Raw genomic sequence first — 55,170 nt, 5'->3', positions numbered from 1 at the left:
GCCCTCAGGGTGCGGCTGGAGCCCGAACCGTTCGATCAGCACGTCACGCATCAGCCACGCTCCCTATGATTTCAGCCTGTAACCCGTCTTGAAGATCCATGCGACCACGCCGATAAACACCGCGAGGAACACCAGCGTCATGATAAGGCTGATCTCGACGCCGACATCGGCGGTGCCGTAGAAACTCCAGCGAAACCCGCTGATCAGGTACACCACCGGATTGAACAACGCGACGGCTTTCCAGAACGGCGGCAGGATATCGATGGAATAAAAACTCCCGCCCAGGAAAGTCAGCGGCGTGATGATCAGCAGCGGAATCACCTGCAGCTTCTCGAACCCGTCCGCCCAGATGCCAATGATGAATCCCAGCAAGCTGAACGTCACCGCCGTCAGCAGCAGGAATACGATCATCCAGAACGGGTGATCGACGTGCAACGGCACGAACAGCCGCGCGGTCGCAAGAATGATGAGGCCAAGGATGATCGACTTGGTGGCGGCCGCGCCAACGTAGCTCAGCACGATCTCCATATACGAAACCGGCGCCGACAGCAGTTCGTAGATAGTCCCCGTAAACCTGGGGAAATAGATGCCGAACGACGCGTTGGACACGCTCTGCGTGAGCAACGACAACATGACGAGCCCCGGCACGATGAACGCGCCGTAACTCACGCCGTTCACTTCGGGAATGCGTGAACCGATCGCGGCGCCGAACACGACGAAATAGAGCGAGGTGGAAATCACCGGCGAGATGATACTGCCCATGATGGTGCGCCAGGTGCGCGCCATTTCGAATAGATAGATTGCGCGGACTGCATGAATATTCATTTTTTCTCTCCGACCAGGCTCACGAAAATATCTTCCAGCGAGCTTTGCGTCGTTTGCAGGTCCTTGAACTTGACGCCGTTATCGGCGAGGTCTTTCAGCAGCGCAATGATGCGGCCCGGTTCATCCTGCGCGTCGTAGGTGTAGGTCAGCTCACTCCCGTCGGCCGACAGGTGGAGCCGGTAATCACTCAGGCCGGCGGGAATGTGCTCGATCTCGTCTTCCAGCTGCAGCGCGAGTTTCTTCTGGCCGAGCTTGCGCATCAGTTCGGCTTTTTCCTCGACCAGGATGATCTCACCGCCGTTGATCACACCAATCCGGTCAGCCATTTCCTCGGCTTCGTCAATGTAGTGCGTCGTCAGGATGATCGTCACGCCGCTCGCCTTCAGGCCGCGCACGAGATTCCACATATCGCGGCGCAGTTCGACGTCAACGCCTGCGGTCGGCTCGTCCAGGAACAGGATTTCCGGTTCGTGCGAGAGCGCCTTGGCAATCAGCACCCGGCGTTTCATGCCGCCGGACAGCGTGACCAGCTTGTTGTCCTTCTTGTCCCAGAGCGACAGCGACTTCAGCACCTTTTCTATGTGCGCCGGATTCGGCGGCTTGCCGAACAGACCGCGGCTGAATGAAACGGTCGCCCAGACGGACTCGAAGGCGTCGGTGGTCAACTCCTGCGGCACGAGGCCGATCATCGCGCGGGAGGCGCGGTAGTCGGAGATAATGCCGTGACCGTTGACCCGGATCGTGCCTTCCGTGGCGTTCACGATGCCGCACACAATGCTGATCAGGGTAGTTTTACCGGCGCCGTTCGGCCCCAGCAATGCGAAGATTTCGCCGCGGCGGATATTCAGCGTGACGTTTTTCAGCGCCTTGAAGCCAGACGCATAGCTCTTCGACAGATTCGAAATTTCGATGATGTTTTGCATGGCCGTGAAGATATCAGAAAGCGGAATATCGTTCGCAGATGACCGGGATTAGATCTGAGGCCGCGTGGTCGTCTAGCCACGAAAAACGCCGGGAACGTGGTTTGCGGCAATATCCCAGGAAGACCCCGGAGGCTCGCATGACCGATCCAGATCCTTTTGACTTGCAGCGTTTTATCGACGCGCAGGATCCGCTGTTCCAGACGGTGACGGCCGAGCTCGAGGCCGGCAAGAAACGCACGCACTGGATGTGGTTCGTGTTTCCGCAGATCCAGGGACTGGGTCATAGCGAAATGGCGCGCCGCTACGCGATTTCATCGGTGGACGAGGCGCGGGCCTACCTCGCTCATCCCGTGCTCGGCGAGCGGCTGCTGATTCTCACGCAAATCGTGAATGCGCTCGACGGGCGCTCGGTGGAGCAAATTTTCGGTTACCCCGACGACCTGAAATTCCATTCGTCGATGACCCTCTTCGCCCACGCCGCCACCGACAAGATGCCGTTCGAACTGGCGCTGAATACCTATTTCGGCGGAGAGCCGGACGCGGGTACGGTCGCGCGCCTGAGGTAAGCGGGAAATCCGCTCCAGCGGGTTTCTTCCGACGAAACGTTACAATTCACGTCGACGCATATTCGCCGCCCGCCGGTCCCACAAGGACCCGTGACGGCTTGCGTCACCGGCCGCATTTATCGACAGCACCGTCGGTCAAGCCTGGAACACCCTTCTTTTCGTTTCGTTGCTTCGTGACTGATCGCCCGCGCCTGATGCCCCAGCGCTCCGGGCGACGCCCCTATCAATCAGCCAGGATCGTCTCTCCATGCTTTCGCGCGTCACCCGCTTGTTCCCTCTTTGGGCCGTTCTCATTTCGGTCGTCGCGTACTTTTCGCCGGCAACGTTCACAGGCATTGCGCCGCACGTCACCACGCTACTCACCATCATCATGTTCGCGATGGGCGTAACGCTTTCGTTCGCCGACTTCCGGCGCGTTTTCACCCGGCCGGCGCCGGTTATAGCGGGGATCGGTTTGCATTACCTGGTGATGCCGCTCGCGGCCTGGGGCATCGCCAAATTGCTGCGCATGCCGCCCGACCTGACCGCAGGCATGGTGCTGGTGGGCAGCGTTGCCAGTGGCACGGCGTCGAATGTGATGATCTATCTCGCGCGCGGCGACGTGGCGCTGTCCGTTACCATCAGTGCCCTGTCCACGCTGGTCGGCGTGTTCGCCACACCGCTGCTGACGCGCCTTTACGTGGATGCGTCGATTGCCGTCGATGTCCACGGCATGCTCATGAGCATTCTCCAGATCGTCGCATTGCCTATCGTCGCCGGGCTGATCATCAATCAGTTGTTCAACAAGACCGTGCGAGCAATCGAGCCCGCGTTGCCGATCATTTCGATGATCGCAATCCTGCTGATTATCTCGGCCGTGGTGGCGGGGACGCAGAAAAGTATTGCGTCGGTCGGCTTGCTGGTGATGTTGGGCGTGATCCTGCATAACGGTATCGGCTTGCTTGGCGGATATTGGGGCGGCCGTCTGCTGGGTTTCGATGAAGCCGTGTGCCGCACGCTGGCAATCGAAGTCGGCATGCAAAACTCGGGACTCGCTGCCACGCTGGGCAAGCTGTATTTCACGCCGATCGCAGCGCTCCCGGGTGCGCTGTTTTCGGTTTGGCACAACTTGTCGGGATCCTTGCTGGCAGGGTACTGGGCCGGGCGGCCGGCGAAAGGATCGACGCGTGATCTTGAAGCGATGGCGTTGGCGAAAGGTTCGCGGCTGGAGAGCTGAGTTTGCTTAGGGGCGATGCGTCGCCTCCTTCGCTGTATTTCAATTACCCCTCCTGCAGCCCCGTCACCACCTCATCCGTGGACCGCACGCGCCCCATGCGCGTGAAAATTTCCCGCGTCGCAAACGTGTGTGCATCGGCTGTCAGCGACGTCATGGCGTCCTCCGCGAACACCAGTTCATAACCGCGATCAAACGCGGCACGCGCCGTCGACTCCACGCCGAAATTCGTCGCGATGCCGCTCATGACGATCGTTCGAATACCCTTGCGGCGCAGTTGCTGTTCGAGATCCGTGCCATAAAACGCGCCCCATTGACGCTTGGTCACGACGACGTCACCGCTCTGCACGCCCAGATCCGGCGACAACTCCGATGCATTCGCGGGCGGCGGCGGCGAACCCGGCGGACGCGTCAGCGGCGCGTCGGCGGGAAGGCTCAGCAATGCCGTTACATCCACGCGCACCCAGACGATCGTGCCGCCCTTCGCACGCAATGCATTGGCAAGTTGCACGGTCTTGCTGAGCACGTCGGCGGCGGAATGCGGCGCGAGCTGACGCGCGAGATTGCTGGTTTGCAGATCGATCGAGATAAGCGCGGTGAGTTCAGGATTCAAATCGAGACTTGGCATAGTGGCTTCCATTGTAGACACGCGTGACAGAAGGTAACGCGTAAAATATGAGTGCATCCTCATATTTTACGCGAATTTCAAATTCGCTCACATGCCAGGGGCTCGGAGGACCACGTTCGCCGCACAACGCGGCGCTAAGCATCCTCGCCTGCACCGCGTCGTTTCAACTTATATTAGTAGGTGACCCAAGACCCGCTAGAAGGGGAACGATCATGGAACGCGACGATTTCATCGAAATGCTCGCGCGCGGGGGTTTTCAGACCACCGTGCTGGTGGAGCGCGAAGCCGGCGCGTCTCTTGACGACCACGCGCATGCGTTCGAAGCCAAGGCGCTGATTCTCGAAGGTGAATTGACGCTGAGCATCGACAATAAAGACACGCGTTATCGACCAGGCGACGTGTTCCATTTGAGGGCAAACGAAACGCATAGTGAGCGTTACGGTCCCGAAGGCGTCTGCTATCTGGTGGGCAGGAAATAGTAGGACGGCCGGATGAACACCGGCCATTCTTTCATTACAAACGAGCGAAGCTGGAGAACACATGAGCTTCGCCGCATAGCATGATCACTCCTTCAAGGCCGAACCAAACGGCATGCCGGCTATGGTGGATGCATGCTTCTCCTTGTGAGCCTGCCGCATTGGCTTGAGCACAAAGAGCGCCAGCAGCGCCGACGCCGCAGCCATTCCCGAAGCCAGCATGAAGACCGCGTGCCAACTGCCGGTCGCGGCCGTAATCACGCTGCTGAACGGCACGAGCAAGGCCGCCGTCCCCTTCGCCGTGTAGAGCAGGCCGGCATTGGTGGCTGCAAATTTTGGCCCGAACGTATCGCCGCAAGTCGCGGGAAAGAGGCTGTAGATTTCACCCCAGGCGAAGAAGACAATACCCGTCAGTACGACGAACGCCACCGGACTCTGTCCATATTTCGACAGCAGCAAAATACCGACCGCCTCAATCGCAAACGCCATGAACATCGTGTTCTCGCGGCCGGTGCGATCCGAGATCCAGCCGAAGAAAGGCCGCGTCAAGCCGTTGAGAACGCGGTCGATCGTCAGCGCAAATGTAAGCGCGGGCAACGTCAGGCCAAGCAGCGAGACAGGCGAGTCATGCAGGCCGAAGTCCTTCGCAATCGGACCAAGCTGTGCGGTCGCCATCAAGCCGCCGGCCGCCATCATCACGAACATCAGGTACATCACCCAAAAGATCGGAGAGCTTACGACCTGCCTCGGCGTCGCGTTATAAACATCGCTCTTCAAGGCACTCTTGACCGATGCAAGCAGGCTTGCGGGCGGCGCATACAGCGCCATCCCGAGCAGGAACACCACCAGTCCCTGACCGAGGCCGAACCACAGGAAGGTGGCTTCGTAGCCGCTGCTCTTGATCATGTGCGCGATCGGCACGACAGTTGCGGCCGATCCCGCACCGAAGCCGGCGGCGGTGATACCGGCTGCCAGACCACGGCGAGTAGGGAACCATTTCAGCGCATTGCCAACGCACGTGCCATACACGGCCCCCGCGCCAACGCCACCCACGGCCGCCGCGAAATACAGCAACGGCAACGACGAAGCCACCGAGTTGAGCGCCCAGGCGATCGCACAAAGCAACCCACCGGCGACGACAACCGGACGCGGACCGTACTTGTCGACGAGATAACCTTCGATAGGAACCAGCCAGGTTTCCGTCACCACGAAGATCGTGAACGCTACTTGAATCGCCGCTCGACCCCAGTGATGCTTTTCATCGATTGGATTCACAAACAAGGTCCAGCCGTACTGCATATTCGCGATCATGGCCATGCAGATCACGCCAAACACGAGCTGCATCCACGGCGACGCTAGCCGCGACGTACCTTCCTGGCGGTTCGTTTCCATCACTGTCTCCTTGGCATTCGCTGCCTTGTATTCGGGACGCCGAATGGACGTCTCCGTCATCGCCTGTCCTTCGTTTCGATGGCGATGGAATACACAATATGTAATATATCAAGTAAGTACAATGAAAGAATTGACAGGGTTTTTACCAGATCGGGTTAATACTGAAAGAAATATGAAAGTATTTTTCCGATTGTTCCGTGCGATAAAAAAAGGCCCGCAGGCAAACCTGGCGGGCCGAGACGTGGTACGCGACATGGCAGTCCGCAACACGTACGACAGTTATAGTGGAAAGTTAAATGTAATGTAAGAGATTTATTCACAGAGTGCCCGTCGGCGGAGGACGCGCTCATGCGACTCGGCACTATCTACGCATTGAACAGCTTGCTGCGCGCCGCGCTCATGATCGACGATATGGCGGGATGGCTGATCCGCCGTTCAATGGAGATGGCGAAGAACTCTTCAACAATTGTTTCGATGTGTCCAACCGCAATCAAGCCGTGCTCTCGTTTAAGTTGTGCCGCCAGCACCGTCGGTGCAAACAGCACACCCCTTCCCTCGCGGCCAAAAGCGAGCGTCAGCGCGCTGTCGTCGAACTCTCCTACAATGCGCGGCGAGATCGTGCGCGACGTCAGCCAGTGATCGAGTTTCCTTCGGACTGCTGACTCAGTGCCGGGCAACAGCACCGGCATGTCGCTCAACGATGTGGGAAAAGCCTTTGCTGCGCGTGCCGCCAAGGATTTGGATGCGAAGCAACTCAGCGTCGAACGGCCGAGCGAATGGTTGAACGCCTTGACGTTCACATCGGGCGGGATAGGGGCGTCGGCAATGATCAGGTCCAGCTTATGCACGGCTAATTGCGAAAGCAGCGCATGCAGCTTGCCTTCGTGACAGATCAACCGCAGTGAGTCCGACAGGTTCAATGCCGGCTCGAGTAGACGATAAGCCACCGTCTTCGGAACTGAATCCGCCACGCCCACGCGCAGTTGCGCCCGCGCGGCTTCCTTCTCCTGCCTGACCGCGCTTTCCAGCTCGGCGCCGAGCGAGAAGATCTCATCGGCGTAATCGAGTGCAAGCCGGCCCGCATCGGTCAGTTCAAGGTTGCGGCCGCTCTTTTTAAAGAGCTTTTTATTGAGCGCGTCCTCAAGCAGTTTGATCTGGCCACTCAGCGTCTGAGGCGTGATGTGCAACTGCGTGCCGGCACGCGCAATGCCGCCCGCATGCGCCGCGGCCCAGAAATAATACAAATGCTTGAAGTTCATTCATGCCTCCATGGCGATGCTGGAATACATCGGTTTTCTCGAAGTATTAACGCCAAAAATACGAATTTTACATTACGCTTTCATCCGCTACATTGAGGCTTCGTTAGGGTTTTGATGAAGGAGCCAAGGTAATGAAATGTCCAGTGTGCAAGACGCCGGATCTGCTGATGGCGGACCGCCAGGGAATCGAAGTCGATTATTGCCCGACGTGTCGTGGTGTGTGGCTGGATCGCGGTGAGCTCGACAAACTGATCGGGCGCGCCGCTGACGAATCTGTCCCGCAAGCGCAAGCGGCAGCGGCAAGTACCCCGGTCGCGCGCCGGCATGACGAAGGTCGTCATTACAACGACCACGATCGCCGCCACGGTTACGGCGACGATGAGTATCGCGACCGGCGTTATCCGTACAAAAAGAAGAAGTCGCTTCTCGGCGACCTGTTCGACTTCGGCTGACAACGTCGGCTAAAAAGCGCGGATATGCGCCCAACACGAGTAACAGCTCAAACCTATTTCTTAATCGAGGCACATGATGGCAACAGTCGCACAATTGCTGAGTTCAAAAACAGATCAGTCCTTTCACACGATCGAGGCGTCGGCGAGTGTCTTCGACGCCATCAAGCTGATGGCGCATAAACAAATTGGGGCCCTGGTGGTCACGTCCGGAGACCACATCACCGGCATCGTGACAGAGCGCGACTATGCCCGGAAAATCGTGCTGCACGACCGGTTGTCAAAAGAGACGCCCGTGGGCGATGTCATGTCGAAAGCCATCCGATACGTTCGCCTTAATCAAACGACAGACGAATGCATGACGATCATGACTGAAAACCGCATACGTCATCTTCCGGTGATCGACGGCGGCCTGCTGATCGGCATGGTATCAATCGGCGATCTCGTCAGGAACCTGATCGTCGAGCAACAATTCACGATCCACCAATTGGAACACTACATTCGCGGCAACAGCCATGCAGCAGGGTTAGAGGTCGAAACGCGCTAGACATGGGCTGCGGTTTATGAGGAAAATCCTGTCGGACTGAAGCGAAATCGAATCAATCTCCTGGCGAGGAGCCGTTGCGTGAGACGCGAAAGCGCCCCTACGGCCCTCGTCTGAATTTTCATTGAAAAACTGAGGCAACGATTGAAACAAACGGCTTCTGGTAAATCACGCACTGACCGGCTGTGATGTAATCAGTTTGCTGCAAGACGTATGCGCATGGGTTGTGCATCGCTACGGGCAGGTGAGAAAAGCGCCGCGCGGTCGAACGCAATGCGCGCAGGCGGTGGTCAAGCGATACTGTCATGACAGGGCGGCTCGTCCGGCCAGCGGCAGCTCGCGTTCTCTGACATAATGGCGTTTCGCCGTTTGCCACTTTTCGCCACCAAACGCCTTGCATTGCCACGTACGCCGACACCATGCCGGCACCCTTCCCGCGGTCCTGATGCAGCCTTTCATCGTCTTGCTCGTCCTGTTCTCCGCGCTGCTGCACGCCACCTGGAACGCCTTCCTGCACACCAGCGGCGACCGTGTATGGCAGTTCGGCATGATGTCTTTCCCCTACCTCGTGTGTTCGGCGATCGTGTTGCTGTTCGTGCCCGCGCCGGCGCGCGCAAGCTGGCCGTACATCGCGGCATCGGCGGCTTTGCAACTCGGTTATTGCGTGGCGTTGGCGAAGGCCTACAAGGCGGGTGACTTCGGGCAAATTTATCCCATTGCGCGCGGCCTCTCGCCGCTGCTGGTGTTCGCTGGCGCGTTCGTCTTCGCGGGCGAACATCTTCGGCCGCTCGCGCTGGCGGGCGTCGCGCTCGTATCGATCGGTATCATTTCTCTGGCATTCCGCAAGCGCCGTTTCGCCACTGCAAGTGTGCCGGCCGCGCTCGTGACGGGCGCGTTCATCTCCGCTTACACAATCGTGGACGGCATCGGCGTGCGCGTAGCCGGTAGCGGCTTCGGATATATCGCGTGGGCGTACATCCTCTTCAACCTGCCCCTCGCCGCGATGGCTTTTTATCGATACGGCGGCCCGCGCCGCCTGTTCCTCGACGACCCGCGACGCTCGCTGCAAGCCTTAAGCGGCGGAGCGATCGCAATGGTCGCGTACACCATTGTGATCATTGCCTTTCGCTATCTGCCCATTGCGATGGTCTCAGCGTTGCGCGAGCTTAGTTCGATCTTCGCCGTTCTGATCGGCTGGCTGTTCATGCGAGAAAAGCTGACCGCGCGGCGCGTGCTGGCGTGCGCACTCGTCACGGCAGGCGCGGTTTTGATCCGCATTTAAATGGTGAAGTGCGGATTTTCAACCACGTCCACACATTATTTTGCCGTGGGCGTGACCTCCACTGCCGTGGCTGAAATTAATACGGCGTGAACGGTGTCGCCCGGCTTCAATTTATATGCGGCTATTTCAGAACTTAAATCGAACGTCTCTGTATGCCATGGGCCACGCAGGGTGATTGTTTTATTCTTGCTATTGACACTCTGCACTGTTGCGACAATCTCGGTTTCGTGGACTGCGCCGAAACCCTGAGAACCGGATGCGGGCGCATAAACCTCGGTATCGACACGTTTTCGCAATTCATCGCCCTTCGCTGAGGCTTTCGTTGCCCTGATCAGCATCGCATCCCTGACCTGCACATCCACACGATCGCCAATCTTCAAGGCATCGAAGTTCGTCACCTCCTTGCCGACCGCCACCGGCAGCACCCGGCCCTTCGCGCCTTTTAGCGTCAAGGTCCTGGCACCCGCGTCGATACCGACAATCTGCGCGTGAAGCTGCTTTGGCGGGGCATTCAGCGCGGATTGAATTGCGGCACTGGAAAGTTGCTGATCGGTTTGCGCGCCAACCTGCGCTGTCACCGTTAATAAGGCAAACGATAAAGCCACAGTCCATTTTGCGGTCATGCAGTTTCTCCGGGCGAAGGAAAATTAAATCGCGCACCGAATCGAATGATTAATTCTATTTAGGAGCGCCAGCGCATTAATTTGCGAGCGCTATTTATACCGCGCACACCGGAGTTCTGTCCACGAAACCGCATTAATTACTGATTATCAAGTAATCGGGTGAGGCATTTAATAGATCGGATTAATTTTAATTTTTATCACAATCACTTCAATTCAACAGGAATTCCATGCAAAACCGGCGTCCTTTTCAGGACACCGGGCAAAACCTGAATCTTTGAAGCTGACTGGTAATCAGGACTTAGCAGACTGCGGAAATACCTCACTCCGAAGTCACCCAAAAGGTCAGTTCAAACGTTGTTAGTAAAGCCCCCAACTGAGAGAAGACGATGCGCGGCGCCGATACCTTCACCGAGAACCTATTCACCTTGCGTAAGCTGGAGGACTTTGTTCCAGCAGATCATCCGCTGCGCTCGATTCGCAAGATGGCCAACGCAGCGTTGGCCAAGATGGATCGCTTGTTTGCCGGCATGTACGAGGCTGATATCAAAGGTGGGCGGCCCAGCATTGCGCCGGAGAAGTTGCTGCGCGCGATGCTGTTGCAAGTGCTCTATAGCGTTCGCTCGGAGCGCCAGTTGATGGAGCAGGTTCAATATAACCTGCTGTTTCGTTGGTTCATCGGGCTGTCGATGGACGATGCCGTGTGGGTGCCCACGGTATTCACCAAGAACCGCGAGCGGCTGATCAAACATGACGCAATCATCGAGTTCTTCAACGAGGTCGTGGGCATTGCCGAGAAGAAGTGCTGGCTTTCCGGTGAGCACTTCAGCGTCGATGGCACGTTAATTCAAGCATGGGCCGGCCATAAAAGCTTTGTACGTAAAGACGATGATCAGGACAGCGAAGACGGTGGGAACTTCAAGGGCGAGACGCGTAGCAACGAGACGCATGAATCGAAGAGCGACCCGGATTCGCGGCTGTATCGTAAGGGCAAAACGGCAAGCGAGCTACGCTACATGGGCCACACGTTGAGCGACAACCGCCATGGGCTGATCGCCAGCGCCTTGGTGACGCTCGCTGATGGCTATGCCGAGCGCGAAGCGGCCAAAGTAATGATCAACGATGCCCGCCAGGCGCTGGGCGATCCAACGCGCGAGATCACGCTGGGGGCAGACAAAGGCTATGACGCCGCAGAGTTCATCAAGGCTTGCCAGGAAATGAACATCACGCCTCACGTGGCGCAAAACAAGTCAGGCCGCCAGTCGGCAGTGCCCGAGTCAATCGCCGGGAGTGCGGGCTATGCGGTGTCACAGCAAAAGCGCAAGCTCATCGAACAGGGTTTCGGCTGGGCCAAGAGCATCGGCGGTATGCGCCACGTGATGGTGCGCGGCTTGAAGAAGGTCGATCAGATGTTCGTGCTGACGATGGCCGCGTACAACCTCGTGCGCATGCGCACCTTGGGACAACTCCGTCCGTTGCAGGCGCAGTGAACCAAAAATGCGCAAGAGAACGTCATAAACAGGTCCGAAAACCGAAATTAACCGGTCCATATTCCAAACTATGAGCATCCCCCGCTGAAAATTCTGATCACGCTCATGGCTCAGTAAAGTCGGCCTGTATTTCCGCAGCCTGTTAGGCAGGACGCGCGCCACTCACGTTCACCAAACGCAAACGGGTAATTTCAGACGGGGCGCCAATGCGTATTGGCGGTCCCCAATACCCCGTGCCGCGGCTGGTATACACCCACAAGTCGTTGAGCTTTTCGAGTCCGGCAACGAAAGGCTGCTGTAACCGGACGAAGAAATTCCAGGGCAGAAACTGACCGCCATGCGTGTGGCCGGACAATTGCAGCGTAAACCCTGCCTTCGATGCCGCCGGTGCGCTACGAGGCTGATGGGCCAGCAGCAGACGAAACGCGATGTCGGCTGGTGCGCCGAACATGGCTTTAGCCGGATCGCTTTTGTGGGCCGGGTCGAAACTGCCCGCGCCGTAGTCGGTCACGCCGGCCACGACTGCACGCGCACCGTCGTGATCAACAATCACGTGTTCGTTAAGCAGCACTTTCAGCCCAAGGCGGCGGAATTCAGCAATCCACTTGTCCGCGCCGGCGTAATACTCGTGATTGCCGGTGACCAGGAACGCGCCATGCCGCGCCTTCAGGTCGGAAAGTGGCCGCGTATGCGCGGCAAGATGCGGCACCGAACCATCGACCACGTCGCCTGTTACCGCGATTAGGTCTGGCGACAACGCATTGACCGCAGCCACGATCTTTTCGACGTAATGACGCTTGATGGTCGGGCCCACGTGGATATCGCTGATCTGCACGATGGTGAAGCCATTCAACGCGGGAGCCAGGTTCTCAATAGGCACATCGACGTTCTTCACCCCGGCACGCCGCCGCGCGCTGTAGATGCCGAACAGGGTCACCAGCACGGCGAGCAGCGGCACGCCAAGCGCGCTCCAGGCGATGAAACCAGGCCAGCCGCTCGTATCCTTTTGCACGCTGCTGATCAGGTGCAGGACCAGCAATACGATATCGCGGAGAAAAGTCAGCCCCAACAGTGAGGAGAAGAACCCCATGGTGAGCAGGCCGATCCACGCCAGACGATCGGACAGCGGTTGCTGACTGATATTACGCGCAGCCATGCCGAGCGGAATCAGCAAGCAGGAAGCTACGAGTGCGAGCACTGCGAGCCATCGCAGCGGCGCGCCAACGGGTGCAACCGGAATCAGGCGCACGCCGATATATACGTGAAACAGAATCCCGATACCGATGACGCGGATAAAAAACGCGGAACGTCGCATAGACCGCCTGGTGGAAGATAAAGCCGGTAGGTTGAACCGAGATTGAGACCGGCGACCCGCTACGTCGATACGTTTGACCGTCTGAGCGTCCGTCAACAAGCCCGGCCCGAAGCGGCATCCGATTCTACCGGTTCAGCAAAAAATCTGCCGGTGCGTAGCCGCTGCCAAAAGGCTCGCAACGTGCATGCCATAAAGGATTCGCAAGGCTCGCACTTCGTGAACACAGCGGCAAGCATGACAAGCCACTGCATGGAACCGCAAAAGAATCTGCGCTTTGCCAGGAACCCCACGCGGACGAATTGAAGTGCCGCGAATTCGACGCATTGGAAAAAAATAACCCGCTTTCAGCGGGTTATTTTCATGCGATCACAGTACGTCCAAAGCTTGGCGTTCAGGGCGCAGAAGCTGCCTTGGCTTTCTCAGCCGCCGACTTTTTCTCCGCATTCTGGATATTTTGCGGATAGTTGGTCTGGTCACCGCCTGGCTGGTAGCCGTTCTTTTCCAGATCCTTCAGTTCGGCGTTCTTCTTGGCGCGGGCGGCCTTGCGGGCAGCCTTGCGTTGCGCCTTCTGCACCTGCTTAGGTGTGGAAGCACCCGTGTCGGTAGTGGCGGTTTGCGCCATCGCGACGGGGGCGGTCAACCCGGCAATTGATACTGATACGACGAGAGCCATTGCAGCCATGCGGATTCGGTACATAACGAGATTCTCCACGAAAAGCGGTTTTTTTGGTGCGGCAGCGCCATGGGCGTCCACCGCGTTTGTCGTGCTGGACCTGCATGCTTCGCTACGTGCCAGATATTCCCACACTTACGACCTTGTTCGCGAGCCATCGGACACGCGTGGATATCTTAACCAACTCTTTGTAAAAACGTGTAGCACATCCGTAAGAACTAAATCACAAAACCCCTGTTTTTTTCGATACCGGTCATGCCGTTACGTCAAAAACCGAACGAAGTCGTCGACCTCTTCGCGTCTGCTGACGAGCGCATTCTCAGGTTGCGACAGATCTGCGTAACCGATGCTCATGCCGCACACCACGATCTCGTTGTCAGGCAGTGCCAGATGTTCCGCGATGATCCGGTGATAGCGGTTGAACGCGGCCTGCGGACAAGTATCCAGCCCGAACGCGCGCGCCATCAGCATGACGCTCTGCAGGAACATGCCGTAGTCGAGCCATGAACCCTGCTCCATGCTGCGATCCGTGACGAAAATCACGCCGACCGGCGCGCCGAAGAATTCGAAATTGCGGCCAAGCTGGGCCTTCATGCGGGTTTTATCCTCGCGCGTTATTCCGAGCAGCGAGTACAACGACCAGCCGAGTTCGCGCCTTCTGTCGATAAACGGCGAGGTCCACTTGCGCGGGTAGTAAGCGAATTCTTCCTCGTGCAGCTTGTCCGCCTCGGGATCGTTGTACACGGCAAGGATCTTTCGCGAGAGCGCATCGCGCGCATCGCCGGTCAGCACATAAGCCTTCCACGGCTGTGTATTGCTGCCCGACGGCGCACGCCGGGCATGATCAAAGATCTGGCGCAGGGTGGTTTCGTCGACCACGTCAGGCAGGAACGCGCGAATGGAGCGGCGCGACATCAGCGCCTGCATCACGGTCACAGTGCCGGTTGCATCGTCGTTATTCATTAAAGCCCTCGTCTCGGGATTACATGCCTTAAGCGCACTGTGCCTGCGCCCAAGCGTTCGCCGGTTACTTTATCGCGAGCACGCCGAACGCGCCCGGCGTGCTTGCCTGAAGCACGTGTTCGCCAGTTCGACGACTTCATCGGCGCTGCCGTTCAGCACCGCGCGCAGCATGTAGAGGTCCTTTTCGATGGTCGAGTTGACCGAGACAAAGTTGTCGTTGCGGGAGATCTTGTGGGGATCGTCCACATAGCTGACAGGATAACTTTCGATGGAAGGGTTATCGTTGGGCAACGCCCTTTAAACAAGAGGCAGGCTACGCGCAATGCTTAAAAAAAATCCATCCGGCTTGCGCCGAATGGATTTTTTAGCGATAACGCATGGTCGCGGAGGTACCTTGATTGCCGCGTTACCGCGCTTCCGTAGAAGCTCGAAATCAACCGGTTTTACCCGGGCGATTCGCCGTTCGTCATCCAGCGGGGATCTGAATCACCAACGAAGTACAGATGATGAAGTTTCGACGAATTGCCGGCTATCGGAGGAATCCGACTGCTTCAGTTAAGCGCTTTTCCTGAACCCAGCGAATTCGGGTTCGAGAGATCGACCAGCACACGCGTACCCGGAACAACCGTGGCGGCAGCCGCTGGCGAATTTGCCTGCACCGTCAGTACGTCGCCTTGCGTGTCCTTGAGCGTCATCAACCCGCCGTCGACGCGCGCCACGCTGGCCACGACCCGGCTACCGTCCGGCGAAGGCACGGCCGCCAACGATGATGCATCAAGCACTGTCAGCCTGACCGCGCGCTGTGCCGAACCTACCACGTTCGTGCCGGCTTTCAGTTTGTCGAGGTTCGGCACGTTGTTGCCGACCTGGAACGCTTCCGTGCCGCCCTGCGCGTTAATGACCGTGACTTGGTGCGTAACCATGTCCACCGACTGTACCCGCCCGCCAACACGCACTGACGTGGTGCCGTCGATAGTCGTGGCAAACGCGCCCGCCGTTACCATTACCATTGACGATGCGGCCGCGATCAATGCTGACTTGATTGACCAAAGGGACTTAGTTGACTTCGATTTCATGTTGTTACTCCTGCCGGACAAATAAGGTTCCGCTCGTGCGCTGCCCGATCTAATCGCACAAACTATTTAAATAAAGTGAACCCAGTTTGTTTTTCGAGATGGGACCTGTCAATCAATCCCACTTCTTTTTAGGTATCCTCCTATTTCAAGATCGGAGTTTGATCTGCGTACCAAAACACTCAATTTCGGAGCTTGTTGGAAGTCGTCAGGCCTGAAGGTCGTACACTGTTGCAATCATGCTCCGCGTACTTATTTAGGATGACGCAGTCCATTACAATAGGCACCTGCAATCTTTGCCCGGCATCGGGCGCTGGGGAAATACCATGTCTCTTCTCGACGTGGACACTATCGATTACGTCGGCGTGAACATTTTGTTCAAGCGCGTGTACGTCGGCATTTTCGACGACCTCGACTGGGACGACGAAGCAACGCATTTTGCGCTGCTGACCAAAAAAATCGATCGTTACACGCAGTACATCCGTTCTGGCCAGTTACTCGCGGCTTACCCTCGGGTGCGGGGTTATCCCGTGATTATTGAATACGTCGCCATGCGACCGATGACCCGCTCCGCCGAGGTTTTTTGGAAGACGCGCGAGACGCTTATCCGCGCGAGCGGTTTTGACGTCCGGTGCCGTACCGTTGACGTGCGGCATGCGCTGGCCGCAGATGCCGGGGCGAAGGTGAGCGACGCTGAAGTTGCTGCTGACACGCGGCTGGAATCGGTTGTCAACGCGCTCGATCTCGCTACGCGGCCAGCTCCTGAAGAGAAGCAGCGCGAAGACATCGTGCATACCGGGCGGCGTGCAGTGCTGGTGATGCGCAAGAAAACGTCCTCGGGGCGATGAGAACGTCCGAGCGGACCTGGTAAGCGCCGTCGGGCGGCACGCCAGATTGCGACAAAATGGTGACAATCAATCGAAAAAAGGCGAAGCCCAATTGGGCTTCGCCTTTTTTTCCATGTTCTGCGGTAAATTCGGGCCGGCGCAGCAATGTTCGCCGCGTTCCTGTGCATCCTTCCCAGGCCTTCAGCGGTCCGTCGGTCCCGCGAACCTGAACCGGCTTTTTACGTAGCAACCGTGGTTCATACGCCGGTTTCGTCCTGGCGCATGAATCGGGCATTTCATTCGCCGCCCATATTCGTCGGCAAGCGCCGTTTATGGGAAATGGCGACGGGACGCTTTGAGTCCGCGTCCCGCGGAGCGCCCGTGCGTGCCGCGCCCGCAGTAAATGCTTTGCCGGTGTCTTCCTGGATGGTCGAAATCGAGTGCTTGTAGACCGCCTGGATACCGGCGGCTGAACTCAGCATGACCAGATACTGGTCGAACGATTCGATGTGGCCAACCAGCCGTACCCCGTTCACGAGAAAAATTGCGACACGCTTGCGCTCTTTGCGGGCGGCGTTAAGCACGTCGCTCTGACTTTGCTGCTGGGGTTCTGTAGCCATTCTCTTTCGACCTGACGTTAGTATTTCAGACTGTTCCGGCAGATATCCGCCGGAATCTTGATGCATTACACAGTGCGCAGCCGCGGGACTCACATTGAGTCCCGGAGAAACAGCTTGCGCTGACCGAATGCTACCGTTTCTCGCCGCTCGGTAACACCATGATGCCAGATGGCGGCGCCGCGCACCGTTTGCTCCCATTCGAGCAACGCCGCTCCCGGGAGTTCAAATTTCGCACGAAAAATCAGTTTCCGAATATTCGCAAGCCCGATAAAAACACCGGCACTCATGTATCCGATACTAACCCACTGGAATATCGAGTGGGCGTGGCCGTTGAAGACGAACAAGATCAAAACCGGACAAACTATCGCCGGCCGGCGCCGCGCAGCGCAACGGGCAACGTCGGGCAACTTCCAAATGATCGCTGAGAAATCCTGCAGGCTGAGCTGCATCGAACATGCGGTCGACCGGAGCGCGCGTTCCCGGGCAATCCGCCATTCGAACGGCGCAAGAGGTTAAAAAAGGCCGTCACGCCCGGTTTCCCGAGTCGCAACAGCCTTTTGCGTTCGCCACCGGCTAACACGGGTGGTGCCTGGATTCCAGCGTCCGGCGTTATTGAGCGGGGGTTACCGGCTTCTTCTTGTGCTTGAAGAGATGGGGCTTGCCTCTCGAACTTCCCGGCGTGGAGCTATTGTCACCCCCGGTGGTCGGACCGGCCGTTGCAGCGCCATGCGCGTTGCCGCCGCCTGAACCACCGTTGCCGTTGCCCTGCGCCGCGGCCATGCCGGACGCGCCAAGCAAGACTGCGGATACGCAAATCAGGTTAAGCAATTTCATCGTCAATCTCCAAAGAGCACGATTCAGCATTCGATTGCCGGCCACCCGGATCCATGTTCGATGACCGACCGGCAGACAACGGGTCGAATGTAATGTAATGCACGCACCGCTTCAAGAATTGTTTCCATTAAACCGGTATACGCCCTTCTGTAGCGCTACGCGCGTCGACGCGTGTCCTTCAAGCCGGCGGCCCTGGCAACAAGGGCATCAGTTGCCCTGCGACGCTGTCCAGGATCTCCTTCGACAAAGCCGGGTCAGAGACCGCTCTCGCCAACCCGATCGCGCCGAGACAGGCGCTCAACTGCAGCATTGCGCGGGCGCGGCGCTCGGCCGGGTCCGCGATATCGAGCAAACCCTCGGAGAATGCGAGATTGTGCTTGACCCTTTCAGTGAATACCTCACGCGTGGCGTCATTGCTGCGCCCGACATCACCCAGCAGCGCGCCCAGCGCACAGCCTTGGCCAGGGGCATCCCGATGCGCCTCGCTCAGGTAATCGCGTACCGCCTGCGCGAGGTTTTCTGCACGTCCTTCCCATACGTCCAGGCTTTTGAATGCAACCTCGAGCGCTTCGGTCACGAGTTCGTCGCGCGATTCAAAATGCTTGTAGAAACCGCCGACTGTCATGCCGGCTTCCTTCATGACGTCGGCAACGCCAATGCCGTCCAGCCCAAGTTCCCGGAAGCGTCGTGCCGCCACATCGACGATTCGCTGATGCGTAGCCGCCTTCTCTGCCTGTGAATGTCCCATGACCTTCGTTTGTCCTGTGATGGGGTGACTATAGGCACCCTACAGGCACCCCCGGGACATCAATCTTAATGCAGAACCGGAATGGCACAGGCGCGCTCCGGCTCGACGCAGTATTCGTTGCCGCTTGCCTGTTCGCGCCATTTTCCACCATACGATGGAATCATATTCAGGCATGCGAAACAAATTGGCGAAAAGAAACGTTTGTTTCCCGATGACGCCTCAGCCAGACAGCGTCATCCGTTCTTCATGCCTTGAAAAAACGGTTCTCGGGCCTCGGCAATCCAAGATTCTCTCGCAGGGTGACGCCTTCATATTCACGTCGAAAGATATCCCTCGCCTGCAGTTCGGGCACGACCTTGTCGACGAAATCGTCGAGTCCGCCCGGCAGATAGGGGAACATCACGTTGAAACCATCCGATCCGTCCTCCACGAGCCATTGCTCCATCTGGTCCGCAATCATCCTGGGCGTGCCGACCATTTCAAGCCCCGAATAACCGCCGACCCGCTGCGCAAGCTGGCGGATCGTGAGATTGTCGCGGCTAGCCCAGTCGATCACGCGCTCGCGGGCACTTTTGCTGGCGTTGGTTTCAGGTATCTCGGGCAACGGCCCGTCGGGATCGAAGCCTGAGACATCGTGACCAAGCATGATCGAGAGCGAGGCGATGCCACTGTCGTAATGAACAAGGCTATCGAGGCGCGCCCGCTTTTCTAGTGCTTCGTCCAACGAGTCACCGACCACAACGAACGCCGCTGGCAGAATCTTGAGATGCTCGGGATTTCGCCCAAGTTTCGCCATGCGTCCTTTGATATCGGCGTAAAACCGCTGACCGTCTGCTAGCGTGGTCTGCGCGGTAAATACCGCTTCCGCCGTCTCGGCCGCGATCTGCCGCCCCGCTTCCGACGACCCCGCCTGCACGATGACCGGCCAGCCCTGCACGGGTCGCGCAATATTGAGCGGCCCACGCACCGACAGGTTCTCGCCCTTGTGGTTCAGCACATGCATCTTGGCGGGGTCGAAGAACATGCCGCTTTCGACGTCGCGAATGAAGGCGTCGTCAGCCCAGCTATCCCAGAGACCGGTCACGACATCGAAGAACTCCCGGCCCCGCCGATATCGCTCGCCGTGCTCCACATGTTCTTCCAGACCGAAGTTGAGCGCTGCGTCCGGGTTGGCCGTGGTGACCAGGTTCCAGCCAGCGCGCCCACCGCTCAAGTGGTCGAGCGAGGCAAAGCGGCGCGCGACGTGGTAAGGCTCGTCGAACGTGGTGGACGCTGTCGCGATCAGGCCGATGCGCTCGGTCACCGCCGCAAGCGCCGACAACAATGTCAGCGGCTCGAACGATGTGGCTGTGTGACTTCGCCTCAACGCCTGGCTAGACATGTTGAGCACGGCTAGATGGTCTGCCATGAAGAAGGCGTCGAAACGACCACGCTCCAGCGTCTGCGCAAAACGCTTGAGATGGGCAAAATTGAAGTTGGCGTCCGGGAATGCACCGGGGTAGCGCCAGGCTCCAGTGTGAATGGTGGCCGGGCGCATGAAAGCGCCGAGCCGCAAGCGGCGTTGGGGGGTCATGGGATTCCGTTCCAGCGTTGATAGGAGTGCCTCGACGGCCAAGGCAAACGCTGCGCTCGTGACGTCATCGATAAAATACGTCGAATGGCAAAAGCGTGCACGAACGGCTATCGATCAAGGACGGCTTGGTCAGTCTTTTGTCTTTGGGCAAGCGTGTGGCGTCGCCGATGCATGCGGCCGCGCGGGCGACGCCGCATGCCTGTGTCAGCCGGCCGGTTGCACGTCGAACTTGTCTACCCGATCCGTATAGAAAGCCAGATGGTCCTTGATCTGTGCGACCGCGGGATAGGTGTCTTCATAGGTCCATACCGCGTTCACGGAACGTTCGCCACCCAGCGGGATGCTGTAGTACGAGCAGTCCCCTTTGTACGGGCAATAGGTCGCGTGGTCGGTGCGCTGCAACAGCGACATGTCGATGTCCTTACGCGGAATGTACTGAACCGCCGGATACGACGCTTCGCGCAACGTCAGTGCCTCGCGGGTATCTGCAATGACACGCCCGCCGATCGTGACGGTGATCCGCGCCGGGTTGGGCTCGATCGTGATGGGGTGATCGGGGCCGGGAATCCTGACTGTTTTGGTCTGCATGGCTTCGTGCTCCTTGAAGCAAGGGTGAACGGACTCAGCGAAGTGAGATAGTCGTTACCTACGAATACTGCAGGGTATCGGAAAGCGCGTTTTCTTGCCGTGCACCCGCATGTTTGCGCGTCGGTACTACCGCCTTGGCAGATCGGCCGCCAGGACAGGATGCTTGCGTCAAGAAACAGATAAGCCGCAGCGGCGGAAACACGCGCGGAACAGTCAGCCAACAGAAATGATGTTGAAAGAATTGTTTGGCTTGCCGAGCCTCACGCTGCTTGCCGGGTCGAACCATGACGAGCCGCATGAAAGCAATGCAGCACGGCCTATAAATAACCCTTGCCGTCTACATAGGCCTTGCGCCAGCGTGTAATCGTCACGCGCTCGAATAAACCGGCAAGCGCGAACGGGTCGTTCGCGATGAAACGTTCGACTTCCTCACGCGTCTCGAGGTCGACTACATACAAGCCGCCGCCCGCGTTACTGCCGTCGTCCTGGAGTTTCGCGCCGCACGCAAGCAACAGTGCCTTGTTCGCTTCGAGATAGGCCAGGTGCACGTCGCGCTCTTGAATGCGCACCGATGCGTGACCGGGCTTGTCCCACGTTTCGATAATGAACGCCATGACACTCCTTTTATCGAACTCGGTTCTAGTTCTGCGCGATAGCCGACGGATGCTGCGCAAGCGGCGTGACCTGGATCGCCATGTAAGGAAAGAGCGGCAGCGAGCTAAGCAACGTATGGAGCTCGTCGTTGGACCCGACGTCGAGGACGCTGTAGTTCGCGTACTGCCCCGCCACGCGCCACAAGTGACGCCACTTTCCTTCGTGCTGCAGTTTTTGCGAGAACGCTTTCTCGTCGGCCTTCAGGCTATCGATGAGCTCGGTGTCGGCATCGAGGGGAATCTGTACCACCATATGAACCAGGAACAACATGATCGGACCTCCGGAAGATGATTGAACCGCCTAGCCCCACGAAAGAATCGCGACGGTATAAACAATACCGATCCAGAACATCATGATGACGGTATAACCCATGATGTCCTTCAGCTTGAGCTTCGACAACGCGAGCGCCGGCAGGATCCAGAACGGCTGGATCAGGTCGTTCCAGGCGTTGCCGAGCATGACCGCAGTGGCCGTATGCCCCACGGACGCGCCAATCGCCTTCGCCGCCTCGATCATGAACGGCCCCTGGATGACCCAGTGACCGCCGCCTGAAGGTGCGAAGAAATTGATGAAGAACGAGCTGATGAGGCCCCAGAACGGCAACGTATGCGGCGTCGCGATCTTGACGAAGAACTCCGAAAACGTGTTGACCAGTCCCGACGACGCCATGATCGCCATGATGCCCGCGTAAAACGGATATTGCAGGATGATGCCGCTGATCGTGCGGATGCCTTCGTTGAGTTTCTCGACGTAACGGATCGGCGTGCCCAGCAAGATGATGCCGAGAAACAGGATGATGAAGTTGATGAGGTTCAGATCCATCGTGCCGCCGCCGTGGAAATACAGCACCACGTAGACCACGCCGATCAATCCAATCAAGCCGCTCAGCAACCGGCTGTTGTTCAGGCGGCTGGCGAACGTGTGTTCGTCGCCGGCGTCGGCGGGAGCAGCCGCTTGGGCTGCTCGCGTGCGCTCTTCGAGCGTGCGGTCGATCTCGGTCACAGGCTGGCCCGGCTTCGGATGCAGCCACGCATTGAGCAAGGGCAGCGTGATCAGCACGACCAGGCTGGTCACGAGCATGGTCGGAGAAAAGATGGTTTCCGAGAGCGGAATCACGCCCATCTGCGCTTCCATCGGGTGACCTTTGGTTGAGATGAGCACGGGAATGCTTGCCGATAATCCGAGACCGTAAAGCGTGAAACCGCTATAGGCCGACGCAATGATCAAAGGGTAATGCACGCCCTTCACACTGAGCGCCAGCTTGCGCGCGACAATGCCGCCGATCACCAGCCCGAAGCCCCAGTTGAGATAACTGCCGATGCCGCCCACCAGCGTGGCAACAATGATCGCCATACGCGGATCATGCACCCGCATCACGATGCGATCGAGGAATCGCTCAGTCAGCGGTGCGGTCGCGAGCACGTAACCCATCGCCAGAATCACGGCCATTTGCGTGGTGAATGCGAGCAGCGTCCAGAAGCCCTTGCCCCAGCTTGTTGTCAGCGCCACGATGCCCTGGCCCTGCACCAATACGGCAAGGACCATGGTGAGAAGGGTCAGCCCGATCGCAAATACAAACGGATCGGGCAAATACTTGCGCATCAGTTCAGTGAAGAATCCCGTTATTTTCTGCATTGCAATGTCTCTATCGTATTATTTAGTTAAGCAAAATTTTTAGTCACGTTCTCGCCGCAAAGAGGCCGGTAGCCCGGCTCTCAGGAATCGTTGCCTGAAGCCGCCAACCGCCGGTGGCGGGCCAGCGCCATCAATGCGCGGTCGCGCCATGCCACGCGTTCTTCCCATTGTTCAAGCGGCACCGCTGCGCGCCTTGCCGCAGCCACCTTCTCGACCAGCTCCGGTGTCCACGGATCGTGTTGGCCGCGTTCCGCGCCCATCCGTTCGTATGCTGGCCCCATCTTCTGCGCGTGCGAACTGATGCCGCCGCGCGTATTCAGGTCCACCGTTTCGAATGGTCCGATCACGGACCACCGCAAGCCGAGGCCGTCACGCATGACCGTGTCGATGTCCTCGACGGTCGCAACGCCGTCGCGCACGAGGCAATACGCTTCGCGCAGCACGGCTCCCTGCAGCCGGTTGAAGACGAACCCCTCGACTTCTTTCGATACCAGCACGGGTCGCAGGCCGGCATCGCGGAAAAGCTGAAGCGTACGTGTTGTGACGTCAGGCGCGGTAAAAGGCGCGGGCACAATCTCGATCACGGGAATCAAGTAGGGTGGATTGCCCGGATGCGCAATCAGACAACGATGCCTGCCGGCCAAGTCATCAACAAAGCTTGATGCCGTCAAAGCCGATGAAGCACTGGCGAAGATCGCCTTCGCGGGCGCGGCAGCATCGAGTTGCGCAAACAGCGCGCGCTTGATGTCCACCCGCTCGGGTGCGCACTCCTGCACGAAATCCGCGTCGGCAACCGCTATTTCTATGGACGCTGCCATCTGGACCCGCGCCGCCACGGTGTCGGCGGCTTCGTCGAGCAATCCAAAACGCGCTAGTTCATTCAGGCGCTGCCCGATCTCTCCCGGTGCAGCATCGCGGCGCGACACCTCTGGATCGAACAGGCGAACGGGCCATCCCGCGCGCGCAAACACCACGGCGAACGCAACGCCAATGCTCCCCGCCCCCACGATCGCCACACGCCGGATATCAGCCGTGCTCATCTCAGACTCCCGCCACGCCGACCGTCATTCCGCCACATACATAGAGCACCTGGCCGGTGACAAAACCGCTGCGGGCATCGAGGAAATAGGACACGGCATGCGCGATATCTTCCGGCGTGCCCACGCGTTTCACCGGCACGCTTTCCACAATCGCCCGCGTACGGGGACTGTCCGGCGGGTTCGCGCGATCGAAGAGCTCAGTGCGGATCGGGCCAGGGCCAATCGCGTTCGCCGTGATGCCATGACGGCCGAGTTCGAGGGCCCATACGCGTGTCATGCCGATCAACGCGGCCTTGGTCGCCGAGTATGCAGTGCGTAGTTCCTTGCCCAGCGCCGCGCGCGAAGACATGTTCACGATACGGCCAAAACCCGCGGCCTGCATGCCCGGCAGCAGCGCCTGCATGCACTGCATGGCGCAACGCACGTTCAGGGACCACGCGAGCTCGAGTTCTTCGAGACTTTGCTCACCTGCGCCGGCCGGTACCACCACGCCGACATTGTTGACCAACCGCGTGATCGGGCCTCCCGCGAGCGCCTGATCGAGTGCCTTCGCGGTTGCTTCGGTATCCGAAAGATCAGCGATAAACCCGCTGCCCACCCGGTCAATCACAACGGCTTCGAAGCCGTCTGCTTCACAGCGTTCGGCGCAGGCCGCACCGATTCCGGCCGCGCCGCCGGTAATCAAAACTCGTTCTCGTGTCATATCGTGTGCTTTATGAAATCAGACGGTTGCGATCGGCGTCACGGGCGAACCCATTGCGCCCGGCAGACGCAGCGGCGGCGCCGTGAGCATGAAGTGTGAACGAGCGTTGGCACGCAACCATGCCGCCAGATCGCGCAAATACCAGAGCTCGCCGAGCGGTAAGCCGAGCTTGAACAAACAATGATGATGCAGCGGCATCAGCGGATAGTGACCTTCCGCCGGACGCGCCGGATAACGTTCGACCGCATAGTTATCCGCCACCAGCGCGGCAATGCCCGAATCGGTCAGCCACTGCAACAGCCGCTGGTCGCGGCCGTCGAGTGCGCAGCACTGACTGTTGAGCACGGCTTCATCGGGATGACGGTTCATTTCCAGCACCAGTTCAGCGAACCCGGTGCGCAGCAGCAGCATATCGCCGCGATCGATCTGTACCTTGTCTGCGTCAATGGCGAACATCAGGTCGTCGTAACCCACGGTACGATGCTCGCGCCCGTAATGCGCCACGAGATCGACAAGAACGCCGCGTCCCTGCATGCCCTTCACTGCGAGATTTTCGATACCGAGCGCTTCTGCGTGGCTATGTTCGTTACCACAGACGTGCGGCGCAAACGCGTCGTCGCGACGGTATTCCATTGGCCCGACTATGTCCGTGTTCGCCTTGTAGCCGTTGTAGTAGACGCTTTCCGCCACGCCGTCGCCGTCGGCGTCGAAGAGCGCGCCCACATGCGCAAGCGAGTCCCATTGGGTGGAATATTGCAGGCTCATCAGAACTTGATCGTCGCTGACCACGTCGGTCGCCTGCTCCTCCAGGCGCGCGAACGGAAAGTTCACATAGGACAGGCCATCCTTGGTCGTGGGCCGCAAAACCGGAGGATGGCGACGCACATTCAGCTTGCTGTCGCCCGGATAATCGAGCGGCAGCGACAGGCAGAAACTCAGGCCCGCACGAATCTCGCGCGCACCTTTCAGCACTTGTTCCGTGGTGATCAGGTTCGGTCGTCCGAGTTGATCGTCGGGGCCGAAATCGCCCCAGTTTGAACCGTCAGGCCGGTTCTTCCAGCGCCTCTGATCCTGCATGTTCTTCTCCTTGCACGACGTCTTGAGCCGTCGGCGCGACCAACATCATCACAGCCGCTAGCCGATCAACGTCTGCGGTATCCGGTCGAAAATATCGAGGAGCGCCGTGACCGCGTGCTCCTGGTTCTTCAGCAAGCGCGCCTTCGGGCCGCCGATAACAAGCGCGAACGCTTCGCCGTGGATCGAGAATCCCTTCGCCAGGCCTGCAACGTCCTCGACGTTCTCCCCGGTCGAACGATGCCAGCCAAGCGTCACGCCCTGTTCCACTTCAACCTCCAGCGCCGCGCGATCGATCACCGAACCGTCCGTCGATGCGCTCAGCGGCTCGCAATTGTCAAGCAGGCGCCGGCGTGCATCCACCGGCAACGCGCCGAGCAGCGCCTTGCCTGCCGCGCTGGCGTGGACGTACATGAAGCCGCCAGGTTCGTCGCTGTAGCGAATCTTCTGGCGTGATTCCATGACGTCGAGATAGACAACCCGAGTGCCCGCGAGCGTCGCGAGCGCAGCTGTTTCGCCCGTCGCGTCACGCAACGCTGTCAGCAACGGCTGGAACAGCAGCGTCAGCGGGTCCTCGCTGCAAATGTCGCGAGCGACATGCAACAAGCGCTGCGTCGGGTAATAACCCGCTTTTACGCCCGGCGCGTAGAGATAACCCTTCGCCACCATCGTCTGCAAAAGCGCATGACAACTCGACAAAGGGATTTCGGTTCGACGCGCAATCTCGCTGTAGATCATCGGCTGCCGGACTTCGGCAAACAGGTTGATCACGTCAAAGACGCGCACTGCAGTTTTCACATCCATGACAACATTATCGGTATATCGATAACTTCAACGCAAGAGGTTTGGGGTATACACCTATGAATGTGCCCCTGCTCACCGCCTTCTGGTCTGAACAATTCCTGACGAAGCCTGAAGAAATCAGCCGCCGACTATCACGAGAAACAGATTGCCTCTTTCATTGTGCGGGCGATTGTTAAATAGATAGCTATCCTTATAAATATCCTCGTTCTGGATTTGATCATCGACTCCCCGGGCATTCGTTTTCTTTCCAGGATCGAAATACGACGACCGGTGAGAACCTGCAGGATGCGAGCGGTGAGCCTATCCGGGAGCAATAAAAAGCGGCGAAGCCTTCATACAAGGCTTCGCCGCTTTCGAACCGTCTGAACTGAACACGTCGATCAGCGTGGTTTGGACATCGTCACACTGAATCTCCGTGCACTCTAAAGCTGCCGCGCGATCACCATGCGCTGCACTTCGCTCGTGCCTTCGTAGATCTGCGTGATGCGAGCATCGCGATAATGACGCTCGACCGGATAGTCTTCCAGATACCCATAACCGCCGTGAATCTGGATAGCCTGCGAGCAAACCCGCTCCGCCATCTCCGACGCAAACAGCTTCGCCTGCGACGCTTCGCTCAGGCACGGCAAACCTTCGGTGCGCATGCGCGCGGCGTGCAACACAAGCAGACGCGCCGCGTTCAGGCTGGTCTGCATATCGGCGAGAAGGTTGGCTACCGACTGATGCTCCTTGATCGGCTTGCCGAACTGCACGCGCTCATGCGAATAAGTGCGCGCTGCGTCGAAGGCCGCGCGCGCAATGCCCACTGCCTGCGCCGCGATACCAATTCGCCCACCCTCCAGATTAGCCAACGCGATCTTCAACCCTTCGCCGCGCGCCCCCAGCAAGTTGGCCGCAGGAATCGTACAGTCCTCGAGTGAAATCGGGCAGGTGTCCGAGGCGCGGATGCCCATCTTGTGCTCGGGCCGCCCGACGTTGAATCCCGGTGTATTCGTCGGTACGATGAATGCCGACAAACCCTTTTTCCCAAGCTCCGGATCGGTAACGGCGAACACGATCGCCATGCCCGCGCGCGCGCCGTTCGTCGTGAACTGCTTCGCGCCGGAAAGCACCCACTGGCCGTCGCGTTCGATAGCGCGCGTCTTCAAATTATTAGCCTCCGATCCGGCTTGCGGCTCGGTCAGGCAAAACGCGCCGATCATCTCGCCGGTTGCCAGTTTCGGCAGATATTCAGCTTTTTGCGCTTCAGTGCCGAACGCCAGAATCGGTCCGCAGCCGACAGAATTGTGCACGGCCATCAGCGTGGAACACGAGGCACAACCCGCCGCGATTTCTTCGATAGCCAACGCATACGCCACGTAATCAGTGAACGTACCGCCCCACTCCGCGGGCACGATCATGCCAAGCAAGCCGAGCTCGCCGAGTTGCCGCACGACGTCGTCCGGCAAGGCGGCATCGCGGTCCCACTGGCCCGCGTGCGGCGCCAGCACTTCGGTGGCGAAATCGCGCGCGGCGTCACGGATCATGCGTTGGTCATCGGTCAGGAAGCTGTCGATCATGATGGTCTGGCTCGTGTGAAATACAGGGGAACGCACTGGGCTTACACTGCTGCGCTTAGGCGTGAAGCGAATGGCAAATTGCCTCACGCCAGATTCTAGGCGCGACGCGCCCGTCTGCCGATGCCTGAAACGATCAAGCTTCCTGAGCGAATGCGCCACCTAGTGACTACCCCAACGACTACCCCAACACCGAAAAACCCGCATGTTCAACGGCCCCGGCCGGCCGTGACCGCGGCTCCGCCCGCTCCCAGGACGCCGCGTGGCCAAGGCAACGAACGCGGGACCATAGCGGGAGATTTCGTCGAAGAAGCACTGCGGTGCGCCGAGCGTCGTGGCGTGGCACGCGTCGCGTTACTGGAGCGAGCGGGCATCAACCCCGCCACGCTCGCGGCACCGCTCGCCCGCGTATCGGCGGCGCAATACGGCCGCTTGTGGAGCGCCGTCGCAGATGTGCTCGACGATGAATTCTTCGGCCAGGACAGCCATCCGATGCGCCGTGGCAGCTTCGCGCTGCTTTGTCATGCGGCGCTGGGTTCGCGCGACGCTGGGCAGGCGCTGACCCGCATCGCGGGTTTCCTGCGGCTGGTGCTGGACGACCTGCGATGCGAAATCGACACCGGCCCCACGCGCGTAAGAATTCGCCTCGTCGACACCGGTATTGAAACCCGCTCACCCCGCCCGATGTTCGCTTACGCAACCGCGTTCATCATGATCTATGGTTTGTTGTGCTGGCTGGCCGGCCGTCGCATTCCGGTGCTGGCCGCGCATCTGCGCTGCCCGGAACCGGCGGCAGCCGCCGAATACCGGCTGATGTTCTGCGACGCAATGTTCTTCGACCAGCCCGCGTCGTATGTCGATCTCGCGCCGGACTGCGTCATGTTGCCAGTTGTTCAGACGGCCGCCACGCTGAAGGTTTTCCTGCGCGAGGCGCCGGCCAATTTCATCGTGAAATATCGCAATCCCGATTCGCTCGCCGCGCGGATTCGCCGCAAATTGCGGTCGGCGCCGCCCATCGACTGGCCGGATAGCGAAGGCATTGCGGCGGCGCTGAACATGGCCGAAGCCACGTTGAGACGCCGCCTGAAACAAGAGGGCGAGACCTATCAGTCGATCCGCGATGCGTTGCGGCGCGATCTCGCCATCGCGCGGCTTGCCGACACGACGCAGACTATCGGGGAAATCGCGCATGCGCTCGGGTTCGCAGAACCCAGCGCATTTCATCGCGCATTCAGGAAGTGGACGGGGGTGCGGCCGGCGGCGTATCGCGGCATGCGTACCGGCGTCGACGCCAGTGCATGACAACGCACACACCGTCGCGCTGCTATAGTGAAATCTGCCGGTCCATTGAAGGAGCGTTGCCATGCCGCAAGCGAAAACACCACCGCACAGCAAGCCGGAAGCGCCGGTAGACGCAAATCATCGCGAGGCCGCCCTGGACGAAGCGCTGGACGAGAGTTTTCCCGCAAGTGATCCGGTCGCGATCTCGGTCGACCATGAACCTGCGCCCGAGCCGAAGCCTCGCAACGATCACGACAGCCACGGCAAGCGGACGCGTTAGCCGCTCTAGTCGTCCAGACCGGTCAGTAGCAGGGCCAGCTTCTCCACATGCTGCATCAGCATTGCCCGGTGTTTGTCGATCTGCTCGATCCGTCCGGCAAGATCGGCCTTCACCGGGTCGTCCAGTTTTCCCGACACGCGCAAATCCTCCGCCTTCGCATTGATGCCATCGAGCTGGACCATCGAAAGCTGTCGCTCCACGCGCCGCAGGTCGGCCAATAACAGGTCGCGGTTGCGCCGGAACATCTGGTCCCGCCGATGCGTCTCCACTTGCTGGAGCGCCTGGTCGGCGATGCGCCGGGTCGCCTCCATCTGAGAGAGGAGCGGCTCCGGCCCACGCAGGACGGGCCGCTTGGGCGCCGGGTGCGCATTGCCGCGAAAAACGGCAGCGGGCGTTTCCTCATCCATTGCGCGCTGGGTCTCGGGCGGAATGTCGCGCCGGTCGCGGCGCTCGTCCAGCCAGCGCGGCGGCAAGCCGGTGACGGTTTCCACCCCGCGCACGAACTCCTCACTGAAATCACGCCTTCCGGCCAGGATCAGTTTCATGTACGACGGGGAAAAACTCATCATGCGGGCAATCCTCGCGCCGCCAGCCGGCGAGCCTGCAAGCACATTCAGGTTGGCTTGCCACACGAGGTACAGCGTTTCATCGAAATCTTCCATGGGCTAGTCTCCAAGCAGACGGACTCGCAAACGCCGCGCAGCGGGTCACATGCGCTTGACGCTTAGGTCCTGGCGAGCCCGTCATCACGGCGACGAGCCGGATCGTGATCAGGGGCGTCGCCTAGGTGGGCATCTGACCGCAATCTTACCGTTATCTCAATAATGCGCGTTTTGTCTATGCAGGCGGTAAAAACCCGCAGAATCGACACAAAACGCGTGGTTTAAGGGCAACCCCGCGTGAAAAGAAGTGCGCGGAATTGAGGACTCAGGAAGCGGAAGCTAGATCCACTCAGTCTGCTCAACACTCGGCATCGTGCGATGTCGGAGCGGCTTGTGAAAAATATCTCTCACACGAATAAATGACAATTATGCGTGTGACAGATAATTGCCGAATATCTGCCACACAAATAATTGACAAATATCTGCCAAACGAATAAATTGCGTTTATTCGTGTGAGAGATAATTGTCATGCAACAGACCATCGCAACGCCTTATCAGATGGGTCAGATTCTCGCGGCTGGCCGCCGGCGCGCGGGCCTCACCCAAGCCGAAGCGGCCGCGAGGCTTGGCATCAGCCAAAGTCGCATATCAACGCTCGAGACCGATTCCGGCGCGCTGACACTCAATCAGTTGCTGACGCTTTTTGGTGCATACGAGCTGCAACTCCTCGTTCTGGACAAGGATTCCTCCGCTCCACCCTCCCCCGCGCCTGCGCTGGAGTGGTAATGGCAGGACGCAAGCCACATTCCCGAGCACTCTCGGTATGGGTCAACGGCGTACGGATGGGCATCTGGCGCATCCCCACTCGCGGCCCGATGGAACTCGCCTATGACCCCGCGTGGGCCGCCTCCGACATTGGCCGCCCCCTTTCGCTGTCGCTCCCCATCCCGCTCGATAACGCCCCGCTCAAAGGCGAGCGCGTACTTAACTACTTCGACAACCTGCTGCCGGACAGCGAAGCCATTCGAAAGCGAATCGGCCAGCGATTCCGGACGGATACGCTGGATGCATTTGATCTGTTGCAGGCCATTGGCCGGGACTGCGTCGGCGCGGTCCAGCTTTTGGGCATCGACGAGCAGCCCACCGGTGTCGAACAGATCGATGGCACCCCGCTCAGTGAAGGGGAAATCGAGACACTCCTGAACCAGACTGCGGGCAGCGGCACCTTTGGCCCCCAGGACGACGAAGACGACTTCCGGATTTCCCTCGCCGGCGCGCAGGAAAAGACGGCGCTTCTCTGGCACGAGGGCCAGTGGATGAAACCCCACGGCGCCACGCCTACCACGCATATCCTGAAGCTTCCACTCGGCCTGGTGGGCAACCGGCGCGCGGACCTCACCACATCGGTGGAAAACGAATGGCTGTGCATGCATCTCCTGCAGGCCTACGGCGTACCGGTCGCTGAAACGGAGATCAAGACCTTCGGCAAGCAACGCGTGCTGTGCGTAAAACGCTTCGACCGCCAGATGCACTCAAGCGGCAAGTGGATCTTGAGGTTGCCGCAAGAGGACTTTTGCCAGGTGATGGGGCTGCCCTCGCACAAGAAGTATGAGAACGAAGGCGGCCCGGGCGTGATCGATCTGGCGCAAGTGCTCCAGCAGTCCGAGACGGCTAGGAAGGACGTTGAAACGCTGCTGACCACGCAGATCCTCTTCTGGCTGCTGGCGGCCCCGGACGGGCACGCGAAGAACTTCAGCATCCGGCTTCTCGCGGGCGGACGGTATCGACTGACTCCGCTTTATGACGTCATGTCCATCTGGCCGGTCGAGGGGAAGGGAGCGAACCAGTGGTCGTGGTTCAGGGCCCGGCTTGCCATGGCTGTGTCGGGCAAGAACCGCCACTACGCTTTTCGCGATATCCAGCGCCGCCACTTCAACGCAATGGCGCCGCGATGCTCGTATGGACAGGATGCGGAGCCGATCATCGAGCGGCTGATTGCACAGACGCCCGGTGTTATCGAGCGTGTGTCGGCTGAGCTGCCGCAGGGTTTTCCGGCCAAGGTCGCGGACCGTATCTTCGAGGGACTGCGCAGGACCGTGGCCGCACTCGACGCGATGCCAGCCAGGTTAGTTGCCTGAGCGTTCCAACGAAGCCCACCGCACATCGGTGAACAAGTTTTTGTCAGAAAACGAATTGAGCGAAATTTCGCAAAACCTTTTTCAGCTTTGAATTCCCATTGGATCAACGGTTTGCAGCCAATGGGAAGCATGAAACGTTCAGAACGAACCTTACAATTTTCAAAATTGAAAGAATTTATTCATTACCCTAAGTAACCGAAAACAGTGCCCTGGCACCGTGTTGCGGCTCTCCATTCATGCGGCCCCTGAGCCGAAGTCTTTGCCATAATTGCGGACGCCTGGTTTTTCTGGAGAACCGCATGAACCCGCAGTCCCATCAAACGCAGCACACGCTCGATGCCGCCCTGGCATCGAAATTCGCCCGGCTCGCACTTGGCCACCTCACCCGCGAATACCCGAACAAGCTCGACCACGTGATGGGCAGCGCCGCCGATGCACAAGGCCCGCGCGCCCTCCATCCGATCTTCTACGGCAGCTTCGACTGGCACTCGTGCGTGCACGGATACTGGTTGATCGCGCGGCTCGTCGACCGCTTCCCCGCGTTACCGGAAGCACCGGAAATTCGCGCGTTGATCGACTCGCATTTCACCGCTACCAACGTCGCCGCCGAAGTCGCGTACTTGCAGCGTCCGGAGGCACGTGGTTTCGAGCGTCCGTACGGCTGGGCGTGGCTGCTCTCGCTTGCTGGCCAGCTTCACTCGATGCAGTCAGCAGAAGGCCAACGCTGGTCCGTGGCATTGGCGCCGCTTGCGCACGCGTTTGTCGAACGTTTCACGGAGTACCTGCCGAAATTGACGTATCCGCTGCGGGTGGGCACGCATTTCAATACGGCGTTCGCGCTGACGCTGGCTATCGGTTACGCACGTCAGGTGGGTGACACGGCGTTCGAAACGCTGATCGCCGATACCGCGCGCCGCTGGTATCTGAACGATGCGGGTTGTCAGGCGTGGGAACCGGGCGGCGATGAGTTTTTATCGTCGTCGCTGATGGAGGCTGAATTGATGCACCGAGTGTTGCCCGCAGCCGAATTCGCCGGCTGGTTCGACCGCTTCCTGCCCCGGTTGGATGCGAGCGAACCCGCGACGTTGTTCGTGCCGGCCACCGTGACCGATCGCAGCGACGGCAAGCTCGCCCACCTCGACGGCCTGAATCTCAGCCGCGCGTGGTGCCAGCGTTCACTCGCACGTGGGCTGCCGGCGGGCGACGTGCGTATCGGCTTGCTTGACGCCACAGCGAACGCTCACCTTGCAGAAGGCCTGGCGCATGTGGCGGGTGACTACATGGGCGAGCACTGGCTCGCGACGTTTGCGTTGCTGGCGCTGGAGGCCTGACCGGTTCGACGCCTAGCGTCGCTCCGGCCTGCGATCTCACCCGCGCGGCTGAAACGCGATCACGCTCATGCCGGCCAGCGCGATCGCGACGCCGGCAAGATCCCAGCTTGTCGGGCGAATCCGTTCGACGATCCATAGCCACATGATCGCCACGGCGATATACACGCCGCCGTACGCGGCATACACGCGGCCGGCGGCGCTGGCATGCAGGGTAAGCAACCATGCGAAGAGTGCGAGCGCCAGCGCACCGGGGATAAGAAGCCAGGGCGAACCGCCCTCCTTCAACCATCGGTAAGGGAAATAGCAGCCCACTATCTCGGCGATGGCGGTCACGACATACAGCAGGAACGTCTTCATGGTTTCGTGTGCACGAGGGATTGACCGGTGGTTTCTATAAGCGGTTCTATCAACGTCCGCTCAATTGCCATTCTCACCAAGCGCAGCCAGCCCGGCGAGCAACGCCTGATGAAACGCGCGCGGGTCCTGCATCTGTGGCGCATGCCCCAACTCCGCAAACTCGACCAGCTTCGCACCGGGAATCGCCTCCACCGCGCGTTTAGCCAGCTCCGGATAACGCCCGAGCGTCGGCCGGATCTCCGGCGGCGCGAGATCCTTGCCAATCGCGGTTGTGTCCTTATCGCCGATCAGCAATAACGTCGGCGTCCTGATCTGCCCGAATTCATACACGACCGGCTGCGTGTAAATCATGTCGTAGAGCAAGGCCGAATTCCAGGCGACCACGTCCTTGCCCGGCCCGCGATACATTCCCGCCAGCATCTGCACCCACGGCTCGTAGCGTGCGTCCCAGTGACCCGCGTAATACGTGGCTTGCTCGTATTTGCGAATGCTGTCTGCGCTGGTCTTCAACTCGCGCGCGTACCAGTCATCGATCGAAATGGACGGCACGCCCTTCGCCTTCCAGTCCTCCAGCCCGATCGGATTCACCAGCACAAGCTGCTCGGTCTCTTGCGGATACATCAGCGCATATCGCACCGCAATCATGCCGCCCGTGGAATGCGCGACGAGCGTCGCTTTCTTCACGCCAAGCGCCGCAAGCAACGCGTGCGTATTGCGCGCCAGCTGCTGGAACGTGTACTGATACCGCACCGGCTTGGTCGATTTGCAAAAGCCGATCTGGTCCGGCGCAATCACGCGGTACCCCGCGTCGGTGAGCACGTCGATGCTCTCCTTCCACGTCGCCGCGCAAAAGTTCTTGCCGTGCAGGAGGACGACGGTCCGTCCGTTAGGACGCTTGGGCGCGACGTCCATATACGCCATGCGTACGATTTGCCGCTGCGATGAAATCGCGAACCGGCCGACCGGATATGGATAGTCGAAGCCCTGGAGTTCGGGGCCGTACGCAGGCCCGTCGTTGTCGGACGGTGCCGGAGATGAAGCGACCGATGGCGAGGACGCGGGCTCATCGGCGAAAGCGGGCGATGCAATCGATACGGCTAAAGCTAAAACTAAAACAGCACAAAGCATGCGGCTAATCGAAGTCATGGGCGCGGAAGCTCGCAAATGGAAAACAAGGGAAAAATCAGCAAAGTCGGATGGGACCGTCGCGGCCCCACGATGCACGCATGCGCGCGGCGACGGCGGGGGAATTTTATCGCGTGCGCGTTTTGCGTGTCTTGGCCGCCGACAGCATGGATACCGTCGATACCACCGATCTCATCGTCGCGTGATGGTCCCCAGCGCCTTATACTCCCGCCTCGACGAAACCCAACTCCCGCACGCCGCATGAAAATCCGCTTCACGCTTTTTGCACCGTATGTTGCACCATTACTGGCCGCGCTCGGCGCTACCTTGTCCCTCAACGCCTTCGCGGCCAACGACTGTTCCCAGTTCAGCCCCGGTGGCCGCGCGCCCATTGTCGCCAATGCGAAGATGCGCGTCTCGACGCAGCAACTCTGTTACTCCGACTTCGCTGTCCTGCATTCCGGCGTGACACACGGGCCGTTGTGGTCGGCGGAACACTTGACGGCGGAGCACATGGACGATGCCCGCGACAACACCCGGACCAACCGTTTTTTCGTCGATAAAAAACTGCCGCCCGGCAACAGCGCCACGCTCTCGGACTACAAGAAGAGCGGCTACGATCGCGGCCACATGAGCCCGGCCGGTGATCGCTGGAATAAGCAAAGCATGGCGGAATCGTTTTCGCTCGCGAACGTCGTCCCGCAAAATCCATCGAACAACCGGCGCATCTGGTCGCGCATAGAACAGTCCGTGCGACGGCTGGTAGAGCAATCCGGCGATGCCTACGTGGTCACGGGGCCCCTGTTTTCCGGACGGCAGTTGCAGACTATTGGTGAGTCGCATGTGCTCGTGCCCACGCAATTGTATAAGGTAGTGTATCTACCGGGCCGCGACCTGGCGTTCGCCGTGGTGGTCGACAACACGCCGACGAACGAATACACGGTCAAGACGGTCCATGAACTTGAAGCCATGAGCGGGCTGCAATTTCCAGGCATTCCGGACACGCTGAAAGACCAACGCATTGGAGGACTGAAAGGTGTTTAAGCCATTTGCCAACGATACCGATACGCTCAACATCAACGGCGACGCACTCGTGATAGCCAACGACACCGCGCGCCTCTCCATTTCCGGCGACCTGGAAATTGCACGCGACAAGACCGGCTTGAGCACGGCGCTCGCGCTGCAAAAGGCGGTGAACGCTATCGTCGATGCCTTGCAGAATGACGCAGGCTTACCCGTGAAACTCGCCGATGAACCGCCAAAGCCAGCGGGCAAGACGGATAATCCGTTCATCTGAGTGTTAAGAAAATTGGCCGGAGACGTATCTTGAGCGAATGCCACATTGCACCGAGTCCGCTGGGCCACCTCGCGTATCGCGCGGAGGACGACTACCTGACGGGATTGTTCTTCGTCGGCCAGAAGCACTTCCCCGCCGGTCTCATCGATACGGGAACGCCGAAGTCACGCGCGATCATGGCGGCGAAGGAACAGGTCGCCGAGTACTTCGCCGGTGAGCGCACGGTGTTTTCCGTACCGTTGCGGCTCAATGGCACCGAGTTCCAGCAGCGTGTATGGGCGGCATTGCAAGAGATCCCGTTCGGCACCTCCTGGACCTATGGAGATCTTGCGCGCCGGATGGGCGTGGCCGCGGGGGCGTCGCGAGCCGTGGGCGGAGCGAACGGGCGCAATCCCGTGGGGATCATCGTGCCGTGTCATCGCGTGATAGGCGCCGATGGAGAGCTGACCGGCTACGCGGGCGGCGTCGAGCGCAAGCAACATCTGCTGACCCTTGAAGGCGGCCCGGGACGCGCGCAACTCACCTTGTTCTGAAACGCAACCGATAGATCGAATATGGGCATCAAAAAAACCCCCGCAGGCGCAACGCGCCTGCGGGGGTTTTACGCTTCTGGACGCCTGGAAACAGCGTCCGGGGCGTTGAAACAGCTACACCGATTATTGCTGCGTGCTGACGCGAATTTCGACGCGGCGATTCTTTGCACGGCCAGCGACGGTCGAGTTCGATGCGACCGGATTCGCCGCGCCAAACCCTTGCGCCGTGTAGTTTTGCGAACGCAGGCCATGGCTCTTCAAATACTGCATCACCGATTCCGCACGGCGTTGCGACAACTGACGGTTATGCGTTGCCGAACCCGTCGAATCCGTGTAGCCCGCCACTGCGACCTGGCGCAACGTCACGCCCTGGGCAGCAGACACGAACTCGTCGAGCGTGTTGCTCGCCTTCTCCGTCAGCGTGGCGCTGTCGGTAGCGAAATTCGCGTCGCCGCTCAAATCGATCTGGCGGGGCATTTCCGGCGCGGCCTGCGGCACCGGAGCCGGTGCGACTTCCGGCTGCGCGGGCGCGCCGCACTGGAACGTCAGGATACGCGGATCGGCCGCGTCTTCAGACGGGGCGGCACGCAGGCGTTCCATGGTTTCGAGCTTGTACGCGGGCTTGTCGCCGCAAATTTCTGCGCCTGCTTCACGCATGCTGCCACGCCTTCGAACAACCCATGACATTCAACGCGATAAACCTGCGCGCCATTGGCCGTCTGGATCTCGTTGGCGTTGAAAGTCGGGCCCGAAGCAGTAGAGCAGCCAGCGAGCGCGCCGATTGACAACAGACCTGCAGCGATTAGTTTATTGGACATCTTGTTTACCATTCTTAAATTGACGTGTGACTGAAATATCGAGACAAATGCGTACTGGATGGGCCATCAGACAGTTACCCGATTTTCACAGCCACCTTATTCGCCTCAAGCCTTCGACCTGGATCTTGAAAATGATCTGGAATCCGAAATCGCGCGGCATGTTAGCACGCAGAAACTAGCATTCCTAACTGGATAATTCCTAATTAATGAAACACTTTCGAGCGATTTCGGAAACAACCCATAAACGTGAACAATCAGAAAACTTTTGACGCGTCATTACTGCGCGGGGAATGAAAAGCGGCCGCGAATGCGGCCGCTTTTTCACAGTTTGAAATGCGCTGCGAGCAATCGAAGCGCAGGCGTAAAAGGCAAGATAAGGAAGCCTGATCCGTCAGGCGCGCTTCACTTTGGCAACGGCATCAGGTCGACATCCGACTGGCGTTGAAGATCCTGAACCTTGGTTTGCAATGCACGCAATTGCGCTTGCGCGGCATCCTGTTGCGCGCGCAGCGAACGGATCGCTTCCTGTTGCTCCGCCTGCCGATCGGCGACCTGGCTTTGCTGCGCCCGGGCGACATCAAGGTCCGCCTGCAGACGATTCGCGCGCCCTTGTTGAACCGCGATCAGCCGGTCAGCAAAGTTCTTTTCGGCTTCGAGCTTGGTCCGGCGGATCTCGGTATCGGCGAGCGCCGCGCTGTTCTTGGCAAAGTCCGCATATATTGTTTCCGCACGCGAATCCACTTGAGTCTTGACCACGCGCCAGAATTTCTTTTGCTGAAACAATGCAATATAAAACGTCATTTCATCGGGGTAAAACAGCATGCTCGCGCCATAGCTGCCGTTATACGTGGTGCGCAATTCCGTCACCTTTCCGTCGCGAATCATTTGCTGCAGTTCCGCGATGTTGCCATTCACTGTTGCCTGCGGTTCGTCGGCCGCGCCGTTGGTCAGAAGACTGCGGCGCGCGCTTGAGTCCCCGAGTGCATCGGCCGCCGGGGCACTGCCTTGCATGGGCGCTGTGGGCCCGGCAGCACACGCTGCGCCGCACAGGACGAACCATGCCAAGACCAGTGCCCCGCCTCTCGTTGTAGTGTTGGAGTTCATGGAATTTCCGGGTTGAACGCAATTAAGAATGCGAAAGCACCGGAATTATGGCAGATAGAAAAGCTAAAGCGGAAAATGCATGAAGAGGCTTTTTAAAGTCTCATCATCGCCTGAAAACACTTACCGGTTTGAAACGATTCATGAAGCGATTCATGTAACGGGGCATTGCATAAGCATTGCGGAATTCCTGCCGTGTTTTATATATCGTGACGCAGGCGCGCGTGCTCCTGACCGGCCGTTCGAGCGTGCTGGTCGCCGGCTGAACTGATGGGCGAGAAGATGCGCGCATCGACCGGGTGTGTCGGCACTGCGGAAAAGATTCCTCGATCCGCTTTGAAAGCGAACGGCGCGCCCGAGTAGATGCGTGGATCGACGGACCTTGCCGCCATGCTCGGCGAGACCTGGAACAAAACACCCAACGCAACCAGGCTGGCAGTCGTGAAAACTGAACGGAATGAATGTGAATGAAATGAACAGACATGCAAGGACATGAGAAAGACTCGCGCAAAAAATGCCTGCGCGCGAACAACCGCTGAACCGCGTACTCGTGACAGGCGTGAGACAGGAGAGGAATTCGCGTGTGCTGATAACAGCGCTCGCGACCAGCCAAGATGAGACCATCTCCGTGCCGTCCGAACCATGAGCAAGTTCCGAATTTCTCCTATACGGCCTTGATCGTTTCAATTCTCCGCAGGTCAGTTGATTCAGCGCAAAACCATCGGCAACAAGACCGGCATCACGAATGCCGTGAACAATCCGTTCAAGCCCATGCCGAGGCCGGCGAATGCGCCCGTTTCGTCGCTGATCTGGAAAACGCGCGCTGTCCCTATGCCATGCGATGCCACGCCAGGCGCAAACCCTCGCACATCGGGCTCTTCGATACGTAAAACGTCGAGGCTCGTGCGTGCCGATAGCACCCCGAACACGCCAGTGCAAATCACCAGCCGGTGGCGCGACACAACTCGACAAACGCGACCGGGCGCGAAAAGTGCGCGCAATCAGGCTGATGCGGCAGGGCTGATGCCGCGCGGGCTCGGATCAAGCTCTCAACTCCCGATTCCGGTCGATTTAATCCGGTCGATTCAATCGACGCCTCCATGAAAATTTACAAAATCCGACATCGCCCGCCATCTCGGCGATAATCCGTTTCTACGCGACATACGAACGAGCCGAGCGACGGCACACGAGATCTCCATGACCGACCAAGCCACTCCATCCAGCCCAACCGATTCCGACCGGAACACCGTGACAACCGGCGTGCCCGGCCTTGACGACATACTCGGCGGCGGCCTGATCAAGGGCGGGTTGTATCTGATCGAAGGCATGGCAGGAGCGGGCAAGACCATCTTGTCCACGCAGATCGGTTTTCATCGCGTGGCCGAGGGTGACCCGGTGCTGTACATCACGCTGATCGCGGAGTCGCATTCGAAGCTGCTGTCGCATCTGAAAGGGCTGTCGTTCTACGACGCCGACGCTATCTCGGACAAAATGCTGTTCGTGTCCGGCTACCACGAACTGATGCGCGACGGCCTGAACGGTTTCCTCGCGTTGATCGCGTCGACCATCAAGACAAGCCGCCCACGTTTCATGGTGATCGACGGTTTTCGCAGCGCCCGCGAATTCAGTTCCACCGAGCTGGAGTTGTCGCAGTTCATCCACGAATTGAGCGCGTTCGTGACGGCCGCGGGCTGCACCACGCTGATCCTCGCGCCGCTGTCGGGCAACGAGCCGCATCCGGAACATACGCTCGTGGACGGCCTGGTCGAACTCAACCGTTTCGCCACCGGCATGCGGCGCGCGCGCGAAGTGGAAGTGCATAAATTGCGCGGCCGCGATCATCTGCTGGGACGCCACTTCTTCAAGATCACCGCCGACGGCCTCGTCACGTTCCCACGCCTGGAAGCACGCGCGAAGCTGCTTGAAGGAGCGCCGGACCTGAAGTCGAAGCTGGCGTTCGGCTTCCCCGACTTCGACGCCATGCTCGGCGGCGGCGTGGTGAACGGCTCGACTACGACGCTGATCGGGCCATCGGGGATCGGCAAGACGCTGCTGTCGCTGAAATTTCTGGAAGCCGGCGTAGCTAACGGCGAGCGCTGCGTGTATTTCGGCTTTTACGAGTCGCCGGAGCGGCTGGTCGCCAAGGCGGAATCCGTGTCCATCCATCTTGCCGATGCAGTCGCCGACGGCCGCCTGATCGTCGAATGGCGGCCGTCGGTGGAACTCGCCATCGACGAACTGGCGGCCGAGCTGATTGCGGTGGTGAAGCGTGCGGGCGCGTCGCGGCTGGTGGTGGACGGGATTGAGGGATTCCACGATTCGGCGAACCGCATGGAGCGTTTCGGGCTGTTCCTGAACGCATTGACGCACCGGCTGCGCCAGGAAAGCATCACGACGCTGCTCACCGAGGAGCTGCCGCTTTATGCCGATATGGCGCATGGGGGCTCGATCCGCGCGTCGGCGATGACGGAGAACATCGTGTTGATGCGATATGTGGAGACAACCACCTCGCTGTACCGGATCATCTCTGTTATCAAGCAGCGCGAAAGTGCCCACGATTCGTCCATTCGCCGCTTCGTCATCGATGAAAATGGCTTGCGTCTCACGGATGGTTTCATCGGCAAAACCACGTTGTTATCGGCGCGCGGCACGATCCCGTTCACGCCATCCGACCCGGACTCCGGCACGCGGACATGAAAAAGATCCTCGTCGTAGACGATGAATTTGACCTGCTGACCACTTGGCGGCTTGTGCTTCAGATGGAAGGATACGAGGTCAGTACGGCGTCAAACGGCTTGTTGGCGCTCGAGTCCGCGCGTGCCAATCCTCCCGACCTGATCATCACGGACTGGATGATGCCGACCATGGACGGCGTCGCGTTATGTCACGCACTCGCCGCCGACGATACCCTCGCGCAGATTCCCGTCGTGCTATCCAGCGCCGCCGCGCGCACGCCGGCGGTCACGCACCCGCACCTCGAATTCCATCGGAAGCCGCTTTCCATCGATGAACTCGTCGACATCGTCGCGCGGCTGATCGGCACGGCCTGAGGGCAATCCGCGTAGGAAGGTATGACGCCTGGGCACGATCCCTGCTCAATCAAAACGCTCCGGTTAGCCGGATTCTTCATAAACCGCTTCAACTAGAACGGGAGGCACCATGGTGCAGGATCAGGTAGAAGGCGCGGCGCAAACCGTCGTGGGCAAGGTGCAGGATGCGGTCGGCGGTTTGACCGGCGACACCGCGACGCAGGCTGAAGGCAAAGCGCGCCAGGTGCTCGGCAAGATTCAGCTTAACTACGGCGAAACCATCGACCAAGTCCGTGAGGCGGTCATCGCGAAGCCGATCAATGGCGTGCTGGTAGCAGGTGCAATCGGATTCGTGCTCGGCGCGATCTGGGCACGGCAACGGTAAGTTGGGCGCCATAGGTTGGGTGAAAAACGGCTGGCCGTGCTGAAAAGTGCGGCCGGTTTTTTTGTGTCCTGACCGGCTCATTTTCAGACCAGCTCCAGGGATCGGGCGCGGTTCCGCTATTTCGGCGACTTGTCGTCCTTGTCATTGGTTGCGGGCATGGGATCGACCGGCGCCTGTTTCGAAACCCCTTCCGGCTCTGAACTGTGCGATCCGAACCCACCGCTGCCACTCGCTTCGGGTGTGTTGCCGCTGCCGAGCGGGACTTCGGCAGTCTGCTTTGGGTCCTGCGTGAGATTGCGGCCGTCAGGCTCGCCGGGCTCTGCTTTCGCGCTCGATGGCCTCGTTGCCTGGTGTGTGTCACCACCAGTGCCGGAGTCCTCAAGCGGTTTGCTGTTATCGAGGTCGCGTTGCGTAGTGGCCGGTTGTGTCGTGGTCATTGTGTGCTCCTGTCCTGATGGTTTGAGGTCCCATCAGTCGAGCAACAGACGTTCCTTGTAATGCTTCTCTAGATTTTTACCCGCTCCGAGCGACCGGAATATCAAAGCACAGCTACCGCGCGGAACGCGAATCCGCATTGCGGCGGTTTTGTCGCGTCACCCAATCCGCCAGCAGATTCGGCACGCGCGGCAACGCGTGCGGCCAGTGCACGGCTTCCTTCGCCAGTTGCGCGACGAGGCCATGCGAACTGAACTGATCCAGCGCCAGACGCATGATCACTTTGCGCGCGATCGGCCACACGTCGATATCCGGAGCAATCCGCCGCGCCATTTCCTCGATGCTCTGCGCCGAGCGCGCAAGCAACGCCGCCCGGGACGCGATGCCCGTATGGGCGTCGCCAAAGGCGTGTTCCAGCGGTCCTTTGCCCAGTGCGGTAAAAAGATCGGCGGCTGTCCGATGCCGATGGGCATCGCCGGCAAAACGCTCCGCCTCCCGCCGATACGTCGCTTCCACACGCACCGCATGCTGCGTCTCGTGTTCGTCGGGCCGGCCATGCCGCATGTGTTCACGCGCAGCCGCCTTGTGATCGCCGTGCAACAACGCGTTCGACCCGGCAACGAGGAAACTGCGCTCGTGCGCGGCGAAAAACGTGAGGGGCGAATCTCCGTCAAGCACGAGCGCCCCAAAGGTTTCCGGTTCGATGCTGACCGCGGCACCCGCCGCTTCCAGACCGGCATGGAACACGCCCTCGCTGAGCGCCGTCTCGAAAAAAACCTCGATCCACGTGGCAATCAATTGGGCCGGGTCCAGGCCGTGGGCGCGCAGCGCATCGGCGTCCGAAAGCGGCACGCTGCGCACGGCGCGCGTGACGAGCGCCGTGTCGCTGCAAAAATCCCAGAGTACTTCGGGCACGACGACGCGCGAGTCGTTGTTCACCTCACGCAACCGGTAGCGGAGAAAGCTTTGATCGGCGGCGCGCTGGCGCAAATCGAGCATCCCGGTCACCGACTCCGTCAGGCGTGCGATCAGCGCGCCCACGTTCTGCTCCCGAACCTCACGTGAAAAACGCCCGGCCAAACGCGCCGCCGAGTTCGCCACATCCAGGTCTTGCACCAGTTCGGCGCGTGTATCGATACGGATCAACGTGACGCGGACAGCTACCGGCGGTGCGCTCGCGTTGATGCGAGGAGGCGCATCCAGCATGATCAGCGCACGATGCGTCTGCTGCGCTATTCCACAGCGTTCAGGCTTGGCGTCCACATCGATCAACGCGGCAGCCCGTCCGGGCGGCAACGCAGACTCCAGGGCCCGGCGCAGCGGCGCGTCTTTCAGCGGCGCCTTGAGGGTATCCAGTTCGGCGAGCGCGACGCGCACCGCCGTCTCGGCCAACCCCGGATGTTGCGCCAGCAGGCCCGACGCCATGGTCAGCACACCGGAGAGGTTCTGCAGCACCGGCACCCGCTGGACCAGACTGGTGGCGCCACGGCTACGCACGCCGGCGGCGAACGAGCGCAAGACGCGATGGATAGGGGCATCGGCGGCGGACTTTGCGCGGCTTTCCCGCACGAACAGCGTCGCGAGGCGCCAGATTGCACGCACGCGCTGCGTCATGGGTTCACCCGGCACATGCTCGAATAGCTGATTTTTCGCTCCTTGGGTGAGGTGGATAGAGTGGAAGGCAGGGGTGCCCGCGTAAGTAAAACCTCAAGAGAACAATCCTTGCGTAATTCACGTTGGTCGCGCAAGCGTTTGAAGATTTCTCATGGATAACACTCAGGCTACCGGCGGCTTGAACAACATCACACAAGATAGAACAGAACAGGCTGGCGCGTCGAACGCAGGCTGGGCGATCTGCTGCATTCATCGGCGAGCTGCTTGCAAGCCAGCACGGTCCAAAGCTAACTCTCCAGCATGCGGCTCAAGCGGCCATTCATCACGGACAACGCTAAACAGAACACATTGATTATCTAAACGTTTTAAACACGGCTTCCTGGCACATTATCAATTCACGGCACTGTTTCAAATTTCGATATTTAATCAGCAGTTTTTCACACGGGCCTCATCACACCCGAGGACGACCCCATTCCATGGATTGCGCCGCGTTTCACAATATGTGCACTAATATGCCGATCGGGCTTAAATCACGACATATACAGCCGCGCGTTAAAATCCGTGAAGACCGCTTCGTGCGGCCTTTTTCAACCGCGAATGCATATCCCCGCCGGCGTAGCAGCCGCCACTCGACCCATGGCGATTCCTGCACCATTTCTCGAGATGCGTCAAAATGCGACGGCGTGGGATAACCGGTTTGATTCTTCTGGTCATTAGGCGAAATACCTGCGAAAACATGCAAACGTTTTAATTGTTTCCATTTTGAAGAACCTTCATGGCATCTGTGAATAATTTACGCACTTTCAAAATCCAGATATCGGTTTCTTTTCTCGAACCCGGCTTGAGGATTATCAAATAGAGTATCCGACCGTGAGCGCAGGCAGTTTAAAAACTGCAACGCATAAAAAATCTATTTCGACGCAGTAAACGTTACTGCCAATCGGACCGGAAATTTTCTCGTTTCGATGGAAGCTACAGGCTCCCGAATAAGCAAAATTGACCGAAATTATCGGATCGTCCGAAATGGTATCTATTCAGACGCATTGTTTCCTTCTCCTGCCTGCCTCTGCGCGATAGCGTCGAACCTAGCAACGGTTCTCGATAAATCTCACTGTCGTGATTGGCACGTTGCATGCTTACTTGGACGCATGAAACAGTTTTTTGTCATTTTTTGTCCACTTTTGATTATCACTATGCTAACTACTCCAGTGATCGAAACACACCTTAATGCCTTCCATGAGGTCATTGCGGAATGCACCGACCTCAAAAGCCGTGTTGAGACGGAGCGAGTGGCGGTATCGGCAATTACAGCCGCGATTGTCAATGCAAGTGAAACCCTCGCCAGGCGAGGTTACATGACGCCGCAAAAGGTGGAAGGACTAACCCTCTCGATAGAAGAGAACGCGCTCGACCTGAAAGCGGCGCTCGATGAAGTCGATGCCTCCCTTCTCACGGCCATCGGTCCCGTCGAGAAATTCGCCGCCGTGACCGAACGTATGAGGACGGCCCAGAGGGTAGCGCTTCCGGTCCACGTCACGACGGCAGCGGGTCAATCAGAAGGCGTGGAGACACTGATGTTCGATTCAATGGCGGCCCGGCATTCCGCCTTGTGCGAGCATTTATTGGAAAGCGTGCGGGAACTGGCCAACAAAGCCACGTACCGGCTCGACGACCTGCGGGAAAAGATCGACCGGCTGCAGTCGTCCTATGGAGAAATGACTGCGGCGATGGCATCCTGAAGCGCCGCCCGGCGTTGCTTGCGGACGTTACATCGGCAAGAACAGGCGTATGACCGGGGAGTGGAGGCCGGACCCTCCATGCGCCGACGAAGGCGCCCCGCTCAAGCGCCTTTCCCGGCACCGCCACGCAAAAGCCGGCTGAGATGGCTCGGCGCCCCCTCGGCCGGGAGCAAGCTCGCTGCCGCGCCTGTTCGCCGGCGAACGCCCGGCGGAAATGGAGGATTCCGCATTGCACCGTAGCGTGCTATCGTTTTCATGCCGGAATCAGAACGTCCGGCACACGTCAATCATCTTCGTGAGCTCCGCCATGAACGATGTACGCCACAATCTCAGCCCGACCGACCGCGTGGAATTGCTCTGCTGGCTTACCTGCGGAAGCCTCGGCGCTTATTATCTGAACGGCTCCTGGCCCACTGCGGCTTTTCACGTACAAGCGGCTCACAAGTGGCTGGACAGGCATAAGCGCCAGGCTGAATGGCTCGCCATCGCGAAGCTGTCAGCCATTGCAGCCGATCTCGCCCAGCGCCACTCGGAACTCGTGGATGCCGACTGGGCCCGCGATGCCGTGGAAGAGATTCTGGACAGCGACGACCTCAATTATCAATCGGAGCTGGTGTTGCGCGTCCTCGATGAATGCAAGCGCGCGCTCGCCGACAGACGGCCAGCCGACTGACCCGGAAAAATCCAAGGGCCTTCGTTGATCGAGAATCATCGATTTGACGAAAGCCCCTTCCTTGAAGCGCTTTGCTGCGCCGGCTTCAATGCGCGAGCTTTATTGCATCGGCTTCAGGCCTCGTGCGCATGCCGATCCGGATTGCCGTCGACGAATCTCCCGATCCGACATATAGCCCGTTGGAAAATACGGGTGCCGGGGCACCGCCGAGAGACACAGCCGCCGCGCCGCCCGATACCGCCGCCAAGATCTTCGCTGCCTGACCACCCCAGCGATTCGACTGGATCGAGCCGTCGTTCGCCACGAAGGTCCCGTGCCCATTCAAATTGCTGAAGTACGTGATACCAGCGTCGATAATGCCGACCAGCGTAACGCTGCTCTGCGCGTAAGCGCAGGGGACCGACATCGCCGATACGGCCAGTACTGCGGCGCTGCGACATCCTGGTCGCTGAAGACCTGCCGAAAACCGCGACTGATAAAATCCAGAGATTTAAATCACGCGAGCCGGCCCTTGATGCCTGAATGTCCCTCTCCGCCCTCTCCATTGCCCGGCTGCGAGTCATGGACCGATTAGACCAGCACATCCCTGCAATCGGCCTGGCCGATCTGCCCGCAACGGGCGATCGGGAATCGCTTCGTCTCGAGTATCAATGGTTGAATGCCGGCCAGCCCGATGCTCCTGTCGCCGTCTTCTTGCACGAAGGGCTCGGCTCCATTTCCATGTGGAAGGACTGGCCGCAGAAGCTATGCGAACAACTGGGGTTGCGTGGCCTCGTCTATTCGCGACCGGGTTATGGCGGCTCGACCCCACGCGCACCGGACGTTAAATGGCCGGTCGATTTCATGCAACGGCAGGCTCATGACGTCCTGCCCGCATTGCTCGACGTCCTCGGCATAGACAGCGCCGAACGCACCCGGATGTGGGTCATCGGCCATAGCGACGGCGGTTCTATCGCGTTGCTTTATGCGGCGGCTTTCCCTGACGCGCTGGGTGGCGTGATTGCGATTGCGCCGCATGTATTCGTTGAAGATGTGTCGGTCAAGGCGATCTCGGAGGCAACCGCCCTGTACACGCAAGGCGATTTGCGCGCCAGGCTGTCGCGTTATCACGCCGATGTCGATTCAGCTTTCTACGGATGGAACGATATCTGGCTGAATCCCGAATTCAGGCACTGGAACATCACGGACCGGCTGTCTTCCATCCGGTGCCCTCTGCTCGCCGTACAAGGACACGACGACGAGTACGCAACCATGGCGCAGATCGACGCCATCGGGTCGCATGTGCCGCAGGCACAGCTCGCCAAGCTCCCGGCTTGCGGACATTCTCCACACCGTCAGTGCCCCGCCATGCTCGATGCCGCGATCGCGGCCTTCGTCAAAAGTATCAGGAGTAGCTGAAGCTCCGGCACGAACCAGGACCGCCGAAGAACACGTGAAGGACACGATGTGCCGGCTTGGGAAAACCGAAATCTCGATACAATCGGTCACCCTCTACACGCTTCGTTTCCTTTCAAAACGCATGACTGGTTCCTCGCTGCTCAAACCGAAGGTTTCACCCAGTCTGCGTTGGCTCACCCTGTGGGGACCCGGCCTGCTCGTCATGCTCGCCGACTGCGACGCCGGTAATGTGGTGACAGCGGCGCAGAGCGGCGCGCAATGGGGCCCTCAGCTACTACTGGTCTTGCTGGCACTCATCCCCCTGCTTTACATGGTCCAGGAACTCACCGTGCGGCTGGGTATCTTTACCGGGATGGGTCATGGAGAGCTGGTTCGCGCGAACTTCGGTCCTGGTTGGGCATGGGTCTCGGCCGTCGGGTTAGGCATCGCCGTGCTCGGCTCGCTGGTGACCGAGTTCACCGGGGTCGCCGGCATAGGAGAGATGGTCGGCGTCTCGCGGTCCGTCACGTTGCCGCTCGCCGCCGCGTTCCTGGTGGGCATTGTGTTCACCGGCTCGCATAAACGCGTGGACAAGTTCGCCATCGTCATTGGCGCTTTCGAACTGTCCTTCTTTGCGGTCGCCTGGCACGCCCACCCGGACATCCCCGGCATGTTTCGCCAGATGACCCAGCTTCCGCTCTCCGATCATCATTACGGTTATCTCGCGGCTGCATTGATTGGCGCGACCTTCAATCCCTGGATGATCTTCTATCAGCAGGCCGCCGTGGCCGATAAAAAGCTGGGCGCCCGGGACTATTCCGCGGCCCGAATCGAAACTGCAGCCGGTGCGGTTCTCACGCAGTTGCTCACAGCAGCGGTACTGGTCGCGGTCGCGGCAACGCTGTCGAGAGACGGTCAGCGACACGCTTTTCAAAGCGTGGGAGAAATCAGCGATGTCCTCGCGACAGCAGTGGGACCGCACGTCGGACGTTTTCTGTTTGGCGCGGGTGTCCTCGGGGCATCGATGGTGGCGGCCATTGTCTGCTCGCTGTCGCTCGCGTGGGGGCTGGGCGAGGTGGCGGGATACAAGCGCTCACTTGAAGACCGGCCCGGGAGTGCGCCCTGGTTCTATGGGGTCTATGTGGCCTCGGTCGTTGGCAGCGCGACCGTCGTGTGGCTTGCGCCCAACCTCATTTCGCTGAACGTGGCCGCCCAGGTGGTCAACGCGCTGATGTTGCCGCTGGTAGTGGGTTTGCTGATCGCGCTCAGCGTGACCGCGCTGCCACCTCAGCACCGGCCTCGCGGCGTTTACCTATGGCTTGTATGCGGCATTGCCACGCTGGTGTCCGCGGCCGGCGTACTCGGGGCTGGCCTGAGCTTTTTCTCGCGATAAGCATCCGCGTCAATCCCGTACTGCTTGCAACGCCACATACCTCTGTGGCATGGACGTCGGTATTGAATGCCAGATCACGTCTTTGCATTCCGTCAAAACGACCATCTGAAAAAATTCACCGTCGTTCATCGGGTAATCACTCGAAATATTTTTGATCGCGCACGCATCCGTCTCGCGGTCAGCGTGCGTATCCACCCGTACGTGACATGAGAGGCGCCGGACCAGCTCTGCTGCTCCGCGTCGTGCTTCGTCACGCGTTCGTGATTCACGTTTGACACAGGCAGCTCGCCTGGCGCCTCGTCGTCTGCTGTCCGCTGCTCTTTCCGTCTCGGGCTTTCATCGGACGCAGTCGCCGTATTGGTTAGTTCACAGAACGGTTCAAGGAGATATCATGTCAGAAGATTCAAAGGTCATGGATGTGCTCGTGCAGCGCGCCGACAAGCTGGCAAGACGCAGACAGTTCTTTAGAAGCGCAGGGGGCGTCGGGCTTGGACTTATCGGCGGTACGATCCTTGGCGCATGTGGCGGCGGCTCCTCGGGTGCATCGGCGCAAAGTAGCGGCCCGACCGATCCGGAAATACTCAACTTCGCACTGAACCTCGAATATCTCGAAGCAACCTTCTATGCGTACGCGACTACCGGCGCGGGCCTGCCAGCGAGCCTGGTGAGCGGTGCGGGCACGCCTGGAACGGTCATCCCGGGCCATGCAGTGACCTTCTCCGACCCGGTGGTCCAGGCGTATGCAAACGAGATCGCCAAAGACGAACTCGAACATGTCACGTTCCTGCGCACGGCGCTCGGTGCGTCGGCGGTTGCCATGCCGGCCCTCGACGTCGGCTATCAAAGTCCGAACGGGGCGTTCTCCAAAGCGGCGCAAGCGGCCGGGCTGGTTCCCGCGGGCACGGCCTTCGACCCTTATCTGAACGACGAGACCTTCCTGCTCGCCGCCTTCATTTTTGAAGACGTCGGCGTGACGGCCTATAAAGGCGCCGCGCCGCTGATCACGAACAAGACCTATCTGGAAGCAGCCGCCGGCATTCTGGCAGCGGAGGCGTATCACGCCGGTCTTGTGCGCACGGTGCTTTATTCAAAAGGTATTGCTAACCCGGCGCTCGGCCTTATTGCGTCGGCTAATGCAATCTCCGCTGCACGCGACGCGCTCGACAACGTGGGCAACGATGACCAAGGCATTTCCGGAGCAATGGCAGGCAGCTCGAACATCGTGCCGCTTGATTCCAATGGCCTCGCGTTCAGCCGCAATTACCCGAATGTCCTGAACATCGTCTACCTGACGAATGCGGCGGTCACGCAGGGCGGATTCTTCCCGGCGGGTGTCAACGGCGATCTGCACATGAGCGCCTGACCGTAGGCAGGAACATCCCCGGCCTCACCGCGCTGATTTCCACCACAAGTGGTGGAAATCAGCGCGTTTTTATATGCCTTGACGATTGAAATGAAGGCTCCGGATAATGAAGCATAACTAAATTTTTTAAATCGACACGGCACGAACCAAACCATGCACTGAGTAAAACCAAGCGACCCTTGCCATCGCACTACGGCAGCGTGAACGCTGATATCACCGCCAGGCCGGCAAAACCGCATTCACTCCATTATCCAGGCATCCGTAAGGGAAACGAAATTTCCCGTTGCGCCTCAGCCTTCAAACAGCCGACAAGCACCCTCATGCACACACGCATTAAGCAGACGCTGACCCGACTCCACGCACTCCGTTGCGGCGCTCACATGCGCGTGATCCTTGACAGACGATCGTTTTAACCGCAGCCCGCCCGGCAAAAATGGACAAGTTACGCCTCCGAGGTTGTGCCTGAAACACGGTTTGTAGTAGTGTCGGGCCGTCCAGAAAGAACGGTCGAAATTACCCGGACAAATCATGTCCGGACAAGTCGCGCGCACGCTGTCGCTTAGCCGCATTCCTTAACGATCAAAGCTTACAGTTCATGTTTTTATCATGGCCTGGCCGCATGCCAATGCCTTCTTATTTACGTATGCGTATGCATTGGTGAATCAATGCATGACGGCATTCAAGGCTCGAAGCTCAAAGAGCACGTCGTCATGTTTCAAGCATCGCTGTTCGGAGAATATATGGACTTCGGATTCAACCTGAACCGCACGGCTAACGCGTCTGCCTGGCGGCTCTTGCCTAATCGATGGGACTTCGTCGCCTTCCCCCTGATCATCTGCCTGATTGCGATGGCGGCTATCGGCTTCCATCAGACCATGGCTCCTATCGCCACGCTTAAGGCCCAGGCGATCTCGCTCGCGCCATCGAACCTGCCTGAATACGCGCTGCGCACGACCTTGCGTATGCTCGCCGCCATGATCGCTTCGCTGGTCTTCACGCTTATCTACGGCACCCTCGCGGCCAAGAGCCGCCGGGCGGAAAAAGTGCTGGTTCCGATCCTGGACATCCTTCAGTCGGTTCCGGTCCTGGGCTATATCTCGTTCACGGTCACGTTCTTCATCGCGCTGTTTCCGACGCGCGTGGCGGGTGCCGAATGCGCGGCGATCTTCGCGATCTTCACGAGCCAGGCGTGGAACATGACGTTCAGTTTCTACCAGTCGTTGCGCACGACGCCGCGAGACCTGGAGGAAGTCGCTCGCAGCTTCCACCTGACCGCATGGCAACGATTCTGGAAACTGGAAGTTCCCTTCTCGATGCCAGGCCTCATCTGGAACATGATGATGTCGATGTCAGGCGGCTGGTTCTTCGTGGTTGCCTCTGAAGCAATCACGGTTGGCAACAATACGATTACGCTGCCGGGCATAGGTGCGTACCTCGCGCAGGCGATCACCGAAAAGGACATGGGCGCGGTAGGCTGGGTCATCCTCACGATGACCGTCGTGATCCTGGGCTACGACCAGCTGCTGTTTCGTCCGCTCGTTGCCTGGGCCGACAAGTTCCGCATGGAAACAACCAGTTCCGGTGTCGCCCCGGAGTCGTGGGTGCTTGGCCTGGTTCGACGCACACATCTGATTCACCGCTTGCTCGTGCCGGCCGGCTGGGTCTTCGCCACCGCCGCCCGCGTCCCGCTGCGCATGCCCTCGTTCGATCGCGCGAATTTGCGTGTGACGAAGCGCCGGGCGCCGTCGCGCTTCGGCGACATCATCTGGAGCGTCGTGGTTATCGCGGTCACGCTTTATGTGGTCTGGCGCGTGGTCAGCTACGTGCGCACCGGCGTGGATCTCGATGAAGTCGGCCACGTGCTGGTCCTCGGCCTGATCACGTTGCTACGTGTGGCGATCCTCATCGCGATATCGTCGGTGATCTGGGTCCCGCTTGGCGTGATGATTGGATTGCGTCCCGCGCTCGCCGAGAAAGTGCAGCCGCTCGCACAATTCCTGGCGGCGTTTCCGGCGAACCTGTTGTTTCCCATCTTCGTGATCGTGATTGTCCGCTTTCACCTGAACCCCGATATCTGGTTGTCGCCGCTCATCGTGCTCGGTACGCAGTGGTACATCCTGTTCAACGTGATCGCGGGCGCGACGGCTTACCCGAACGATTACCGCGAGGTGGCGGCCAACTTCCGGATTCGCGGCTGGCAATGGTGGCGCCAGGCCATGCTGCCGGGCATCTTCCCGTATTACGTGACGGGTGCGATCACCGCTTCAGGCGGTGCGTGGAACGCCAGTATCGTCGCCGAGTTCGTGCAGTGGGGCGACACCAAGGTGGCCGCGCATGGCCTCGGCGCTTACATCGCGCAGACCACCGCCGCGGGCGACTATCCGAAGATCATCCTGGGCATCGCCGTCATGTCGTTGTTCGTCACGCTTTTCAACCGCCTGCTGTGGCGCCCCATGTTCACCTTTGCCGAAGCCAGGCTTCGAGTCGATTGAGGATCCATTCCATGCCAAATTCAGACTTCAACGTGGCCTCCCCCGCTACGCCGACAAGCCCTGCTCCCCGTGCGGCCCAAGAGATCCTGAGCGTCAAGGGCGTGTCCCGGGGTTTCAAGAAAAGCCAGGGCGACCTGCTCGTGCTCGACGACGTCAATCTCTCCTTGCGCGAGGGTGAAATCGTCGGCTTGCTCGGGCGTTCGGGCTCGGGCAAGTCGACGCTATTGCGGATCATTGCGGGCTTGATCGAGCCGACCACCGGCGACGTCACTTATAAAGGCAAGCCGCTCGAAGGTCCCGCCGACGGCGTCGCGATGGTGTTCCAGACCTTCGCGCTGTTCCCGTGGCTGACAGTGCTTCAGAACGTGGAAGCGGGACTGGAGGCGCAGGGAGTGGGCGCTGCGCCTCGACGTGCGAGAGCGCTTGCCGCAATCGATCTGATCGGGCTGGACGGTTTCGAGAACGCTTATCCGCGTGAACTCTCGGGCGGGATGCGTCAGAGGGTGGGATTTGCACGCGCGTTGGTAGTGGACCCCACGTTGTTGCTGATGGATGAGCCCTTCTCCGCGCTCGACGTGTTGACGGCCGAGAACTTGCGTACCGACCTGCTTGACCTCTGGACGCAGGGCAAGATGCCGATCAAGTCGGTGCTGATCGTGACGCATAACATTGAAGAAGCGGTGTTCATGTGCGATCGGATCATGGTGTTGTCGTCGAATCCGGGCAGGGTGATCGCCGAGATCCAGGTGCCGTTCAAGCATCCTCGCAATCGGCTGGACACGGCGTTCAGATCCCTCGTCGATGAGATCTACGCCAAGATGACCGCGCGGCAATCCGGCGAGGCGACCAAGCAGACGCTTGAGTTCGGCAGCCGGTTACCGCATGTGTCGACCAACCTGCTGGCCGGCCTGATTGAAACGCTCGCGGCGGCGCCGTATAACGGGCGCGCGGACATGCCGGTGATCGCGCGTTCGCTGCACCTGGAAGTTGATGACCTGTTCCCGATCGCGGAAATGTTGCAGCACCTGGGTTTCGCCGAACTGCGCGAAGGGGATATTTATCTGACGCCTTCGGCTCATGTGTTCGCCGACCTGGGCACTCATGAACGCAAGATGATGTTCGCCGAGCATTTGTTGAAGCACGTGCCGCTGGCCGCGCGCATCAAGAAGGTGTTGAACGAGCGACCGGGACATCGGGCTCCGCGGGTGCGCTTTGAACAGGAGCTGGAGGATTTCCTGACCGATGGCGCCGCGGAAGATACGCTGGATTCGGTGATCAATTGGGGGCGTTATGGCGAGGTGTTTTCGTACAACGACCAGACCGAGCTGTTCAGCCTGGAAGACGTGGAGACGTGATTGGGGGGCAGGGGGGGCGCTCGCGCCGGTGGACGGGGTTTGGGGGGCTGGTGCGGGGGGGCTTGGTTGTCAGGGTTTGTGGTCAGGGGTTAGTGCTTTCGGCGT

The 55,170-nt window shown here is 59.4% G+C and carries 58 protein-coding genes and 3 pseudogenes (1 of these 61 only partly in view); 26 read left to right on the top strand and 35 right to left on the bottom strand.

Annotated elements, in window-relative coordinates; genetic code table 11:
• The 3 genes in view from HB376_RS33810 to HB376_RS33800 are tightly spaced (at most 12 nt apart) and all read right to left on the bottom strand, a layout consistent with a single transcriptional unit that may run on beyond the window.
• Nucleotides 1-51 carry the 5' end (the start) of a cupin domain-containing protein gene (locus HB376_RS33810; RefSeq protein WP_213768007.1) on the bottom strand. It extends 468 nt beyond the left edge of the window, so the window shows 51 of its 519 coding nt (coding positions 1-51); the start codon lies at nt 49-51; its stop codon lies beyond the left edge, outside the window.
• Nucleotides 52-63: 12 nt separating this feature from the next.
• Complete coding sequence (locus HB376_RS33805; protein ID WP_213768006.1) at nt 64-825, bottom strand: ABC transporter permease; 762 nt, start codon at nt 823-825, stop codon at nt 64-66.
• Entirely contained in the window at nt 822-1,748 is a 927-nt protein-coding gene (locus tag HB376_RS33800) for an ABC transporter ATP-binding protein (RefSeq protein ID WP_213768005.1), read from the bottom strand. The genes HB376_RS33805 and HB376_RS33800 overlap by 4 nt, the downstream gene beginning before the upstream one ends.
• A gap of 137 nt (nt 1,749-1,885) precedes the next feature.
• On the opposite strand from HB376_RS33800, the gene HB376_RS33795 reads away from it, so the two are divergent.
• Both HB376_RS33795 and HB376_RS33790 read left to right on the top strand, forming a co-directional pair.
• Nucleotides 1,886-2,314, top strand: a complete 429-nt coding sequence (locus HB376_RS33795; protein WP_213768004.1) for a DUF1810 domain-containing protein — start codon at nt 1,886-1,888, stop codon at nt 2,312-2,314.
• A 247-nt stretch (nt 2,315-2,561) separates the two neighbouring features.
• Nucleotides 2,562-3,530, top strand: a complete 969-nt coding sequence (locus tag HB376_RS33790) for a bile acid:sodium symporter family protein (protein WP_213768003.1) — start codon at nt 2,562-2,564, stop codon at nt 3,528-3,530.
• A gap of 43 nt (nt 3,531-3,573) precedes the next feature.
• On the opposite strand, the gene HB376_RS33785 is transcribed toward HB376_RS33790, so the two are convergent.
• The gene (locus tag HB376_RS33785; RefSeq protein WP_213768002.1) at nt 3,574-4,155 is read right to left on the bottom strand and encodes an isochorismatase family protein; all 582 of its coding nucleotides are present in this window, start codon (nt 4,153-4,155) and stop codon (nt 3,574-3,576) included.
• A 212-nt stretch (nt 4,156-4,367) separates the two neighbouring features.
• Between HB376_RS33785 and HB376_RS33780 the strand changes: the two genes are divergently transcribed.
• Nucleotides 4,368-4,634 carry a cupin domain-containing protein gene (locus tag HB376_RS33780; protein ID WP_213768001.1) on the top strand — a complete coding sequence of 89 codons (267 nt, stop codon included), beginning with the start codon at nt 4,368-4,370 and terminating at the stop codon, nt 4,632-4,634.
• An 84-nt stretch (nt 4,635-4,718) separates the two neighbouring features.
• Here the strand turns inward: HB376_RS33780 and oxlT are convergent, their stop codons facing one another.
• Nucleotides 4,719-6,023, bottom strand: coding sequence for an oxalate/formate MFS antiporter (oxlT, locus tag HB376_RS33775; RefSeq protein WP_213768034.1), 1,305 nt, complete (start codon nt 6,021-6,023; stop codon nt 4,719-4,721).
• 365 nt (nt 6,024-6,388) lie between these two features.
• On the bottom strand, nt 6,389-7,282 hold the full coding sequence (gene nhaR / locus HB376_RS33770; RefSeq protein WP_213768000.1) for a transcriptional activator NhaR: 894 nt from the start codon (nt 7,280-7,282) through the stop codon (nt 6,389-6,391).
• A gap of 131 nt (nt 7,283-7,413) precedes the next feature.
• Between nhaR and HB376_RS33765 the strand changes: the two genes are divergently transcribed.
• The 3 genes from HB376_RS33765 (at nt 7,414) to HB376_RS33755 (ending at nt 9,557) form a co-directional block, all read left to right on the top strand.
• On the top strand, nt 7,414-7,734 hold the full coding sequence (locus HB376_RS33765) for a zf-TFIIB domain-containing protein (protein WP_213767999.1): 321 nt from the start codon (nt 7,414-7,416) through the stop codon (nt 7,732-7,734).
• 76 nt (nt 7,735-7,810) lie between these two features.
• On the top strand, nt 7,811-8,278 hold the full coding sequence (locus tag HB376_RS33760; RefSeq protein WP_213768033.1) for a CBS domain-containing protein: 468 nt from the start codon (nt 7,811-7,813) through the stop codon (nt 8,276-8,278).
• A 442-nt stretch (nt 8,279-8,720) separates the two neighbouring features.
• On the top strand, nt 8,721-9,557 hold the full coding sequence (locus HB376_RS33755; protein ID WP_213767998.1) for a DMT family transporter: 837 nt from the start codon (nt 8,721-8,723) through the stop codon (nt 9,555-9,557).
• 35 nt (nt 9,558-9,592) lie between these two features.
• Here HB376_RS33755 and HB376_RS33750 read toward each other — a convergent pair whose 3' ends face one another.
• Nucleotides 9,593-10,180, bottom strand: a complete 588-nt coding sequence (locus HB376_RS33750; RefSeq protein ID WP_213767997.1) for a hypothetical protein — start codon at nt 10,178-10,180, stop codon at nt 9,593-9,595.
• A gap of 386 nt (nt 10,181-10,566) precedes the next feature.
• Here HB376_RS33750 and HB376_RS33745 point away from each other — a divergent pair, with 386 nt between their 5' ends.
• Entirely contained in the window at nt 10,567-11,667 is a 1,101-nt protein-coding gene (locus HB376_RS33745; protein ID WP_213767996.1) for an IS5 family transposase, read from the top strand.
• Between the two features lie 142 nt (nt 11,668-11,809).
• Here HB376_RS33745 and HB376_RS33740 read toward each other — a convergent pair whose 3' ends face one another.
• The 5 genes and pseudogenes from HB376_RS33740 to HB376_RS33720 form a co-directional block, all read right to left on the bottom strand.
• A complete protein-coding gene (locus tag HB376_RS33740) occupies nt 11,810-12,982 on the bottom strand; it encodes a metallophosphoesterase (RefSeq protein WP_213767995.1) in 1,173 nt (390 codons plus the stop codon).
• A 391-nt stretch (nt 12,983-13,373) separates the two neighbouring features.
• The gene (locus HB376_RS33735) at nt 13,374-13,679 is read right to left on the bottom strand and encodes a DUF4148 domain-containing protein (RefSeq protein WP_213767994.1); all 306 of its coding nucleotides are present in this window, start codon (nt 13,677-13,679) and stop codon (nt 13,374-13,376) included.
• A gap of 237 nt (nt 13,680-13,916) precedes the next feature.
• Entirely contained in the window at nt 13,917-14,618 is a 702-nt protein-coding gene (locus tag HB376_RS33730; protein ID WP_213767993.1) for a nitroreductase, read from the bottom strand.
• Between the two features lie 174 nt (nt 14,619-14,792).
• A pseudogene (locus tag HB376_RS41835) lies at nt 14,793-14,903 on the bottom strand (acetyl-CoA hydrolase/transferase C-terminal domain-containing protein); the annotation flags it as partial.
• A 266-nt stretch (nt 14,904-15,169) separates the two neighbouring features.
• Complete coding sequence (locus tag HB376_RS33720; protein WP_213767991.1) at nt 15,170-15,694, bottom strand: hypothetical protein; 525 nt, start codon at nt 15,692-15,694, stop codon at nt 15,170-15,172.
• Nucleotides 15,695-16,017: 323 nt separating this feature from the next.
• On the opposite strand from HB376_RS33720, the gene HB376_RS33715 reads away from it, so the two are divergent.
• Nucleotides 16,018-16,539: a DUF6572 domain-containing protein gene (locus HB376_RS33715; protein WP_213767990.1), complete on the top strand. Its 522-nt coding sequence runs from the start codon at nt 16,018-16,020 to the stop codon at nt 16,537-16,539.
• A 389-nt stretch (nt 16,540-16,928) separates the two neighbouring features.
• Here HB376_RS33715 and hfq read toward each other — a convergent pair.
• The 14 genes and pseudogenes from hfq to HB376_RS33645 form a co-directional block, all read right to left on the bottom strand.
• Nucleotides 16,929-17,138, bottom strand: a pseudogene (gene hfq / locus HB376_RS41410) (RNA chaperone Hfq); the annotation flags it as partial.
• Between the two features lie 89 nt (nt 17,139-17,227).
• Nucleotides 17,228-17,587, bottom strand: coding sequence for a hypothetical protein (locus HB376_RS33705; protein ID WP_213767988.1), 360 nt, complete (start codon nt 17,585-17,587; stop codon nt 17,228-17,230).
• A gap of 160 nt (nt 17,588-17,747) precedes the next feature.
• A complete protein-coding gene (locus HB376_RS33700; RefSeq protein WP_213767987.1) occupies nt 17,748-17,972 on the bottom strand; it encodes a hypothetical protein in 225 nt (74 codons plus the stop codon).
• Between the two features lie 178 nt (nt 17,973-18,150).
• Nucleotides 18,151-18,720 carry a TetR/AcrR family transcriptional regulator gene (locus HB376_RS33695; RefSeq protein WP_213767986.1) on the bottom strand — a complete coding sequence of 190 codons (570 nt, stop codon included), beginning with the start codon at nt 18,718-18,720 and terminating at the stop codon, nt 18,151-18,153.
• Between the two features lie 244 nt (nt 18,721-18,964).
• Entirely contained in the window at nt 18,965-20,293 is a 1,329-nt protein-coding gene (locus HB376_RS33690) for an LLM class flavin-dependent oxidoreductase (RefSeq protein WP_213767985.1), read from the bottom strand.
• A 204-nt stretch (nt 20,294-20,497) separates the two neighbouring features.
• Nucleotides 20,498-20,881 carry a DUF427 domain-containing protein gene (locus HB376_RS33685; protein WP_213767984.1) on the bottom strand — a complete coding sequence of 128 codons (384 nt, stop codon included), beginning with the start codon at nt 20,879-20,881 and terminating at the stop codon, nt 20,498-20,500.
• Between the two features lie 317 nt (nt 20,882-21,198).
• Nucleotides 21,199-21,495, bottom strand: a complete 297-nt coding sequence (locus HB376_RS33680; protein ID WP_213767983.1) for a YciI family protein — start codon at nt 21,493-21,495, stop codon at nt 21,199-21,201.
• Nucleotides 21,496-21,520: 25 nt separating this feature from the next.
• Nucleotides 21,521-21,805, bottom strand: a complete 285-nt coding sequence (catC, locus tag HB376_RS33675; protein ID WP_213767982.1) for a muconolactone Delta-isomerase — start codon at nt 21,803-21,805, stop codon at nt 21,521-21,523.
• 30 nt (nt 21,806-21,835) lie between these two features.
• Nucleotides 21,836-23,170 carry a TIGR00366 family protein gene (locus HB376_RS33670; protein WP_213767981.1) on the bottom strand — a complete coding sequence of 445 codons (1,335 nt, stop codon included), beginning with the start codon at nt 23,168-23,170 and terminating at the stop codon, nt 21,836-21,838.
• A gap of 80 nt (nt 23,171-23,250) precedes the next feature.
• On the bottom strand, nt 23,251-24,210 hold the full coding sequence (locus HB376_RS33665) for a 3-hydroxyacyl-CoA dehydrogenase (RefSeq protein ID WP_213767980.1): 960 nt from the start codon (nt 24,208-24,210) through the stop codon (nt 23,251-23,253).
• A gap of 1 nt (nt 24,211) precedes the next feature.
• Nucleotides 24,212-24,913: an SDR family oxidoreductase gene (locus HB376_RS33660; protein ID WP_213767979.1), complete on the bottom strand. Its 702-nt coding sequence runs from the start codon at nt 24,911-24,913 to the stop codon at nt 24,212-24,214.
• Between the two features lie 18 nt (nt 24,914-24,931).
• Nucleotides 24,932-25,990 carry a cyclase family protein gene (locus tag HB376_RS33655; RefSeq protein ID WP_213767978.1) on the bottom strand — a complete coding sequence of 353 codons (1,059 nt, stop codon included), beginning with the start codon at nt 25,988-25,990 and terminating at the stop codon, nt 24,932-24,934.
• Nucleotides 25,991-26,047: 57 nt separating this feature from the next.
• The gene (locus tag HB376_RS33650) at nt 26,048-26,791 is read right to left on the bottom strand and encodes an IclR family transcriptional regulator (protein WP_213767977.1); all 744 of its coding nucleotides are present in this window, start codon (nt 26,789-26,791) and stop codon (nt 26,048-26,050) included.
• A gap of 422 nt (nt 26,792-27,213) precedes the next feature.
• The gene (locus tag HB376_RS33645) at nt 27,214-28,347 is read right to left on the bottom strand and encodes an acyl-CoA dehydrogenase family protein (RefSeq protein WP_213768032.1); all 1,134 of its coding nucleotides are present in this window, start codon (nt 28,345-28,347) and stop codon (nt 27,214-27,216) included.
• A gap of 228 nt (nt 28,348-28,575) precedes the next feature.
• On the opposite strand from HB376_RS33645, the gene HB376_RS33640 reads away from it, so the two are divergent.
• Both HB376_RS33640 and HB376_RS33635 read left to right on the top strand, forming a co-directional pair.
• Nucleotides 28,576-29,649 carry an AraC family transcriptional regulator gene (locus tag HB376_RS33640; RefSeq protein ID WP_346730631.1) on the top strand — a complete coding sequence of 358 codons (1,074 nt, stop codon included), beginning with the start codon at nt 28,576-28,578 and terminating at the stop codon, nt 29,647-29,649.
• A 61-nt stretch (nt 29,650-29,710) separates the two neighbouring features.
• Nucleotides 29,711-29,908, top strand: a complete 198-nt coding sequence (locus HB376_RS33635) for a hypothetical protein (protein WP_213767975.1) — start codon at nt 29,711-29,713, stop codon at nt 29,906-29,908.
• 5 nt (nt 29,909-29,913) lie between these two features.
• Here the strand turns inward: HB376_RS33635 and HB376_RS33630 are convergent, their stop codons facing one another.
• A complete protein-coding gene (locus HB376_RS33630) occupies nt 29,914-30,570 on the bottom strand; it encodes a hypothetical protein (RefSeq protein ID WP_213767974.1) in 657 nt (218 codons plus the stop codon).
• A 468-nt stretch (nt 30,571-31,038) separates the two neighbouring features.
• Here HB376_RS33630 and HB376_RS33625 point away from each other — a divergent pair, with 468 nt between their 5' ends.
• From HB376_RS33625 to HB376_RS33615, 3 genes are all read left to right on the top strand, one after another.
• Entirely contained in the window at nt 31,039-31,296 is a 258-nt protein-coding gene (locus HB376_RS33625) for a helix-turn-helix transcriptional regulator (RefSeq protein ID WP_213767973.1), read from the top strand.
• Complete coding sequence (locus HB376_RS33620) at nt 31,296-32,648, top strand: type II toxin-antitoxin system HipA family toxin (RefSeq protein WP_213767972.1); 1,353 nt, start codon at nt 31,296-31,298, stop codon at nt 32,646-32,648. Before HB376_RS33625 ends, HB376_RS33620 begins: the two co-directional genes overlap by 1 nt.
• Before the next feature lie 299 nt (nt 32,649-32,947).
• On the top strand, nt 32,948-33,979 hold the full coding sequence (locus tag HB376_RS33615; protein ID WP_213767971.1) for a DUF2891 domain-containing protein: 1,032 nt from the start codon (nt 32,948-32,950) through the stop codon (nt 33,977-33,979).
• A 36-nt stretch (nt 33,980-34,015) separates the two neighbouring features.
• Here HB376_RS33615 and HB376_RS33610 read toward each other — a convergent pair whose 3' ends face one another.
• Together HB376_RS33610 and HB376_RS33605 are read right to left on the bottom strand one after the other, a co-directional pair.
• Complete coding sequence (locus HB376_RS33610; protein ID WP_213767970.1) at nt 34,016-34,336, bottom strand: YnfA family protein; 321 nt, start codon at nt 34,334-34,336, stop codon at nt 34,016-34,018.
• 60 nt (nt 34,337-34,396) lie between these two features.
• Nucleotides 34,397-35,482 (bottom strand): alpha/beta hydrolase, encoded by a 1,086-nt coding sequence (locus HB376_RS33605; protein ID WP_255631709.1) that lies wholly within the window; start codon nt 35,480-35,482, stop codon nt 34,397-34,399.
• Nucleotides 35,483-35,722: 240 nt separating this feature from the next.
• Here HB376_RS33605 and HB376_RS33600 point away from each other — a divergent pair, with 240 nt between their 5' ends.
• From HB376_RS33600 to HB376_RS33590, 3 genes are read left to right on the top strand one after another with little or no spacing between them, the layout of a single operon-like run.
• A complete protein-coding gene (locus tag HB376_RS33600) occupies nt 35,723-36,505 on the top strand; it encodes a DNA/RNA non-specific endonuclease (RefSeq protein ID WP_213767969.1) in 783 nt (260 codons plus the stop codon).
• The gene (locus HB376_RS33595; RefSeq protein WP_213767968.1) at nt 36,498-36,758 is read left to right on the top strand and encodes a hypothetical protein; all 261 of its coding nucleotides are present in this window, start codon (nt 36,498-36,500) and stop codon (nt 36,756-36,758) included. The genes HB376_RS33600 and HB376_RS33595 overlap by 8 nt, the downstream gene beginning before the upstream one ends.
• A gap of 29 nt (nt 36,759-36,787) precedes the next feature.
• Nucleotides 36,788-37,291, top strand: coding sequence for a methylated-DNA--[protein]-cysteine S-methyltransferase (locus tag HB376_RS33590; RefSeq protein ID WP_213767967.1), 504 nt, complete (start codon nt 36,788-36,790; stop codon nt 37,289-37,291).
• A 123-nt stretch (nt 37,292-37,414) separates the two neighbouring features.
• Here HB376_RS33590 and HB376_RS33585 read toward each other — a convergent pair whose 3' ends face one another.
• The 3 genes and pseudogenes from HB376_RS33585 to HB376_RS33575 form a co-directional block, all read right to left on the bottom strand.
• Nucleotides 37,415-37,948: an OmpA family protein gene (locus HB376_RS33585; protein WP_346730630.1), complete on the bottom strand. Its 534-nt coding sequence runs from the start codon at nt 37,946-37,948 to the stop codon at nt 37,415-37,417.
• A gap of 563 nt (nt 37,949-38,511) precedes the next feature.
• Nucleotides 38,512-39,213 (bottom strand): DUF2968 domain-containing protein, encoded by a 702-nt coding sequence (locus HB376_RS33580; RefSeq protein WP_255631707.1) that lies wholly within the window; start codon nt 39,211-39,213, stop codon nt 38,512-38,514.
• Between the two features lie 704 nt (nt 39,214-39,917).
• Nucleotides 39,918-40,157 (bottom strand): annotated as a pseudogene (locus HB376_RS33575) (LrgB family protein); the annotation flags it as partial.
• A gap of 250 nt (nt 40,158-40,407) precedes the next feature.
• Between HB376_RS33575 and HB376_RS33570 the strand changes: the two are divergent.
• The 3 genes from HB376_RS33570 (at nt 40,408) to HB376_RS33560 (ending at nt 42,624) form a co-directional block, all read left to right on the top strand.
• Nucleotides 40,408-41,907 carry an ATPase domain-containing protein gene (locus HB376_RS33570; RefSeq protein WP_213767965.1) on the top strand — a complete coding sequence of 500 codons (1,500 nt, stop codon included), beginning with the start codon at nt 40,408-40,410 and terminating at the stop codon, nt 41,905-41,907.
• The gene (locus tag HB376_RS33565) at nt 41,904-42,260 is read left to right on the top strand and encodes a response regulator (RefSeq protein ID WP_213767964.1); all 357 of its coding nucleotides are present in this window, start codon (nt 41,904-41,906) and stop codon (nt 42,258-42,260) included. The genes HB376_RS33570 and HB376_RS33565 overlap by 4 nt, the downstream gene beginning before the upstream one ends.
• Before the next feature lie 109 nt (nt 42,261-42,369).
• Nucleotides 42,370-42,624, top strand: coding sequence for a CsbD family protein (locus HB376_RS33560; RefSeq protein WP_213767963.1), 255 nt, complete (start codon nt 42,370-42,372; stop codon nt 42,622-42,624).
• A 116-nt stretch (nt 42,625-42,740) separates the two neighbouring features.
• On the opposite strand, the gene HB376_RS33555 is transcribed toward HB376_RS33560, so the two are convergent.
• Nucleotides 42,741-43,061 (bottom strand): hypothetical protein, encoded by a 321-nt coding sequence (locus tag HB376_RS33555; RefSeq protein ID WP_213767962.1) that lies wholly within the window; start codon nt 43,059-43,061, stop codon nt 42,741-42,743.
• 112 nt (nt 43,062-43,173) lie between these two features.
• Nucleotides 43,174-44,673, bottom strand: a complete 1,500-nt coding sequence (locus tag HB376_RS33550; RefSeq protein ID WP_213767961.1) for an AarF/UbiB family protein — start codon at nt 44,671-44,673, stop codon at nt 43,174-43,176.
• Between the two features lie 1,148 nt (nt 44,674-45,821).
• Between HB376_RS33550 and HB376_RS33545 the strand changes: the two genes are divergently transcribed.
• Nucleotides 45,822-46,412 (top strand): hypothetical protein, encoded by a 591-nt coding sequence (locus tag HB376_RS33545; protein ID WP_213767960.1) that lies wholly within the window; start codon nt 45,822-45,824, stop codon nt 46,410-46,412.
• A 307-nt stretch (nt 46,413-46,719) separates the two neighbouring features.
• The gene (locus HB376_RS33540; RefSeq protein WP_213767959.1) at nt 46,720-47,085 is read left to right on the top strand and encodes a hypothetical protein; all 366 of its coding nucleotides are present in this window, start codon (nt 46,720-46,722) and stop codon (nt 47,083-47,085) included.
• An 85-nt stretch (nt 47,086-47,170) separates the two neighbouring features.
• Here the strand turns inward: HB376_RS33540 and HB376_RS33535 are convergent, their stop codons facing one another.
• Entirely contained in the window at nt 47,171-47,491 is a 321-nt protein-coding gene (locus HB376_RS33535; RefSeq protein ID WP_213767958.1) for a hypothetical protein, read from the bottom strand.
• Between the two features lie 155 nt (nt 47,492-47,646).
• Here HB376_RS33535 and HB376_RS33530 point away from each other — a divergent pair, with 155 nt between their 5' ends.
• The 5 genes from HB376_RS33530 to HB376_RS33510 all read left to right on the top strand — a co-directional run bounded on the left by HB376_RS33530 (nt 47,647) and on the right by HB376_RS33510 (nt 55,065).
• On the top strand, nt 47,647-48,483 hold the full coding sequence (locus HB376_RS33530) for an alpha/beta hydrolase (RefSeq protein WP_213768029.1): 837 nt from the start codon (nt 47,647-47,649) through the stop codon (nt 48,481-48,483).
• 121 nt (nt 48,484-48,604) lie between these two features.
• On the top strand, nt 48,605-49,855 hold the full coding sequence (locus HB376_RS33525; RefSeq protein ID WP_213767957.1) for a divalent metal cation transporter: 1,251 nt from the start codon (nt 48,605-48,607) through the stop codon (nt 49,853-49,855).
• A 391-nt stretch (nt 49,856-50,246) separates the two neighbouring features.
• Nucleotides 50,247-51,218, top strand: a complete 972-nt coding sequence (locus HB376_RS33520; RefSeq protein ID WP_213767956.1) for a ferritin-like domain-containing protein — start codon at nt 50,247-50,249, stop codon at nt 51,216-51,218.
• A gap of 740 nt (nt 51,219-51,958) precedes the next feature.
• Nucleotides 51,959-53,710 carry an ABC transporter permease subunit gene (locus tag HB376_RS33515; protein WP_213767955.1) on the top strand — a complete coding sequence of 584 codons (1,752 nt, stop codon included), beginning with the start codon at nt 51,959-51,961 and terminating at the stop codon, nt 53,708-53,710.
• Nucleotides 53,711-53,721: 11 nt separating this feature from the next.
• Nucleotides 53,722-55,065, top strand: a complete 1,344-nt coding sequence (locus HB376_RS33510; protein ID WP_213767954.1) for a nitrate/sulfonate/bicarbonate ABC transporter ATP-binding protein — start codon at nt 53,722-53,724, stop codon at nt 55,063-55,065.
• Nucleotides 55,066-55,170: the final 105 nt, after the last annotated feature.

The sequence above is a fragment of the Caballeronia sp. dw_19 genome, assembly GCF_018449515.1.
GTDB lineage: Bacteria > Pseudomonadota > Gammaproteobacteria > Burkholderiales > Burkholderiaceae > Caballeronia.
This window is presented reverse-complemented; position numbering and strand designations above follow the sequence as displayed.

Excerpts from the sequence above, each read along its gene's own strand:
- HB376_RS33805 (WP_213768006.1), bottom strand. The coding sequence starts at position 825 with ATGAATATTCATGCAGTCCGCGCAATCTATCTATTCGAAATGGCGCGC.
- HB376_RS33800 (WP_213768005.1), bottom strand. The coding sequence starts at position 1,748 with ATGCAAAACATCATCGAAATTTCGAATCTGTCGAAGAGCTATGCGTCT.
- HB376_RS33795 (WP_213768004.1), top strand. The coding sequence starts at position 1,886 with ATGACCGATCCAGATCCTTTTGACTTGCAGCGTTTTATCGACGCGCAG.
- HB376_RS33790 (WP_213768003.1), top strand. The coding sequence starts at position 2,562 with ATGCTTTCGCGCGTCACCCGCTTGTTCCCTCTTTGGGCCGTTCTCATT.
- HB376_RS33785 (WP_213768002.1), bottom strand. The coding sequence starts at position 4,155 with ATGCCAAGTCTCGATTTGAATCCTGAACTCACCGCGCTTATCTCGATC.
- HB376_RS33780 (WP_213768001.1), top strand. The coding sequence starts at position 4,368 with ATGGAACGCGACGATTTCATCGAAATGCTCGCGCGCGGGGGTTTTCAG.
- oxlT (WP_213768034.1), bottom strand. The coding sequence starts at position 6,023 with ATGGAAACGAACCGCCAGGAAGGTACGTCGCGGCTAGCGTCGCCGTGG.
- nhaR (WP_213768000.1), bottom strand. The coding sequence starts at position 7,282 with ATGAACTTCAAGCATTTGTATTATTTCTGGGCCGCGGCGCATGCGGGC.
- HB376_RS33765 (WP_213767999.1), top strand. The coding sequence starts at position 7,414 with ATGAAATGTCCAGTGTGCAAGACGCCGGATCTGCTGATGGCGGACCGC.
- HB376_RS33760 (WP_213768033.1), top strand. The coding sequence starts at position 7,811 with ATGGCAACAGTCGCACAATTGCTGAGTTCAAAAACAGATCAGTCCTTT.
- HB376_RS33755 (WP_213767998.1), top strand. The coding sequence starts at position 8,721 with ATGCAGCCTTTCATCGTCTTGCTCGTCCTGTTCTCCGCGCTGCTGCAC.
- HB376_RS33750 (WP_213767997.1), bottom strand. The coding sequence starts at position 10,180 with ATGACCGCAAAATGGACTGTGGCTTTATCGTTTGCCTTATTAACGGTG.
- HB376_RS33745 (WP_213767996.1), top strand. The coding sequence starts at position 10,567 with ATGCGCGGCGCCGATACCTTCACCGAGAACCTATTCACCTTGCGTAAG.
- HB376_RS33740 (WP_213767995.1), bottom strand. The coding sequence starts at position 12,982 with ATGCGACGTTCCGCGTTTTTTATCCGCGTCATCGGTATCGGGATTCTG.
- HB376_RS33735 (WP_213767994.1), bottom strand. The coding sequence starts at position 13,679 with ATGTACCGAATCCGCATGGCTGCAATGGCTCTCGTCGTATCAGTATCA.
- HB376_RS33730 (WP_213767993.1), bottom strand. The coding sequence starts at position 14,618 with ATGAATAACGACGATGCAACCGGCACTGTGACCGTGATGCAGGCGCTG.
- HB376_RS33720 (WP_213767991.1), bottom strand. The coding sequence starts at position 15,694 with ATGAAATCGAAGTCAACTAAGTCCCTTTGGTCAATCAAGTCAGCATTG.
- HB376_RS33715 (WP_213767990.1), top strand. The coding sequence starts at position 16,018 with ATGTCTCTTCTCGACGTGGACACTATCGATTACGTCGGCGTGAACATT.
- HB376_RS33705 (WP_213767988.1), bottom strand. The coding sequence starts at position 17,587 with ATGCAGCTCAGCCTGCAGGATTTCTCAGCGATCATTTGGAAGTTGCCC.
- HB376_RS33700 (WP_213767987.1), bottom strand. The coding sequence starts at position 17,972 with ATGAAATTGCTTAACCTGATTTGCGTATCCGCAGTCTTGCTTGGCGCG.
- HB376_RS33695 (WP_213767986.1), bottom strand. The coding sequence starts at position 18,720 with ATGGGACATTCACAGGCAGAGAAGGCGGCTACGCATCAGCGAATCGTC.
- HB376_RS33690 (WP_213767985.1), bottom strand. The coding sequence starts at position 20,293 with ATGACCCCCCAACGCCGCTTGCGGCTCGGCGCTTTCATGCGCCCGGCC.
- HB376_RS33685 (WP_213767984.1), bottom strand. The coding sequence starts at position 20,881 with ATGCAGACCAAAACAGTCAGGATTCCCGGCCCCGATCACCCCATCACG.
- HB376_RS33680 (WP_213767983.1), bottom strand. The coding sequence starts at position 21,495 with ATGGCGTTCATTATCGAAACGTGGGACAAGCCCGGTCACGCATCGGTG.
- catC (WP_213767982.1), bottom strand. The coding sequence starts at position 21,805 with ATGTTGTTCCTGGTTCATATGGTGGTACAGATTCCCCTCGATGCCGAC.
- HB376_RS33670 (WP_213767981.1), bottom strand. The coding sequence starts at position 23,170 with ATGCAGAAAATAACGGGATTCTTCACTGAACTGATGCGCAAGTATTTG.
- HB376_RS33665 (WP_213767980.1), bottom strand. The coding sequence starts at position 24,210 with ATGAGCACGGCTGATATCCGGCGTGTGGCGATCGTGGGGGCGGGGAGC.
- HB376_RS33660 (WP_213767979.1), bottom strand. The coding sequence starts at position 24,913 with ATGACACGAGAACGAGTTTTGATTACCGGCGGCGCGGCCGGAATCGGT.
- HB376_RS33655 (WP_213767978.1), bottom strand. The coding sequence starts at position 25,990 with ATGCAGGATCAGAGGCGCTGGAAGAACCGGCCTGACGGTTCAAACTGG.
- HB376_RS33650 (WP_213767977.1), bottom strand. The coding sequence starts at position 26,791 with ATGGATGTGAAAACTGCAGTGCGCGTCTTTGACGTGATCAACCTGTTT.
- HB376_RS33635 (WP_213767975.1), top strand. The coding sequence starts at position 29,711 with ATGCCGCAAGCGAAAACACCACCGCACAGCAAGCCGGAAGCGCCGGTA.
- HB376_RS33630 (WP_213767974.1), bottom strand. The coding sequence starts at position 30,570 with ATGGAAGATTTCGATGAAACGCTGTACCTCGTGTGGCAAGCCAACCTG.
- HB376_RS33625 (WP_213767973.1), top strand. The coding sequence starts at position 31,039 with ATGCAACAGACCATCGCAACGCCTTATCAGATGGGTCAGATTCTCGCG.
- HB376_RS33620 (WP_213767972.1), top strand. The coding sequence starts at position 31,296 with ATGGCAGGACGCAAGCCACATTCCCGAGCACTCTCGGTATGGGTCAAC.
- HB376_RS33615 (WP_213767971.1), top strand. The coding sequence starts at position 32,948 with ATGAACCCGCAGTCCCATCAAACGCAGCACACGCTCGATGCCGCCCTG.
- HB376_RS33610 (WP_213767970.1), bottom strand. The coding sequence starts at position 34,336 with ATGAAGACGTTCCTGCTGTATGTCGTGACCGCCATCGCCGAGATAGTG.
- HB376_RS33605 (WP_255631709.1), bottom strand. The coding sequence starts at position 35,482 with ATGACTTCGATTAGCCGCATGCTTTGTGCTGTTTTAGTTTTAGCTTTA.
- HB376_RS33600 (WP_213767969.1), top strand. The coding sequence starts at position 35,723 with ATGAAAATCCGCTTCACGCTTTTTGCACCGTATGTTGCACCATTACTG.
- HB376_RS33585 (WP_346730630.1), bottom strand. The coding sequence starts at position 37,948 with ATGCGTGAAGCAGGCGCAGAAATTTGCGGCGACAAGCCCGCGTACAAG.
- HB376_RS33580 (WP_255631707.1), bottom strand. The coding sequence starts at position 39,213 with ATGAACTCCAACACTACAACGAGAGGCGGGGCACTGGTCTTGGCATGG.
- HB376_RS33570 (WP_213767965.1), top strand. The coding sequence starts at position 40,408 with ATGACCGACCAAGCCACTCCATCCAGCCCAACCGATTCCGACCGGAAC.
- HB376_RS33565 (WP_213767964.1), top strand. The coding sequence starts at position 41,904 with ATGAAAAAGATCCTCGTCGTAGACGATGAATTTGACCTGCTGACCACT.
- HB376_RS33560 (WP_213767963.1), top strand. The coding sequence starts at position 42,370 with ATGGTGCAGGATCAGGTAGAAGGCGCGGCGCAAACCGTCGTGGGCAAG.
- HB376_RS33555 (WP_213767962.1), bottom strand. The coding sequence starts at position 43,061 with ATGACCACGACACAACCGGCCACTACGCAACGCGACCTCGATAACAGC.
- HB376_RS33550 (WP_213767961.1), bottom strand. The coding sequence starts at position 44,673 with ATGACGCAGCGCGTGCGTGCAATCTGGCGCCTCGCGACGCTGTTCGTG.
- HB376_RS33545 (WP_213767960.1), top strand. The coding sequence starts at position 45,822 with ATGAAACAGTTTTTTGTCATTTTTTGTCCACTTTTGATTATCACTATG.
- HB376_RS33540 (WP_213767959.1), top strand. The coding sequence starts at position 46,720 with ATGAACGATGTACGCCACAATCTCAGCCCGACCGACCGCGTGGAATTG.
- HB376_RS33535 (WP_213767958.1), bottom strand. The coding sequence starts at position 47,491 with ATGTCGGTCCCCTGCGCTTACGCGCAGAGCAGCGTTACGCTGGTCGGC.
- HB376_RS33530 (WP_213768029.1), top strand. The coding sequence starts at position 47,647 with ATGGACCGATTAGACCAGCACATCCCTGCAATCGGCCTGGCCGATCTG.
- HB376_RS33525 (WP_213767957.1), top strand. The coding sequence starts at position 48,605 with ATGACTGGTTCCTCGCTGCTCAAACCGAAGGTTTCACCCAGTCTGCGT.
- HB376_RS33520 (WP_213767956.1), top strand. The coding sequence starts at position 50,247 with ATGTCAGAAGATTCAAAGGTCATGGATGTGCTCGTGCAGCGCGCCGAC.
- HB376_RS33515 (WP_213767955.1), top strand. The coding sequence starts at position 51,959 with ATGGACTTCGGATTCAACCTGAACCGCACGGCTAACGCGTCTGCCTGG.
- HB376_RS33510 (WP_213767954.1), top strand. The coding sequence starts at position 53,722 with ATGCCAAATTCAGACTTCAACGTGGCCTCCCCCGCTACGCCGACAAGC.